The sequence below is a fragment of the Paraburkholderia bannensis NBRC 103871 genome, from assembly GCF_000685015.1.
GTDB classification, from domain to species: domain Bacteria; phylum Pseudomonadota; class Gammaproteobacteria; order Burkholderiales; family Burkholderiaceae; genus Paraburkholderia; species Paraburkholderia bannensis.
This window is the reverse complement of record NZ_BAYA01000006.1, coordinates 399,210-453,899: the sequence shown is the minus strand read 5'-3', so window position 1 is coordinate 453,899 and position 54,690 is coordinate 399,210. Positions and strand designations below refer to the sequence as shown.

Genomic DNA, 54,690 nt, shown 5'->3' with positions numbered 1-54,690 from the left:
ATTTCCCCGAAATCATCAAGAAGGCGGCCCGCGAAGGCGGCGGCGTCGCGCAGTTCGCGGGCGGCGTCCCGGCGATGTGCGATGGCGTCACCCAGGGCAATGCCGGCATGGAGCTGTCGCTGTTCTCGCGCGAAGTGATCGCGATGAGCACGGCCGTCGCGCTCACGCACAATATGTTCGACGCGGCGCTGTGCCTCGGCGTGTGCGACAAGATCGTGCCGGGCCTGCTGATCGGCGCGCTTCAATTCGGCCATCTGCCGACCATCTTCGTGCCCGCCGGCCCGATGACGACCGGTATCTCGAACGACGACAAGGCCAAGGTGCGCCAGCAGTTCGCGACCGGCCAGTGCGGCCGCGACGCGCTGCTCGAATCCGAAGCCGCCGCGTATCACGGCCACGGCACGTGCACGTTCTACGGCACGGCCAACAGCAACCAGATGCTGATGGAGGTCATGGGCCTGCACCTGCCGGGCTCGGCGTTCATCCATCCCCACACGCCGCTGCGCGACGAGCTCACCGCTGCCGCCGCGCGCCGCGTGCTCGAACTGACCGTCGAGCGCGGCAACTACACGCCGATTGGCCATGTGGTCGACGAAAAGGCCGTGATCAACGGCATCGTCGCGCTGATGGCGACGGGCGGCTCGACCAATCACACGCTGCACCTCGTGGCGATGGCCCGTGCGGCCGGCATCCTGATCGACTGGAACGATTTCGACGAACTCTCGGCCTCGGTGCCGCTGCTCGCGCGCGTCTATCCGAACGGCAAGGCCGACGTGAACCACTTCCATGCGGCGGGCGGCATCGCCTTCCTCGTGCGTGAACTGCTCGACGGCGGCCTGCTGCACGAGGACGTCAAGACCGTGGCGGGAGAAGGCCTGCGCCATTACGCGCAGGAACCGAAGCTGCTCGACGGCAAGCTCACGTGGGTGCCGGCAGTGGAGAAGAGCGCCGACCCCGCCGTGCTGCGCCCGCTGCCCGAGCCGTTCCAGCCGGACGGCGGCCTGCGTCTGATGCAAGGGCGTCTGGGTCGTGGCGTCATCAAGATCTCGGCAGTTGCGCCGAATCACCGCACTGTGCGTGCTCCGGCGATCGTGTTCGATTCGCAGGAAGCTGTGCAGGAAGCTTTTGATCGCGGCGAGCTTGAGCGTGATTTCGTGGCCGTCGTGCGCTTCCAGGGCGCGCGCGCCAACGGCATGCCGGAGCTGCACCGCCTCACGCCGCTGCTGGGCGTGCTGCAGGACAAGGGCTTCCACGTGGCGCTCGTGACCGATGGCCGCATGTCGGGCGCGTCGGGCAAGGTGCCCGCGGTGATCCACGTGTCGCCGGAAACGCTGCTGCACGGCCCGATTGGCAAGGTGCGCGACGGCGATACGGTCGTGATTGATGCGGTTGCTGGCGTCCTCGATGTCGAAGTCGACGAAGCCGAATGGAATGCGCGCCCGGTTGCGCTGCCCACGCATCAGGAAAGCAACGAAGTGGGCTTCGGCCGCGAGCTGTTCGGCGTGTTCCGCGCCGCCGCCGCGCCCGCGGAGCTGGGCGCGACGGTGTTCGGCCCGCTGGTCGGCGAGACGCCGGCTCACGCCGCGTCGATTCCGGCCGCCTCGGCCGCCGCGACCGTTACTCCCGCCGCCCACGCGACGAACTGAATTCATCATCAAGGAGCCTGAACATGGCAACAAACACGGTAGCCGACATCGTCCGACTCGGCCCGGTGATCCCGGTGCTGGCATTCGACACGCCCGAGCAGGGCGAGCACGTTTCGCGCGCGCTGCACGCGGGCGGCGTCAAGGTGCTGGAAATCACGCTGCGCACGAAGGCCGGTCTTGAAGCGATCGAGCGCGCGGCACAGATCGCGCCGGATATCGCTGTCGGCGTGGGCACGATCACGAAGCCCGAGCACTGCGCACTGGCGAAGAAGGCTGGCGCGACGTTCGGCGTGTCGCCGGGCCTCACGCGCGAGATCCATCAGGCTTCGCTCGACGCGGGCCTGCCGCTGCTGCCGGGCGTGATGACGCCGACCGACATCATCGTCGCGATGGAACTCGGTTACGAGATCGTCAAGTTCTTCCCGGCGGTGCCGGCTGGCGGCCTGAACATGCTGCAGGCGTTCCACGGCCCGTTCCCGACGCTCAAGTTCTGCCCGACGGGCGGCATCAGCGCCGAAACCGCGCCGAACTTCCTCGCGCTGCCGAACGTGGTCTGCGTGGGCGGTTCGTGGCTCACGCCGAAGGCGGCGCTCGCCAACCAGGACTGGGCCGAAGTGACGCGCCTGGCACGCGCCGCGAGCGAGCTGTCGCGTCCGGTGCCTTGATCCGCGAATCGTTCGCGCCCCGGATTCGACGCTTCACATAGCGCTTTTAGGGCCGATACGCACTACGAGCCGCGCAGGCCGCGCCCACTGGGCGTGAGGCCTGCGCGGCTCGCTCGTCTTTCGAGCAGACAACCGCGAAAGCCGTTATAACCACTACAATCTCGGCCCGGCGACGGCCGACCCTTTCCGCCTGGACCTGCCAGGAGCACATCCAGTGTCGCTGCGCGGCCGCGGAAGGGAATGAACAAAACTACCTGGAGAGGAGCCTCATGGGAGTGGCCCACGGCAGTTCGCTGCTGATTTACGCGCTCGTCGCGATTGCTGCGTTGATCTTCATGATCACGCGTTTGAAGGTTTTTCCGTTTCTCGTCCTGATCATCGTTTCGCTGCTGCTCGGCCTGGCCGTCGGCATGCCGATGGACCAGATCGTCAAGTCGTTCGAGACCGGCAACGGCAACACGCTCGGCCACATCGCGATCGTGGTGGGTCTGGGCACGATGCTCGGCAAGATGATGGCCGAGTCCGGCGGCGCCGAGCGCATCGCCACCACGCTGATACGCTGGTTCGGCGAGAAGAACATTCACTGGGCGATGATGTGTGTCGCCGTGATCGTCGGCTTGCCGGTGTTCTTCGAAGTCGGTTTCGTGCTGCTGATTCCGATTGCGTTCAACGTCGCCAAGCGTACTGGCAAGTCGCTGCTGCTGATCGGCCTGCCGATGGTCGCGGGTCTGTCGGTCGTGCACGGCCTGATTCCGCCGCACCCGGCCGCGCTGCTCGCGGTGCAGGCGTATCACGCCGATATCGGCCGCACCATTGCCTATGGCCTGATCGTCGGCATTCCGACGGCGATCGTCGCCGGCCCGCTGTTCGCGCTCCTGATTCACCGCCACATCAAGCTGCCGGAGAACAATCCGCTGTCCGCGCAGTTCGTGAGCAAGGCCGAGCCGAAGCCCGATAGCGAGCTGCCGAGCTTCGGCATCACGCTCTTCACGATCCTGCTGCCGGTGATCCTGATGCTGGTGGGCTCGTGGGCCGACCTCGTCTTCACGCCGAAGACCCTGCCGAACAGCCTGTTGCACTTCATCGGCACCTCCGATGTCGCGCTGCTGATCGCGGTGCTGGTAAGCTTCTGGACCTTCGGCGCTGCGCGTGGCTTCAACCGCGAGCAGATCCAGAAGTTCTGCGGCGACTGTCTCGCGCCGATCGCTGGGATCACGCTGATTGTCGGTGCGGGCGGTGGTTTTGGCCGCGTGCTGATGGACAGCGGCGTGTCGAAGCAGATTGTCGAGCTGGCGCAGACGGCGCATCTGTCCCCGCTGCTGCTCGGCTGGCTGGTGGCCGCGCTGATCCGTCTCGCGACGGGTTCGGCCACGGTGGCGATGACGACGGCCTGCGGCATCGTCGCGCCGATCGCCCAGGCGGCAGGCGTGACGGTGCAGCCGGAACTGCTCGTGCTGGCCACGGGCTCGGGCTCGCTGATCTTCTCGCACGTCAACGACGGCGGATTCTGGCTGATCAAGGAATATTTCGGCATGACCGTGGGTCAGACGTTCAAGACCTGGTCGTTGCTGGAGACCATCATTTCGCTGCTGGGCCTCGGACTGACGTTCGCGCTCTCGGCAGTGGTGTAACGGGTCATTTTGCGTTATTTGTTTTAGGCGGCCCAGCGCTTACGCTGCGCGCCGCCGGTTGAAGGAGCTGTACATGATTCTGATTGCAATGGGCGTGTCGGGCGCCGGCAAGACGCGCATCGGCGAGATGCTGGCCGAGCGCCTCAAGTGCACCTTCACCGACGGCGACGCGTTCCACAGCGAAGCCAACAAGAAGAAGATGCACGACGGCATTCCGCTGACCGACGACGACCGCTGGCCCTGGCTGCGCACGATTCGCGCGGCGATCGAGGAAAAGCAGCGCGCGCACGAGACGGCGGTGTTTACGTGCTCGTCGCTCAAGCGCTCGTACCGCGACATCCTGCGCGGCGGCGACCATGACGTGTGCTTCGTCTACCTGCAGGGTTCGTTCGAGGTGCTGCACGAGCGTCTCGCGACGCGCACGGGCCACTTCTTCGATCCGTCGCTGCTGCAAAGCCAGCTCGACACGCTCGAAGTGCCCGGTGCCGACGAAGCCATCATCGTCAGCATCGAACTCACGCCCGAGCAGATCGTCGATGACGTGCTCAAGCAACTGGAAGCGCGCCGCGTGGGCTGATCGCCGCGTTGCCCGCAGACGAAAAAAAGCCCCGGTTTCGTACCGGGGCTTTTTGTTTTACAGCGTGTGTTGCAGCGCGTCTCGCAACGCGCCGAAACCGCTTACGCGATGCGCTTGGCCAGTTCCGCAGCCTTGCCGATATACGACGCGGGCGTCATGTCCATCAGGCGCTGCTTCGCGTCTTCAGGAATCGCGAGGCCCGCGACGAACGTCTGCAGCGCTTCGCGCGTGATGCCCTTGCCGCGCGTGAGTTCCTTGAGCTGCTCGTACGGGTTCTCGATGCCGTAACGGCGCATGACGGTCTGCACCGGCTCGGCCAGCACTTCCCACGTGGCGTCGAGGTCTTCGTTCAGGCGCTGCGGGTTCACTTCGAGCTTGTCCAGGCCGCGGATCAGCGCGTCGTACGACAGCAGCGAGTAGCCGAACGCGACGCCGATGTTACGCAGCACCGTCGAGTCGGTCAGGTCGCGCTGCCAGCGCGACACCGGCAGCTTGTCGGCGAGGTGGCGCAGCGTCGCGTTGGCGAGGCCGAGGTTGCCTTCCGAGTTTTCGAAGTCGATCGGGTTGACCTTGTGCGGCATCGTCGACGAACCGATTTCGCCGGCCTTCAGCTTCTGCTTGAAGTAGCCGAGCGAGATGTAGCCCCACACGTCGCGGTCGAGGTCGAGCAGGATCGTGTTCGCACGCGCGACGGCGTCGAACAGTTCGGCCATGTAGTCGTGCGGCTCGATCTGGATGGTGTACGGGTTGAACACCAGCTTCAGACGCTGTTCGACGACCTCCTTCGAGAACGCTTCCCAGTCGAATTCCGGATACGCCGACAGATGCGCGTTGAAGTTGCCGACCGCACCGTTCATCTTGCCGAGCAGTTCGACCTTCTCGATACGCGTGATCGCGCGCGCGAGACGTGCCGCGACGTTGGCGATTTCCTTGCCGAGCGTGGTCGGGCTGGCGGGCTGGCCGTGCGTGCGCGAGAGCATCGGCTGGTCGGCCTGCGCGTGCGCAAGCTTCACGAGGCGCTCGTACACCGAACGCAGCGCCGGCAGGATCACGTGTTCGCGCGCACCGGCGAGCATCAGGCCGTGCGACGTGTTGTTGATGTCTTCCGACGTGCAGGCGAAGTGGATGAACTCGCTTGCGCGCTCCAGTTCCGGCTGGCCCTTCACCGATTCCTTGAGCCAGTATTCGACGGCCTTCACGTCATGGTTCGTCACGCGCTCGATGTCCTTGATGCGCGCGGCGTCGTGCGCCGTGAAGTTTTCGGCGAGCTTGAGCAGGAACTGCTCCGACGCTTCCGAGAAGCGCGGCACTTCCGCGAAGCCGGCTTGCGACAGCGCGATCAGCCAGTGGATTTCGACGGTCACGCGGTTGCGCATGAAGGCGGCTTCCGAGAGCCAGTCGCGCAGGGCTTCGGTTTTCGACGCGTAGCGGCCGTCGAGCGGGGAGAGCGCGTTGAGCGCGAAGAGGGTATCGGGACGAGTGTCGGACATGATGGGGACGTAACGTGTGGCGTTACGATCAGAAAGGAACCGGGGGGAGCCCACTATTTTATCACCACGCCGACAGCGGCCGGGCGGCAATGCGGGCGGGCCGCTGAGGTTCGCGTCGGAGGTGGCTGGCGCGGTTTTCGGACTCCTCTGACAGACCTTGCGGAAGTGCGGCGATACCGTTGAAGGGTCGGCAGCATCGGCTGCTTCCCGCCTGGCGATCCGCATGAATCACGATTCCGCTTCCTCCACCGCTTCCGCTTCCACCCTGCTCGTCGAGGCCGGCTTGGCCGAGCATCGCGCAGGACGGCCCGACGCCGCGCGGGTGCTCTACGAGCGCGCACTGGTGAGCGATCCCGATTGCGCGGCGGCGCTGCACTACCTGGGCGTGCTGGCCATGAGCCGCGACGACGTCGCCGAAGCCGCCGCGCTGATGGATCGCTCGCTCGCGCTCGCGCCCGACGATGCTCACTGCCTGAGCAACCGTGGCGTCGCGGCGGCGCGCCTGAACGATCAGTCCGGCGCCGTGGTGTTCCAGCGCAAGGCGATCGAGCAATGGCCCGATTTCGCCAACGCGCACAACAACCTCGGCAACGCGCTGATGGAGCTAGGCGAGACGGCGCACGCCGAGCCGCACTATCGCCGCGCCCGGACGCTTGAGCCGCAATCGGCGCATTTCGCCTTCAATCTGGGGCGTGCGCTGGAACAGGCCGGCCGCGCTGACGAGGCCATCGCGCAGTTTCGCGAAGCGCGCGCGCTCGGCGCGAACGACACACCGACACTCATGCACCTTGGCCGACTGCTGCGATCCGCGAAAGAGAACAGCGAAGCGGCGTCCTGCTTCGAAATCGTTGTCGCGCGCGAGCCGGACAACGCAGCGGCGCACTTTGAACTGGGCTACGTCTACGACGCGATGCACCGCTACGAAGAGGCGATACCGCTCTATCAACGCGCGGCCATGCTCAAGCCGGACGCGGCGGGCGCCGTGAACAATCTTGCCTTTGCGTACACGGCGCTCGCGCGCTATGAGGACGCGGAAGTCCACTACCGGCGTGCGCTCGAACTCAGTCCCGGCCTGCCGGAATCGCAATTCCAGCTCGGCATGCTGCTGTTGCGGCGTGACGAATATGCCGAAGGCTGGCCGCTGTTCGAAAACCGCAAGCTGACCTCGACCGCCAGGGCCAACTACCGCAAGCTGCCGTGCGCCGAATGGCAGGGCGAGCCGCTCGCGGGCAAGCGCGTCCTGATCGCGCGCGAGCAGGGCGTGGGCGACCAGATCCAGTTCGTGCGTTACGCGGGCTTGATGGCGGCGATGGGAGCGCATGTCGATGCGTGGGTCGCACCGGAACTGGCCTCGCTAGTCGCGACGGTGCCGGGCGTGGCACGTGTGCTCGACGCCGCGCCCAGCGACGAAGCGATCGCCGCCAATTATGAGTACTGGTGCGACGTCATGAGCTTGCCGCTGAAGTTTCCGGGGCAGCCGATCTACGCCGCCACGCCTTACATGCACGCCGATACCGCACAAGCAGCGGCCTGGCGTAAGCGCGTCGCGGCGCTCTCGCCAGGCGGGCGGCGGCGCATCGGGCTCGTCTGGGCGGGCAATCCGCGCCACCACTTCGACGCCTTCCGCTCGGTGCCGGTCACGGCCTTGCTGCCGCTCGCCGCACTCGACGGCAGCGCGTGGTTCGCGATCCAGAAAGGCCCGGGCGCGACCCAGCTTGCCGATGTCGCGGGCCGCTGGCCGCTGCACGCGATCGGCGACGATCTGCACGACTTCGCCGCCACGGCTGCGTTGATCGAGAACCTCGATCTGGTGATTACCGTCGATACCTCGGTGGCGCATCTCGCGGGCGCGCTGGGCAAGCCGGTCTGGGTGCTGCTGGCGGCGCAGCCCGACTGGCGCTGGGGCATGGGCCGCGCGGATTCGGTCTGGTATCCGTCGGCGCGCGTGTTCCGGCAAACCACGCTGGGCGACTGGAGCGGCGTCGTGGTGGCCTTGCAACAGGCGCTGAGCGATACCGTCCGCTAAGCGGGCACGATCTGTCAGAAATCCCCCACGACTTTGCGCGCGCGGGCCTAGAATGCGGACTTCTCATCCGATGGCCGCTCCCGCATGGAACTCAAATGGCTCGAAGACTTCGTTTCGCTCGCGGAAACGCATAGTTTCAGCCGCTCAGCCGAGCTGCGCCACGTGACCCAGCCGGCGTTCTCGCGCCGCATCCAGGCGCTCGAAGCGTGGCTCGGCACCGAACTGATCGACCGTTCGGTTTATCCCACGCGGCTGACGTCGGCGGGCCAGGTGTTCTACGAGCAGGCGCTCGCGATGCTTTCGCAGTTCCATGAAGCGCGTACGGTGCTGCGCGGCCACACGGCTACGCCCGCTGCGACCATCGAGTTCGCGGTGCCGCACACGCTCTCGCTGACGTACTTTCCGCGCTGGCTCCAGCGTATCGAAGCGAAGCTCGGCCGCATCCATACGCGGCTGCGCGCGCTCAACGTGCACGATGCCGTGCTCTCGCTGGTGGAGGGCGGTTGCGACCTGGTGATGGGCTATCACCATCCGAGCCATCCGGTGACGCTCGATCCGGCGCGCTACGACACGCTCACGCTCGGCATCGAATCGATCAGTCCGTACTCGGCGCCGCAGCGCGCGGGCCGCGCACGCTATACGCTGCCGGGCACGCCCGACGCGCCCACGCCGTATCTCTCCTACACGCCCAACGCCTACCTCGGCCGCATGACCGAGGTGATCGTCGCCAACGCACCGACGCGGCTCTATCTGGATCGCGTCTATGAAACCGACATGGCCGAAGGCCTCAAGGCGATGACGCAGGCCGGCCACGGCATCGCGTTCTTGCCGCATAGCGCCGTGGAAGACGCGGTCGCGCAGGGCAAGCTGATCCGTCTCGACCGCGGCACGCGCGGCGCGCCCGAGGGGCAATTCACGCTCGATATGGAAATCCGGCTCTATCGCGACAAACTCGCCGCGCAAGGCGACGACGCCCGCGAAGCGCTCGTGCGCGCGCTCTGGGACGCGGTGAGCGAGGAAATCGCGCGCGGCTGACGGCTGGCGGTGGGCAACAAACGCCTCGCCTGAATCAGGATCGATGCGAAAGCGGGCACGGTAGCGCAAGCCACCGTGCCCGCTTTCGCATTGCTGTTTTGCGCGGCCCGTAACAATCGTTGCGTCAAGTTGACGCGCCATCGGCATGCCCGCAAACGCCCGCCACTGCTGGACATACGCGACATCTTCTTTCGATTTTTCCAACGTTATGCACGAAAAGCATAACGTGATGAGCAAACGGCATTGGCGCTCGTGAAGGGCTTTTCTGACAATGGCACCACTTGTTCGATCGCTTGGAGCGTTCATGTCTTCCCAATCGCAGTCTGCTGTGTCTTCGGTTCCTTCCTACCTTCACGCCGACGCGCTCGGCCCGTGGGGCAACTATCTCCGTCAGGTGGATCGCGTCGCGCCGTACCTCGGCTCGCTGTCGCGCTGGCTCGAAACGCTCAAGCGTCCGAAGCGCATCCTGATCGTCGATTGCCCGATCGAACTCGATAACGGCACCGTGGCTCACTTCGAAGGCTATCGCGTGCAGCACAACGTGTCGCGCGGCCCCGGCAAGGGCGGCGTGCGTTACCACCAGGACGTTACGTTGTCCGAAGTGATGGCGCTGTCCGCATGGATGTCGGTGAAGAACGCGGCGGTGAACGTGCCGTACGGCGGTGCGAAGGGCGGTATTCGCGTCGATCCGCGTACGCTCTCGCGTGGTGAGCTTGAGCGCCTGACGCGCCGCTACACCAGCGAAATCGGCATCATCATCGGGCCGAACACCGACATTCCTGCGCCGGACGTCAACACGAACGAGCAGATCATGGCGTGGATGATGGACACGTACTCCATGAACCAGGGCCAGACGTCGACCGGCGTCGTGACCGGCAAGCCGATCTCGCTGGGCGGCTCGCTCGGCCGTCGCGAAGCAACGGGCCGCGGCGTGTTCGTCGTCGGTTGCGAAGCCGCGCGCCGCAAGGGCCTGTCGATCGAAGGCGCACGCATCGCCGTGCAGGGCTTCGGTAACGTCGGCGGCATCGCTGCGCGTCTGTTCCAGGAAGCGGGCTCGAAGCTCGTCGCGGTGCAGGATCACACGGGTTCGCTCTACAAGTCGACCGGTATCGACGCTGACGCACTGCTTGAGCACGTTGCGAAGACGGGCGGCGTGGCAGGCTTCGCCGGCGCCGACATGCTGAGCAACGACGAATTCTGGACGATCGAAACCGACATCCTGATTCCGGCTGCGCTGGAAAACCAGATCACGGAAAAGAACGCCGGCAAGATCCGCACGAAGATCATCGTCGAAGGCGCAAACGGCCCGACCACGACGGCAGCCGACGACATCCTGCACGACAAGGGCATCCTCGTGATTCCGGACGTCGTGGCGAACGCGGGTGGCGTGACTGTTTCGTACTTCGAGTGGGTGCAGGACTTCTCGAGCTTCTTCTGGACTGAAGGCGAGATCAACGAGCGTCTCGAGCGCGTGATGCGCGAAGCGTTCACGGCAGTCTGGCAAGTGTCGAGCGAGCAGGGCGTGTCGATGCGTACGGCGGCGTTCATCGTGGCGTGCAAGCGCATCCTGATGGCGCGCGAAATGCGCGGTCTGTACCCCTGATCGATAGCGGTCTGCTGCATCGGAAAGCTTTCGATTCGAAGCGGTAAAAATTGCGCTGCCGGCTATCTCCGGCGGCTGACGGGCGGCTCCCACAAGGGGCCGCCCGTTTTTGCATTTGGACTATGAAAAACATGTGAAAAAAAGCGGCGCGGGGAAGGCATTCATGCAGCGCGCAAGCCTGATCTGCAAGGGTTTGTGCGCGCTTGCAACGCCAGGGATCGCCTTTATTCTTTCAATAAAATTACTTTGCTACACTGCCCCCGATCCATGCCAAGAAGGAGATCACAGATGAAATTCAAAAAGGCCGCGCTCGTTCTCGCCACCCTCGGTTTGGTCGCCGTCGGTGCACATGCGCAGGACTCGGGGACGCTCAAAAAAATCAAGGACACAGGCGTCATCTCGCTGGGTCACCGCGAATCGTCGATTCCGTTTTCGTACTATGACGACAAGCAGAACGTGATCGGCTATTCGCAGGACTTCGCGCTCAAGATCGTCGAGGCAGTGAAGCAGAAGCTGAACATGCCGAACCTGAAGGTCAAGATGGTGCCGATCACGTCGCAGAACCGCATTCCGCTCGTGCAGAACGGCACGATCGACATTGAATGCGGCTCGACGACCAACAACGCCGAGCGTCAGCAGCAAGCTGCGTTCACGAACACGATTTTCGTGATCGGCACGCGCCTGATGACGAAGAAGGATTCGGGCATCAAGGATTTCGCCGACCTCAAGGGCAAGACCGTCGTGACGACGGCTGGCACGACGTCGGAGCGCCTGCTGCGCAAGATGAACCAGGACAAGAACCTGGGCATGAACATCATCAGCGCGAAGGATCATGGCGAGTCGTTCATGACGCTCTCCACGGGCCGTGCGGTGGCATTCATGATGGACGACGCACTGCTCGCAGGCGAGCGCGCCAAGTCGAACAACCCGGGTGATTTCGTGATCGTCGGCACGGCGCAGTCGCGTGAAGCGTACGGCTGCATGCTGCGCAAGAACGACCCCGAGTTCAAGAAGGTCGCCGACGACGCGATCGCCAAGGTCGAGACTTCGGGCGAAGCCGACGCGATCTACAAGAAGTGGTTCGAATCGCCGATTCCGCCGAAGGGTCTCAACCTGAACTTCCCGGAAAGCGAAGACATGAAGGCGCTCTACAAGAGCCCGAACGACAAGGCAATCGACTGATTCCGGTCAAGAACCTGGTCAGCGTATAAAACAGAACGGAAGAAGCCACGCTTCTTCCGTTCTTTTTGTTGGAGTCTCTTCATGTCCTATCACTGGAACTGGGGCATTCTGCTCAGCCCGGTCTCGACGGGCGAACCCACTACGTATCTCGGCTGGCTCATTTCGGGCCTCTGGGTGACGGTGTCGGTGTCGCTGTGCGCGTGGGTCATCGCGCTCATCGTCGGCTCGTTCTTCGGCGTGCTGCGCACGGTGCCGAACCGTTTCCTCGCGGGCGTCGGCACGGTCTACGTGGCGATCTTCCGCAACATCCCGCTCATCGCGCAGTTCTTCATCTGGTATTTCGTGCTGCCCGAACTCGTGCCGGCTCCTCTCGGCAACGCCTTCAAGCAGTTGCCGCCGGGCATCCAGTTCTTCTCGGCGTCGGTGATCTGTCTGGGCCTCTTCACGGCCGCGCGCGTGTGCGAGCAGGTGCGCTCGGGCATCAACGCGCTGCCGCGCGGCCAGCGCGCCGCCGGTCTCGCGATGGGCTTCACGCAGTGGCAGACCTATCGCTACGTACTCCTGCCGGTGGCGTACCGCATCATCGTGCCGCCGCTCACGTCCGAATTCCTGAACATCTTCAAGAACTCGGCGGTGGCGTCGACCATCGGCCTGCTCGATCTGTCCGCGCAGGCGCGCCAGCTCGTCGACTACACGGCGCAAACCTATGAGTCGTTCATTGCGGTCACGCTCGCTTACGTGCTGATCAACCTGGTCGTCATGACCCTGATGCGCTGGGTCGAGACGAAGACCCGGTTGCCCGGCTATATCGGAGGCAAGTGATGCATCATTTCGACTGGAGCGGTATTCCGGGCGCACTGCCTACGCTGTGGACGGGCGCGATCGTCACCTTCAAGATCACGGTGTGCGCGATCGTTGTCGGCATTCTGTGGGGCACGCTGCTCGCGCTCATGCGGCTGTCGGGCGTGAAGCCGCTCGAATGGTTCGCCAAGGGCTACGTCACGGTGTTCCGCTCGATCCCGCTGGTGATGGTTCTGCTGTGGTTCTTCCTGATCGTGCCGCAGGTGCTGCAGAACCTGCTGGGCCTGTCGCCCGACATCGACATTCGCCTCGCTTCCGCGATGATCGCGTTCTCGCTGTTCGAGGCCGCGTATTATTCGGAGATCATTCGCGCGGGCATTCAGGCGGTGCCGCGCGGGCAGGTCAACGCGTCGTTCGCGCTCGGCATGCGTTATGGTCAGGCGATGCACCATGTCGTGCTGCCGCAGGCGTTCCGCGCGATGGTGCCGCTGCTGCTCACGCAGGCCATCGTGCTCTTTCAGGACACGTCGCTCGTCTACGTCATCAGTCTCGCGGACTTCTTCCGCACGGCCACCAACATTGGCGACCGTGACGGAACGATGGTCGAGATGGTACTGTTCGCGGGCGCATGCTATTTCGTGATCTGCGTGATCGCGTCGAGCCTTGTGAAAGGTCTTCAGAAAAAGGTCGCAAGATGATTTCAATTAAGAACGTTTCGAAGTGGTACGGCCAGTTCCAGGTGCTGACCGACTGCACGACGGAAGTGAAGAAGGGCGAGGTGGTGGTGGTGTGCGGGCCGTCGGGCTCGGGCAAGTCCACGCTCATCAAGACCGTCAACGGACTCGAGCCGTTCCAGCAGGGCGAGATCCTCGTGAACGGCCAGTCGGTGGGCGACAAGCGCACCAATCTCTCGAAGCTGCGCGCGAAAGTGGGCATGGTGTTCCAGCATTTCGAGCTGTTCCCGCATCTGTCGATCACTGAAAATCTGACGCTCGCGCAGATCAAGGTGCTCGGCCGCAGCAAGGACGAAGCCACGCAAAAGGGCCTCAAGCTGCTCGACCGCGTGGGGCTGCGCGCGCATGCCGATAAATTCCCCGGCCAGCTTTCGGGCGGCCAGCAGCAGCGCGTGGCGATTGCGCGCGCGCTGTCGATGGATCCGGTGGCGATGCTGTTCGACGAACCCACTTCGGCGCTCGATCCCGAGATGATCAACGAAGTGCTCGACGTGATGGTGGAGCTGGCCCAGGAAGGCATGACCATGATGTGCGTGACGCACGAAATGGGCTTTGCGAAGAAGGTCGCGCACCGCGTGATCTTCATGGACAAGGGCGCCATCGTCGAAGACGACCGCAAGGACGACTTCTTCGCCAATCCGAAGTCGGATCGCGCCAAGGACTTCCTCGCGAAGATCCTGCACTGATAGCGTTGCGCGCGCGGGTTGAAAACCGCGGCGCACGCAACGAAAAAGCCGCGCAGCCTTTCGGGCTTGCGCGGCTTTTTTATTGGGCGGCTCTTTCGGCGGCTCTTTCGGCGTCGGCGGACGGGACGCTTACTCGCCCCAGCTCTGCAAGGCGGCCACGGCTTCCGGATCGACTGCGCCCGGTTGCAGGTTCAGCGACGGGCAAGGCGAAATACGCGGTGCGCTGGCGGACGCGTCCAGCGTCGGGTTCTTGAGCTTGTCGAGCACCTTTTGCGGCACCGGCACGCGTGTCTGCGCGATAACTTCGCCGTGCTGGAACATCAGCAGGTCGCCGGGCGCGAAGCGCGTCCAGACTTCGTTGTCGGTGAGCGGGGCGGTGGCGATCACGGCGACGCGGTCTTCCGGCGTGGTGTATTTCGCGAAGTCGATCGAGACATCGGCGTCCACGAGGTGCGCGGTCGAGAACGGCCAGCGGCGCACCAGATAGTGCAGATGGGTCGAGCAATGCGCGAACAGCGCCTGGCCGTTCGACATCAGGAAATTGAACACGCCGAACTGCGTGATCTCGCGCGTGAGCGATTCGAGCGCGGCGAACAGTTCGTCGAGCGGCGGCTGCGAACCCGGAAACGCCTTGCGCAGGCCCTGGAGCAGCAGGCAGAACGCGCGCTCGCTGTCGGTGGTGCCGACCGGCTGGTACACGCCCGTCATGACCGGATTGAAGTCCTGCAGGTCGCCGTTGTGCGCGAAGATCCAGTGGCGGCCCCACAGCTCGCGCTGGAACGGATGGCTGTTCTCCAGCGAGCAGCTACCCTGGGTGGCCTTGCGGATATGCGCGATGGTGTTGCGCGACTTGATCGGATAGCGCTTGACCATCTCGGCGATGGGCGAGCGGGCCGAGGCTTCGTTGTCGATGAAGAGGCGGCAGGCCTTGTCCTCGAAGAACGCGATGCCCCAGCCGTCGGCGTGGTGATCGGTGGCGCCGCCGCGCGCCGCGAATCCTGTGAAGGAGAACGTGACGTCCGTCGGCGCGGCGCAGTTCATTCCGAGAAGTTGGCACATGGCACAAGTCTGATGCTGGGAAACCGCGGGTGACGCTGTGGCCGGTGCAGGGGCCGAAGGTGGCCCGAATCCAGCCTCACGACCCGGTACAATGATGATTTTCCAAGCATATCATCGGGCTGCGGCGCGCCAATACGAAATTTGTCGGATGCTTTCCCGCCTCGCGCGAATGCGTTGCCGGCAAAGCGCGCGCCGGGGTTCGCGGGCAGGTGGCTGTCGTGCGCGCGCGACGCTTCGCTCTGGCCTGCGTCCGCTTATCGACCGCTCGTGCCCGCTTGATCCTGCTTGTTCCTGCTTGTTGTCGTTCCCACCGCGCATCACGTATCAGACTAGCCATGAACGCTTCCACCCCCACGACTCTTACGCTCGCCCGCCCCGACGACTGGCACCTGCACGTGCGCGACGGCGAGATGCTCGCCGCGGTTCTGCCGCACACCGCGCGCCAGTTCGGCCGCGCGATCATCATGCCGAACCTGAAGCCGCCGGTCACCACGACCGAAATGGCCGCCGCGTATCGCGAGCGCATCCTCGCGGCGCTGCCCGCGGGCATGAAGTTCGAGCCGCTGATGACGCTGTATCTCACCGACAACACCCAGGCCGACGAAATCCGCCGCGCCAAGGCCAGCGGCTTCGTGCACGGCGTGAAGCTCTATCCGGCAGGCGCGACCACGAACTCGGACGCGGGCGTGACCGACATCCGCAAGTGCGCGAAGGCGCTCGAAGCGATGCAGGAAGTGGGCATGCCGCTGCTCGTGCACGGCGAAGTCACGAGCCCCGACATCGACCTGTTCGACCGCGAGAAGGTCTTCATCGACCGTGTGATGACGCCGCTGCGCCGCGATTTCCCGGGCCTGAAAGTGGTGTTCGAGCACATCACGACCAAGGATGCCGTCGATTACATCCGCGCCGACACCGCCGCTCCGGGCCTGCTGGGCGCGACCATCACGGCGCATCACCTGCTGTACAACCGCAACGCGATCTTCCTCGGCGGGATTCGTCCGCATTACTACTGCCTGCCGGTTCTCAAGCGCGAAACGCATCGCGTGGCGCTGGTCGAGGCGGCGACGTCGGGCGACGCGCGCTTCTTCCTCGGCACCGATAGCGCGCCGCACGCAAAGGGTCTGAAGGAGCACGCCTGCGGCTGCGCGGGCTGCTACACGGCGCTCCACGCGCTCGAGCTGTACGCCGAAGCGTTCGACAACGCGGGCGCGCTCGACAAGCTCGAAGGCTTCGCGAGCTTCTTCGGTGCGGACTTCTACGGTCTGCCGCGCGCGAGCGAAACGGTCACGCTGCGCCGCGAAGACTGGCAACTGCCGGCGGAAATCGAAGCGGGCGGCGTCCCCGTCGTGCCGCTGCGCGGCGGCGAGACGATCGGCTGGAAGCTGGTTTGAACGTAACCCGCATCGGCGCGGCGGCATCGGCGGCATCGGGGACGATCGATGCGGGCGCATCGATGCAGCCGAAGTTGCCGCGCCGGAGTCTTCCTGAAGGCAGTTTTGCCGACATCGACTGGGCGCATCCGTGGTTTGCCCAGCACGAAGCGCGCGGACGCCGCTGGCAGCAGGCCGCGCTGGCGGGCTACGCGCGCTATCTGGAAGAGCTGAACGCCGATGCGCGCGCAACGGGCAATCGCACTGGCCGCGGCGAGGCGCTGCACTTCATCGCGCAGGACGACCTGCCCGATGGTGCGTCCTACGAAGGGCACATCGCCGCGACCGGCGGCGTGCCCACGCGCCACAACCTGCACGACTTCTTCAATGCGCTGCACTGGTTCGCGTTCCCGCGCATCAAGGCGACGCTCAACGCGCGCCAGGCCGATGCGATCGACGTGCTGGGCGTCGGCCCGACGCGCGGCGGCGTGCGCGACGCGCTCACGCTGTTCGACGAAAACGCCGTGCTGTTCGCGAGCGCCGATCCCGCTATGACGCGGGCTCTGCGCGACTTCGACTGGCGCAGGTTGTTTATCGAAAGCCGCGCAAAGTGGGATGCCGCCTGCGAAGTGCGTGTATTCGGCCACGCGTTGCTCGAAAAGTTGATCGCGCCCTATGCGGCGTGCACGGCGCACGCATGGGTGGTCGAGGTGCCTGAAGCGTATTTCACGTGGCCACGTGCAGAGCGCAACGCGTACCTCGACGAAGCCGTGAGCACCACGCTTTGCGCCGATGCCAGCCTCTCCGGTCGCAGCTTCGCGCCGCTGCCCGTGCTCGGCATTCCGGGCTGGTGGGCGGCCAACCAGGATCCTGCGTTTTACGACGATACGTCGGTGTTTCGTCCCGGCCGACGTCAGCGCCCGTGCTGAAGGCGTGCTAATATCGCGCCTCGCAAAGCAGGCCAGGCAGTCGCGGCCCCGAGATTTCGGTCGAGGGGGCGAGGAAAGTCCGGACTCCACAGGGCAGGGTGATGGCTAACGGCCATCCGTGGCGACACGCGGAACAGGGCAACAGAGAACAGACCGCCGATGGCCCGATTTCGGTCGGGATCAGGTAAGGGTGAAACGGTGCGGTAAGAGCGCACCGCGTCTGCGGTGACGTAGACGGCACGGTAACCTCCACCCGGAGCAATTCCAAGTAGGCAGGCGCGCATCTTCGGGATGCAGGATGGGGCCCCCATTCCGTCTGCGGGTAGGAAGCTTGAGCGCGTCAGCAATGGCGCGCCTAGAGGAATGGCTGCCACGCGCGGCGCGTCTTCGGACGCGGCGTGTGCACAGAATCCGGCTTATCGGCCTGCTTTGCAGCCTTATTCATGGAAAAAGCCGGCGCGGTTCTTAACGAACCGCGCCGGCTTTTTCTTTTTCCGCTGAGTGTTGCCGCTGCGCTTAAGCTGCGACGATCTCGAACGAATGCGTGATTTCGGCGGTCTTGCCAATCATGATCGACGCCGAGCAGTACTTGTCGTGCGACAGGTTGATCGCGCGCTCGACCGTGGCCGGGTTCAGGTTCTTGCCCGTCACGGTGAAGTGGAAGTGGATCTTGGTGAAGACCTTGGGATCTTCGCTCGCACGCTCGGCCTTGAGCGTCACGTTGCAGCCGCTCACCTCCTGGCGGCTCTTCTTCAGGATCAGCACGACGTCATACGCCGTGCAGCCGCCGGTGCCCAGCAGCACCATTTCCATCGGGCGCGGCGCGAGGTTGTGACCGCCGCCTTCCGGGGCGCCGTCCATGTTGACCAGATGGCCGCTGCCCGTTTCGGCGGCGAAAGCCATTCCGTCCTGACCCATCCAGCTTACTTTGACTTCCATGCGTTTGCCCCTGCGCAAATTATCTCGATTCAGCTGGCATTGTAGCCCGCGTCCTACTGGTATGTCCGGGGGGACATGGCGCATGCCGATCATGCACCCAGCTTGAATGTTGCGACGCGATAGCGCGCTCGCAAGGGGATTTCCCTCCTGCAATTAGGGGTTTCGTTCGAGTCCTGGAGATGGTGTTCGCGGCAATGCTTGTTTAACACACTGATTTTTAATGAAAACCCACGCGCATCCACAGAATTTTATAATTTCATATTATGGGATGTACTTTCACAATGCAAATTTCCTTGCGTCGCACAAGGCCGATCTGTATAGTGATCCCCATTGGTTGTCGTGCTTCACGACACCTCAGCATGTCTCCTCCACCCTCCTCCAAAGAGTGGATTAAGCCCGAGCAAACGCGCTTGGGCTTTTTTTCGTCCGCGTGTTTTGTGGCTTTTTGCACGCGCGCGCGACCTGGCCGCAGAAATTTTGACGGCGCTTCAATTTTCCTTTTATAATCTTAGGTTTCCCGCATCATGCCCGCGGGGAAGCTGGGTTCTCACGCAGATTGCTGCGGGAGGCTCAGACCAGGGAGAGCCTGCGCCGGCGCCAACGAGCGTCATCACACAAGCAGGACCGAATCAGGGCACAAGTTATTTTTTGGATCGATCATGAAGACTTTTTCCGCCAAGGCACATGAAGTGCAGCGCGAATGGTACGTGATTGACGCGACGGATAAGGTTCTCGGCCGTGTCGCCAGCGAAGTGGCACGCCGTCTTCGCGGCAAGCACAAGCCTGAGTTCACCCCGCACGTCGACACTGGTGATTTCATCATCATCATCAACGCCGGCAAGCTGAAGGTCACGGGCAACAAGACGACCGACAAGAAGTACTACCGTCACTCGGGCTACCCGGGCGGTATCTACGAAACGACGTTTGGCAAGATGCAAGAACGCTTCCCGGGCCGCGCGCTCGAGAAGGCCGTGAAGGGCATGCTGCCGAAGGGCCCGCTGGGCTACGCGATGATCAAGAAGCTCAAGGTCTACGCAGACGCAACGCATCCGCACTCGGCTCAACAGCCGCAGGCGCTCGAGATCTAAGGGGAGCCCATATGATCGGTAACTGGAACTACGGTACGGGCCGCCGCAAGAGCGCAGTCGCACGTGTCTTCATCAAGGCTGGCAAGGGCGACATCATCGTCAACGGCAAGCCTATCGCTGACTACTTCTCGCGCGAAACGTCGCTGATGATCGTGCGTCAACCGCTGGAACTCACGAACCACGGCGCGACGTTCGACATCAAGGTGAACGTGACGGGCGGCGGCGAAACCGGCCAGGCCGGCGCAGTTCGCCACGGCATCACGCGCGCGCTGATGGACTACGACGCAACGCTGAAGCCGGAACTGTCGAAGGCTGGCTACGTTACGCGTGACGCACGTGAAGTGGAACGTAAGAAGGTTGGTTTCCACAAGGCACGTCGCCGCAAGCAGTTCTCGAAGCGTTAATCCCCGGATTGTCGCTTTGTGGCCGTGCGCTCCTCGCGGAGGCGCATGGCCGCTGCAAGAACCGCCTCGCGCAGGAATGCGCCGGGCGGTTTTTTCGTTTATGAGAAGCATGAACATCGCGCCACTTGTTTGCCTCATAGTTGAGAGGTGAGGCCTGGATGTGAGTCAAACAAGTGGCGAGAAACCCTTGATTTCCTGGGCTTAAGCACGATCTCAGGAACAGCCCTACAATAGCGGCTAGAAGCTTTTTTGGAGAGTTCGAATGAACGCTGTCACCGAGACCCCCGTGACTGAAATGCCCGGTCCCTTCGTTTTTACCGACGCAGCGGCTGACAAGGTCAAGCAACTGATCGACGAGGAAGGCAACCCGGAGCTGAAGCTGCGCGTGTTCGTGCAAGGCGGCGGCTGCTCGGGCTTCCAGTACGGATTCACGTTCGACGAGACCGTCAACGAAGACGACACTGTGATGACCAAGAACGGCGTCGATCTGCTGATCGACTCGATGAGCTATCAGTACCTCGTCGGCGCAGAGATCGACTACAAGGACGATCTCAATGGCGCGCAGTTCGTCATCAAGAACCCGAATGCCTCGACCACCTGCGGTTGCGGCTCGTCGTTCTCGGTCTGAGCGCAACGGCTCGAACCGGCAAGCAGTAACGAAAAACGGGGCTTCGGCCCCGTTTTTTTATTGGCGTTGCTGAAGCGCTTAGCGCGGATAGATCGCGCCGAGCACCCGTTCGCCCGCCGCGCCCGTGACGCCCGGCAGATTGCCCGGCTCGCGCGCAGCGCAGCGCATCGCCAGCCAGGCAAAGGCGAGCGGCTCCACCTGCTGCGGCGGCACGCCCAGCGCCTCGGTCGTCATGACTGGCACGCCTGCCACGCCACCCGTTTCCAGCGCCTTCTGCAACGCTTCCATGAGCATTGGATTGCGCGCGCCCCCGCCACACACATAAACCGCGCGGCAGTCGCCCGCGTGTCGCTCGATTTCGCGCGCGACGCTGACGGCCGTGAGCGCGACGAGCGTTGCCTGCACATCGGCGGGTGTGAGCGATTCGAAACCCTTGAGCTTGTCGTCGAGCCATTGCGCGTTGAACAGATCGCGCCCCGTGCTCTTGGGCGGCTGCTGCTCGAAATACGGCTCGTCGAGCAGCACGTTCAGCAACGGCTGATGCAGGTTGCCGCTCGCGGCGAACTGGCCATTCTCGTCGTAGGGCTTGCCCAGATGGCGCTCGGCCCAGAGATCGAGCAGGGCGTTGGCCGGGCCGCAGTCGAAGCCGCGCACCGCGCCGGTTGCGCTCAACACCGTGATATTGCTGATGCCGCCGAGATTGCAGACGACGCGCGTCTCTTCCTGCGAGCCGAACACCGTCGCGTGAAACGCCGGCACGAGCGGCGCGCCCTGGCCGCCCGAGGCGACATCGCGGCTGCGAAAATCGGCGATCACGTCGATGTGCGCAAGCTCGGCGAGCAGCGCGGGATTCTGGATCTGCACCGTGAAGCCCTTCTCGGGCCGATGACGGATGGTCTGGCCGTGCGCACCGATCGCGCGCACCTCGTCGGCGCGCAGATTGCCCGCGCGCAGCAGTTCATGGCAGCAGACCGCATAGCGTGCGGCGAGGGCGTTGCCCGCGAGCGAGGCGCGCTCGATCTCGTTTTCGCCGGGCTGCTGGAGCGAGAAGAGCGCCTCGCGCAAGCCCTGCGCGAAGCCCACAAAGGCTTCGACCAGCACGACGGGCCGCTGGCCATGCTCGAAACGCACGGCGATGCCGTCCACGCCGTCCATGCTGGTGCCGGACATCAGGCCGAAATACACGCCGTCTGCCGGGTGGGCGTTCTCATCTTTTTGCGCGTCGCGTGCCGCCACGTTGTGCTCCTTTCATGAATGCGAGGAAGGGATTCCGACGGTGATTATCGGGGCAATGGCTATTCGGCGTAAGCCGAAAGGCTAGTTGTGGCGCCTCGGGGGAGATGGGACGCTGATGGGCGGGAATCGCGGGCTGGGGAGCGATACGGAGCTTGAGCAGGGTCAATTGACGGGGTGTCGCAGATTGACCTTGATAGCGTCTATTCGTATAGTGAGGCTATACGCTACACAACCCCGAGCGCACCGCGATTTTTTTCGATTCGCACTGTCCGGGGAACCATGATCAAGTCGTGGAAGCATAAAGGCCTGCGGGATTTCTTCCTCACAGGCAACGAGGCGGGCGTTCGGCCCGATCACGTCCCGCGTCTGCGGCGGCAACTCGCACGGCTCGACGAGGCGCAGACACCCGAGGACATGAACGTCGCAGGCTGGCGTTGCCATGCGCTGGAGGGCGGTCTGGCCGGCCACCACGCGGTGAGCGTGAGCGCCTACTGGCGATTGACGTTCCTGTTCGAGCGCGGGCATGCACTGCGCGTCGATTACCACGACTACCACTGAAAGGAAGCGCGAGCGATGAAGGACTCGAAGGAACCCAGGGACGCGATCCGGATGCACAATCCACCGCATCCCGGCGAAACGCTGCGCGAAGACGTGCTCCCCGAACTCGGCCTGACGGTGACCGAAGCCGCGGCCCAACTGGGCGTCACGCGCGTGGCGCTCTCGCGTGTGCTCAATGGCCGGGCCGGTATTTCGCCGGAAATGGCGCTGCGGCTCGAACAGTGGCTCGGCGTGGAAAACGGCGGCCGCGCCGATCTCTGGCTTGCGCTGCAGGCCGCCTACGATCTCTGGCAGGTACGCTCGAAGGCGCTGCCGCACGTGGAGCCGGTCGTGCGTGCATGAGACCGCCCAGCGCCCCGATTCGCCCAAAGCTCGGCCCTGCGTGTCGAATCACGTAAAATCCCGGTCTAGACCCAGACTTAACGACATCGAACCGATCGAAGCATGAGCACCGACTCCACTCCCAACAGCAGCGGCGCAAAAGACGCCTTTCCGGTCACCGACGAAGTCCGTCACGCGCTCGCCGTCACAAAGCGCGGCGTCGACGAACTGCTGATCGAAGAAGAATTCCAGCAAAAGCTCGCACGCAGCGCCGCCACCGGCAAGCCGCTGCGTATCAAGCTCGGCCTCGATCCGACCGCGCCCGACATCCACATCGGGCACACGGTCGTGCTCAACAAGATGCGCCAGCTGCAGGATCTCGGCCACAACGTGATCTTCCTGATCGGCGACTTCACCTCGCTGATCGGCGATCCGTCGGGCCGTAACGCCACGCGTCCGCCGCTCACGCGCGAGCAGATCGAATCGAACGCCAAGACCTATTTCGAGCAGGCCGCGCTCGTGCTCGACCGCGAAAAGACCGAGATCCGCTACAACAGCGAATGGTCGATGCCGCTCGGCGCCGACGGCATGATCAAGCTCGCGTCGCGCTACACGGTCGCGCGCATTCTGGAGCGTGAGGACTTCACCAAGCGCTTCCAGGGCGGCGTGCCCATCTCGATCCACGAATTCCTCTATCCGCTGATGCAGGGCTACGACTCGGTCGCGCTCAACTCGGATCTGGAACTCGGCGGCACCGACCAGAAGTTCAACCTGCTCGTCGGCCGCGAACTGCAGAAGCAGTACGGCCAGGAACAGCAGTGCATCTTGACGATGCCGCTGCTCGAAGGCCTCGACGGCGTCGAAAAGATGTCGAAGTCGAAGAACAACTACGTCGGTATCAGCGAAAAGCCCAACGACATGTTCGGCAAGCTGATGTCGATTTCGGACACGCTGATGTGGCGTTATTTCACGCTGCTGTCGTTCCGTCCGCTGGACGAGATCGAAGGCTTCAAGCGTGAGATCGAAGCGGGCCGCAATCCGCGCGATTTCAAGGTGCTGCTGGCGCAGGAAATCGTCGCGCGCTTTCACTCGCAGATCGACGCCGAACGCGCGCTCGAAGACTTCAACCACCGCGCCAAGGGCGGCGTGCCGGACGATATCCCGGCGGTCACGCTCGCAGGCGCGCCGCTCGCGATCGGCCAGTTGCTCAAGCAGGCAGGCCTCGTGCCGTCGACCAGCGAAGCGCTGCGCAACATCGAGCAGGGCGGCGTGAAGATCGACGGCGCAACCGTGTCCGACAAGGGCCTCAAGATCGAAGCGGGCGAGTTCATCGTGCAGGTCGGCAAGCGTCGCTTCGCGCGCGTCACGCTCACCGCATGATCGCGCTGATCCAGCGCGTGCTGCGCGCCGATGTGCGCGTGAAGGACGGCAACGCTGAGCGTGTGACAGGTGCGATCGGCCCGGGGCTGCTCGCGCTCGTCTGCGCGGAGCGTGGCGACACCGAAGCGAACGCGGACAAGCTGCTGGCGAAGCTGCTCGGCTATCGCGTGTTCAGCGACGCCGCTGGCAAGATGAACCTGCCGGTGCAGAACATCGACGGCAACGGCACGCCCGGGGGCCTGCTGCTGGTGTCGCAGTTCACGCTGGCCGCGGACACCAACAGCGGCCTGCGCCCGAGCTTCACGCCTGCTGCGCCGCCCGACGAAGGGCGGCGTCTGTTCGACTACTTCGTCGCTGCCGCGCGCGCGAAGCATCCGACGGTCGAAACCGGCGAATTCGGCGCTGACATGCAGGTGTCGCTCGTCAACGACGGGCCGGTGACGTTCTGGCTGCAAGTGCCGCCCCAGGCCCAATCATGACGACGCAGATTCTCTTTATCCGCCACGGCGAAACCGACTGGAACCGCATCAAGCGCATCCAGGGACACATCGACATTCCGCTCGCGACGAGCGGCGTCGATCAGGCTGCGTTGCTCGGTGCGAGCCTTGGGCGGGCGGTACATGAAGGCGCTCGACTCGATGCAATCTGGTCGAGCGATCTGATGCGCGCGCAACAGACGGCGCAACCCATCGCGCAGGCGCTCGGCCTCACGGTTCAATTGACCGAGGGCCTGCGCGAGCGTAACTACGGCGCGTTCCAGGGGCACGACAGCGACCAGATCGCCGAACGTTTTCCCGATGAGTACGCGCACTGGCAAACGCGCGATCCGGGTTTTGCGCCTCCCGATGGCGAATCGCAGCGCGAGCTCTATCATCGCGTGCTGCATGCGCTGGAGCCGATCCTCGCGAAGCATCCTGAAGGCCGCATCGCGTGCGTCGCGCACGGCGGTGTGCTCGACTGCATCTATCGCTTCGCGAACGGCATCGAACTCGAAGCGCCGCGTGCGTGGCCGCTGCTCAACACGAGCGTGAACGTGGTCGATGTCGAGCGTGACGGTGAGCATATGAAGGCGCGCGTCGTCTCGTGGGGCGACGTCTCGCATCTGCCGGGCCCAAGCGACGACGACGGCGTGAAGCGCCGCAGCCCTCTGTAAATCTCCGCGCATCTCTTCCTTTCCCGCGCGCTGCGTTCACAACCGGAACCGGCGCGCGCGTCAAGCTTCTCTTTTGCTGTTCTCCTCGAACGTTGCCTGCGCAACGACAGCCAACCGTAAAGCAGGGGCGCCTGCTACCATTCTTCCGACCTTTGCGCTTTGCCGCGCCGGTGGGGCCTCGCAGCGACTCTCGACGTCTGCGTGTGCCGGCCGTGCGTTGAAGAGGGACGCGCGCGCACCACGCGCTTGCGGTACGGCGAAGCCTGGGTTGCATCCGAAAACGTAGTGCCCAGAATGGGCTCCAGAAAAAACGCAGGAGATTTTCAATGACGTTCAAGCTTCACAAGCTGTTGCCGGTGAGCGCCGCCGTGCTGGCGTTCGGCGCGATGTGCGCCAATGCGTCCGCTGACCAGGTCGTCAAGATCGGCCACGTCGGCCCGCTCACGGGCGGCTCGGCCCACCTCGGCAAGGACAACGAAAACGGCGCGCGCCTTGCCGTCGAAGAGATCAACGCGAAGGGCCTCACGATCGGCGGCCAGAAGATCACGCTCGCGCTCGATGCCCAGGACGATGCCGCCGACCCGCGCCAGGCGACCCAGGTCGCGCAGAAGCTCGTCGACGACAAGGTCGTGGCCGTGATCGGCCATTTGAACTCGGGCGCGTCGATCCCGGCTTCGAAGATCTATAGCGATGCGGGCATCGTGCAGATCTCGCCGTCGTCGACGAATCCGTCGTACACGCAGCAGAACTTCAAGACGACCTTCCGCGTCGTCGCGACGGATGCGCAGCAAGGCCCGGCGCTTGCGAACTACGCGGCGAAAAGCCTGAACGTGAAGACCGTCGCCGTGGTCGACGATTCGACGGCCTACGGTCAAGGCCTTGCAAACGAGTTCGAGAAGACCGCAAAGTCGCTCGGCCTGAAGGTCGTCTCGCACGACGCGACCAACGACAAGGCCGTCGATTTCCGCGCAATTCTCACCAAGATCAAGGGCGAGAATCCGGACGCGATCATGTACGGCGGCATGGACGCCACGGGCGGCCCGTTCGCCAAGCAGGCCAAGCAGCTTGGCCTGCGCGCGAAGGTGCTGTCGGGCGACGGCGTCTGCACGGAAAGCCTCGCGCAGCTCGCGGGCGCGGCTTCGGACAACATCGTCTGCTCGCAGGCCGGCATGGCGCTGGAGCGCATGGACGGCGGCGCGGCGTTCTCGGCGAAATACCAGAAGCGCTTTGGCCATCCGATTGAATTCGATGCGCCGTTCACCTATGACGCCGTGTACATCGTTGTCGATGCGATGAAGCGCGCGAACTCGACCGACCACGCGAAGATCCTCGCGGAAATCCCGGGCACCGACTACAAGGGTGTGATCGGCGAAACCGTGTTCGATTCGAAGGGCGATCTCAAGCACGGCGTGATCTCGCTCTACAACTACAAGGCAGGCAAGAAGACGCTGCTCGACGTGGTGAAGATGTAACGACTGCCGATGCGGCAAATTAAAACGGCCAGTGCGCGCGAGCGGCTGGCCGTTTTTCGTTGTATAGCAGCGTATAGCAGTTCAGGCGCTCAGGAAGCGGGCGGCATTGCGGCGCGGCGGCGCGCGCGTTTCGACACGCCGTTCACGAGCGCCCAGCGCAGCACCGGCGCGACCGCGCGCATGCCCGGCATGACCACCGTGCGGCGCGCGAGCGCGAAGCGGTCGAAGCCGAGCATCGCCTGCGCAAACGGCGGCAGCAGGTCGATGCCCGCCTGCCGCATCAACGCGCCCGCAGGACGCATGGCCGGTCGCGGCGCGGGGGCTTCCATCAACACGCGCACGACTTCTCGCGTGCGCTCGCTCGCGACCAGTTCGGGCTGCATCGCCTTTAGATAGGCGGTGATGTCGGCGCGCGAGCGCGGCACATCGATCGCGCCGAGCAGCTCGGCGATCTGCGCGACTTCGGCGTAGTACTGATCCTGCAACGCACCCGATAGAGCCGGATTCACGTAGCGCAGGTAGGCGGCCAGAAAGCTCGACACCTCGGCGACGTGAACCCACGTCAGCAACGTCGGATCGCTCGCGCGATAGGGGCGGCCATCGGGTGCAGTGCCCGTCACGCTCAGGTGGATCGTTTTCACGCGCTCGATGAGTTGGAGCGCATCGGCGCGGCTGCCGTAGGTGGTGCCCGCGATGAAGGTGGCGGTGCGGCGCAGGCGTCCCAGAATGTCGGTGCGGAAAGTGGAGTGATCCCACACCCCCGCAAGCGCGAGTGGATGCAGCGCCTGGAGCAGGAGCGCGCTGATGCCGCCCGCCATCATGCCCGCGAAGTCGGCGTGCACTTTCCAGCAGATCGCGTCGGGGCCGAACAAGCCGGGGTCGCCGGGCGGATTCGAGTAATCGAGCTTCGGGCCGCTGCCCGTGGTGAGATGCGTGATGCTCTCGGCGAGCGTCATGCGCAGGCGCTGCGCGAGCTGGCCGGCGAAACCTTGCGGTTCGGGAGCATCGTGGCGGCGGCCTGCGTGATCGGACATGGTGGACTAGCCTGGCGCTTTGGGGCGTGGGCGGACTACGCCTCGTTCGGATCCCAGTCGCCGCCTTTGGAGGCGTCGTCGGGGACGGTGAGGCCGAAGTGGCGATAGGTCATCTGCGTGGCCACGCGGCCGCGCGGCGTGCGTTGCAGGAAGCCTTGCTGGATCAGGTACGGCTCCAGCACGTCTTCGATGGTGTCGCGCTCCTCGCCGATTGCAGCGGCGAGGTTGTCCACGCCCACCGGGCCGCCGTCGAACTTGTACAGGATCGCTTCGAGCAGCTTGCGATCCATCAGGTCGAAGCCGACCGGGTCGACGTCGAGCATGCGCAGCGCCGCATCGGCGACCGTGGCGGTGATGTTGCCGTCGGCTTTGACCTCGGCGTAATCGCGCACGCGGCGCAGCAGGCGGTTGGCGATACGCGGCGTGCCGCGCGAACGGCGGGCGATTTCGAGCGCGCCCTGCGGGTCGATCTGTGCGCCCAGCAGCGCAGCGGAGCGCTGCACGATGCGCGAGAGCTCGCCCGCGTTGTAGAACTCCAGCCGCGACACGATGCCGAAGCGGTCGCGCAGCGGGTTCGTCAACATGCCCGCGCGCGTGGTCGCGCCGACCAGCGTGAACGGCTGCAGGTCGAGCTTCACACTGCGCGCAGCCGGCCCTTCGCCGATCATGATGTCGATCTGATAGTCCTCGAGCGCCGGGTACAGGATTTCCTCGACGACCGGCGAGAGCCGGTGGATTTCGTCGATGAACAGCACGTCGTTGGCTTCGAGATTGGTGAGCAGCGCGGCGAGGTCGCCCGCGCGTTCGAGCACGGGGCCCGAGGTCTGACGCAGGCTGACCCCCATTTCGCGCGCGATGATGTGCGCGAGCGTGGTCTTGCCCAGGCCCGGCGGCCCGAACAGCAGCACGTGGTCGAGCGGTTCCGAGCGGCGCTTGGCGGCCTCGATGAAGATTTCGAGCTGTCCGCGCACCTTTTCCTGGCCGACATATTCGTCGAGCTGGCGCGGCCGCAGCGCGCGCTCGAACGCTTCTTCACCGGACGAGGCGGGTGTGGGCGCAATCACGCGTTCGGCGCCCGATGCGCGATTCGCGGCGAGTTTGTCGGTTTCGATCATCCAGCGATTGTACCGCGCGCCTGGCGTGCGGTACGCCGGGTTTCTGGCCTTGCATAAGGCGCTGGAAGCACGGTGCAACTAACAGCCAATCCGGGCAGGAGCGACCGGGCGCGTGTCGTTCGCGCCCTGCCGCCTGCGCCAGAACTGGCGCGAAATCAGGCTTTGGACAGCACCTTCAGCGCGGCCTTGATGCCATCGGAGACGCCCGTGCCGGCCGGCACGTTCTTGATCGCGGCGAGGCCTTCCTTTTCCGAATAACCGAGCGCGAGCAGTGCGTTGAGAATGTCGTTCGCGTGATCCGACGGCGACGCGGCGGCGGCCATCGCGCCCAGATCGGCGCCAAGCTTGCCCTTGAGTTCGAGCAGCAGGCGCTCGGCCGTCTTCTTGCCGATGCCCGGCACGCGCGTGAGGCGCGCCGAATCCTGCAGCGTGATGGCCTGCGAGAGGTCGCTCACGCTCATGCCCGAGAGAATCGCCAGCGCCATGCGCGCGCCGATGCCGGTGATCTTGAGCAACTCGCGAAACGTCGCGCGTTCTTCGATGGTGGCGAAGCCGAACAGCAGATGCGCGTCTTCGCGCACGATCATCTGCGTGAGCAGCACAACGCGCTCGCCGCAGCCGGGCAGGTTGTAGAACGTGCTCATCGGCACATCGACTTCGTAGCCGACGCCGTTGCAGTCGATGAGCAGGTGCGGCGGGTTCTTTTCCAGCAATACGCCGGCAATGCGACCGATCATGGCAGGTTCAACGAAATGAGAAAGCGGAGAGTGTAGCGCAGCGTGCTGCGCCGCAAGGCAGCCGAACGGCCAATGAGCCTATCGGCCGATCAGCCCATCAGCCCATCAGCCCATCAGCCACTAGCCGATCAGACGGCCGCGCCGCACGCGCACGCCTTTCTTCGCGAGCGCAGGCGCGAGACCGCCGAGCGTGGCGAGCGTATCGCCGCTGTGCGCGTGGCAGATCGCCATGCCGAGCGCGTCGGCGGCGTCGGTGCTGGGCATGCCCGTGAGGCACAGAAGCCGCACGACCATCTGCTGCATCTGCTCCTTGGTCGCGCGTCCGTAGCCCACCACGGCCTGCTTCAGTTGCAGCGCGGTGTATTCGGCGACCGGCACGCCGCCCGAAACCAGCCCGCAAATCGCCGCGCCGCGCGCCTGGCCGAGCAGCAGCGTCGACTGCGGATTGACGTTGACGAAGACTTTTTCGATCGCGGCCTGATCGGGCGCGTGCTGGCGGACGAGCGTGGAGATGCCCTCGAAGATGGTGCCCAGACGCGTGGGCAGGTCGGCGTCGGCGGTACGGATGACGCCGCTTGCGACATACGTGAGCTGATGGCCGTGACGCTCGATCACGCCGAAGCCGGTCACGCGCAAGCCGGGGTCGATGCCGAGAATTCTCATGAAATACGGGGAAAAACGAGTGTGCCTGCGATGGTACAACGAACGTGCGCGATCGGAGCACAAAGAAAAAGCCCGCTGAACCTACGTCCAGCGGGCTTTTTATGAAATGACAGCGTGCAGGTCAGTGACGGAAGTGGCGAATGCCGGTCATGACCATGGCGATGTTGTGCTCGTCGGCGGCGGCGATCACTTCGTCGTCGCGCATCGAGCCGCCCGGCTGGATCACGCAGGTCGCACCCGCGTTGACCACGACGTCGAGGCCGTCGCGGAACGGGAAGAACGCATCCGACGCCACTGCCGAACCCGCGAGCTTGAGGCCTGCGTTTTCAGCCTTGATGCTGGCGATGCGCGCCGAGTCCACGCGGCTCATCTGGCCCGCGCCCACGCCCATCGTCATGCCGTTCGCGCAGAACACAATGGCGTTGGACTTTACGAACTTCGCGACGCGCCATGCGAACAGCAGGTCGTCCATTTCCTTCGGCGTCGGGTGACGCTTGGTCACGACGCGCAGTTCGTGCGGCTGCACGTTCTTCGAGTCGAGCGATTGCACCAGCAGGCCGCCGCCCACGCGCTTCAGGTCGAACGCGTTGTGGCCTTCGCCCAGCGCGATTTCGAGCAGACGCACGTTCTGCTTCGCGGCGAACACGGCCTTGGCGGCGTCCGAGAACGACGGAGCGATCAGCACTTCGACGAACTGCTTCGACACGGCTTGTGCCGCGGCTTCGTCGACTTCGCGGTTGAACGCGATGATGCCGCCGAACGCCGAGGTCGGGTCGGTCTGGAACGCCTTCGAATACGCTTCGAGCGCGTCGGCGCCCACGGCCACGCCGCACGGGTTCGCATGCTTGACGATCACGCACGCGGGCACGTCGAAGGTCTTGACGCATTCCCACGCTGCATCGGAGTCAGCGATGTTGTTGTACGAGAGTTCCTTGCCCTGGATCTGCTTGTAGTTCGCGAGCGCGCCAGCCGGCGACGCCAGGTCGCGGTAGAACGCAGCGCTCTGGTGCGGGTTCTCGCCGTAACGCAGGTCTTGCACCTTGTCGAACGCGAGGTTCAGCGTGGCCGGGAAAGCATTGCGCGACTTGTGCTCCAGCGCTTCGGTCAGGCTCGTCAGGTAGTTCGTGATCGCGCCGTCGTACTGCGCCGTGTGCGCGAACACCTTGGTCGCGAGGCGGAAGTTCGTCGCGTAGCCCACGTTGTTGCCGTTCGCGCGCATCTCTTCGAGCACCAGCGCGTAGTCGGTCGGGTCGACCACGACCGTCACGTCACGATGGTTCTTGGCCGCCGAGCGCAGCATCGTCGGGCCGCCGATGTCGATGTTCTCGATCGCGTCTTCCAGCGAGCACTCTTCCTTCGAGATCGTCTGCACGAACGGGTAGAGGTTCACGACCAGCAGGTCGATCGTCGGAATGTCGTGCTTTTCGAGCGCTGCCATGTGTTCCGGCAGGTCGCGGCGGGCGAGGATGCCGCCGTGAACCTTCGGGTGCAGCGTCTTCACGCGCCCATCGAGCATTTCCGGGAAGCCGGTGTAGTCGGCCACTTCGGTGACGGGAAGGCCCGCGTCCGCGAGCAGTTTCGCGGTGCCGCCGGTCGAGAGGATCTTGACGCCGAGGTCCGACAGCGATTTCGCGAAGTCGACGATGCCTGACTTGTCGGAAACGGAGATGAGCGCTTGCTTGATCATGATGGGGGAGAGTTGCCGGGAGATCGAGGAGGGAGCGCTGGAAGTCCAGATGTGCGGCGGGCCGCGACGGCCGTTACAGCAGGCCGTGCTGCTGGAGCTTCTTGCGCAGCGTATTGCGGTTGATGCCGAGGTACTCGGCGGCCAGCGACTGATTGCCGCCGGCCTGCTCGAGCACCACCTCGAGCATCGGTTTTTCGACGCACGCCATCACCATTTCATAGACGTCGTGCGGATTGCTGCCGTCGAGGTCCTGGAAATAGACTCCCAGGCTATCGCGGACGGATTGTTCGATATTGTGCTTGCTCATGCTGCCAGTCGATCGGTAGGTTCGCGCTCGCCTTGTGCGCCGTTTTCATCGTCTTCGTAGACGAGGCGCTCGGAAACGGCCTTCTGCTCGTCGAAGAACTGATTGACGGCGGCGAGTTGTTCGCGTGTGGTGTCCAGCGTGTTCATGCGATGCCGGAACGCGTTGGCGCCGCAAAGGCCGCGAGTGTACCAGCCGATATGCTTGCGCGCAGTACGCACGCCCGTAAACTCGCCATAAAACGCGTAGTGATCCTCCAGATGTTCGTTCATGATCATCTGGATTTCGTCCACGCGCGGCGACGGCAACAGCTCGCCGGTGGCGAGAAAATGCTCGATTTCGCGGAACAGCCACGGGCGCCCCTGCGCCGCGCGGCCAATCATGATGGCGTCCGCGCCCGTCACTTCGAGCACGTGTCTGGCCTTCTGCGGCCGGGTGATGTCGCCGTTGGCGACCACCGGGATGCGCGCGGCGGCCTTCACGGCGGCGATCGTTTCGTATTCGGCGTCGCCGTGATAGAGATCGGCGCGCGTGCGGCCATGCACGGTCAGCATCGAAATGCCGCTTTCTTCGGCGATGCGCGCGATGGTGAGCGCGTTCTTGTGGTCGCGATCCCAGCCGGTGCGGATTTTCAGCGTGACGGGCACGGCATCTGGCCCCACACCAACGGCATTCACCACGGCGCCGACGATGCGCGCGACGAGCGGCTCGTTTTGCAGCAGGGCGGAACCGGCGGCCACGTTGCAGACCTTCTTGGCCGGGCAGCCCATGTTGATGTCGATGATCTGCGCGCCGTTTGCGACGTTATATCGCGCCGCTTCGGCCATCATTTCGGGGTCGGCGCCTGCAATCTGCACCGAAATCGGCTCGACCTCGCCCGCGTGATTGGCGCGGCGCATGGTCTTTTCGCTTTTCCAGAGCTGCGCGTTGGAGGCAACCATTTCCGATACGGCGTAGCCCGCGCCGAGACGCTTGCACAGCTGGCGGAACGGCCTGTCCGTGACGCCCGCCATGGGGGCGACGAACAGGTTATTGCGCAGGGTGTGGCGGCCGATTGTGAACATGATGCGCGACAAAAGCGGCAGCGCGCCCGGCAGGCTCCGACGAAGGTCGAAGGCGTTGGCGCGTCTGCGGCTTGAATTGGGGAAACGCGTATTTTAGCGTTAACGCGATACGAGGGCTTGGATTGCAGACCCTGGTGTTGTTCGGGGCGCTCGCGCTGGGCGAGCAAAATTTGATGCGACCCTGTTCAACTCCGCTGCCCAAACATCATCTGCCTGGCCAGCGCGGTTTTTAGCGGCGGCACGAATTCGAGCGCCGTCAGCGCCAGCCCGCGCAGCGTGGCGAGTGCGGGGAAATCGACCGTAAAGAGGCGCGCGAGCGTGTCCGTCGCGCCGATCGTCATGCGCCGGTCGACCGCGCGGCGGCCCGCGAATTCGGCAAGCGCAAGCGGCGTTGCGCCGTGTTGCGCGAGGGCGTCGGCGAGCGCGTGCGCGTCGCGCAAGCCCAGATTCAGCCCCTGGCCCGCGACCGGATGCAGCGTCTGCGCCGCATTGCCGACCGCCGCGATGCGGCCGTGGCCCGACACCAGCGTATCGAGCGCATTCAAGCCGAGCGGGAATGCCGCGCGGCCGCGGATCTGCGTGAAGCGGCCCATGCGCGCGCCAAAAGCGTTGCCGAGTTCGGCGAGGAAGTCGGCATCGGAGAGCGCGGCGCGGCGTGCGGCCTCGACGGGCGCCGAGCACCACACCAGCGCGAAATCGGCGTCGCGCGCACCGCCCATCGGCAGCAGGGCGATGGGGCCTTCGTCGGTGAATCGCTCCCACGCGACATGCGCTTGCGGCGCGGACACGCTCACCACGCCGACCAGCGCTGTTTGCCCGTAATCGCGCGTGCGCTTTTGCGCGCTTTGAGGGGCGGCTTGAGGCGAGGCTTGAGGCGCGTTGCGATCGGCTTCGTCTTGCGGCTGCACGGCGTCTTGCGGCGCCACATCGGCTTTCGGCGTCTGCACGCGATACAGGCCGCCTTCCGCGTTCACGAGGATGCGCGCGCGCAGCGTGCGGGCGACGCCCGCGCTCTCCACTTGCAGCGTCACGCCGTCGTGCTCGACCACGGGTTCCTGTGCGTGCGTGTGATGCAGCCAGTGCACGTTCGTGCCGCGCACGGCCTGCGCCAGCGACTGCACGATCGCGCCATAACGCGCCACATAACCGAGCGCGGGCAGTTCGTAATCGTGGCGATCGATCAGCGTGCGGCCGAAGTGGCCGCGCTGCGAAACATGGATGCGTTCAATCGACGTCGCGTCCTGTGGCCAGGCGAGCGCTTGCAGCAGCGTGCGGCTGCCCTGCGATACGGCGATGGCGCGCGGGTCGCCGGCGCTGTCCTCGGGTTCGCGCGCATCGATCAGCGCGACCGACAGCGACGACGTCGCGCTGCGCTGCGCGAGCCAGCCCGCGAGCGCAAGCCCGACCGGCCCGGCGCCAACGATGATGACGTCATGGTCGAAAGGGGCGGGAGTGGCGTGCTCGCTGGCGGGATTGACTGCATTCATGTCGCTGATTCGGTTTTGATTCGTTTTATTGCGATGTCGATGAGCGCTCAAGCACCCTGGCGCTGCGCGTCCTGCATCAGCGATTCGATTTCGTCGGCGTTCACGGGCACGCCGCGCGTGATGAGCTCGCACCCGGTTTCGGTGACGATGGCGTCGTCCTCGATACGGATGCCGATATCCCAGTAGCGCTCGGGCACGTCCTCGGCGGCGCGGATATAGAGGCCTGGCTCGATCGTGAGCGTCATGCCCGCGCGCAGCGTGCGCCACGGCGGCGCGGCATTGCCCTGTGTGTCCTGTGCGCCTTGCACGCCTTGTGTGCCGCGCTCCCGATAGTCGCCCACGTCGTGCACATCCATGCCGAGCCAATGTCCCGTACGGTGCATGTAGAAGCGCGCGTAGGCGCGCTCGGCGATCACATCGTCCACGCTTGCATAGCGCTGTCGATCGAGAATGCCCAGGTCGAGCAGCCCCTGCGCCAGCACGCGCACGGCGGCCTCGTGCGGCGCTTCGAAATTCACGCCCGCGCGCGTCGCGTCCACCGCTGCCTGCTGCGCGGCGAGCACGATGTCGTAGACCTCGCGCTGTGCGCTCGTGAAGCGTCCGCTCGCGGGAAACGTGCGCGTGATGTCCGATGCGTAACCGTTCAATTCGCACGCGGCGTCGATCAGGATGAGGTCGCCCTCGCGCGCGACGGCATTGCCCGCGGGATAGTGCAGCACGCAGGCGTTCGCGCCCGCCGCGACGATCGATCCATAGGCGGGCGCCTGGGCGCCATGCTTGCGGAAGGTGTAAAGCAGTTCCGCTTCGATCTCGTACTCGCGCATGCCGGTGCGGCACGTCTGCATCGCGCGCACATGTGCAAGCGCCGAAATCTTCGCGGCGCGGCGCATCGTATCGAGTTCATGTGCGTCCTTCACGAGGCGCATATCGTCGAGCAGCGGCAGCAGATCATAGGCCGCAGCCGGCGCGCTCACGCCACTGCGTCCTTGCGCGCGCACCGCGTCGATCCAGCCGCGCACCTGGGCATCGAATCGCTCCGAGGCCGCGAGTGCATAGTGCAGCGCAGGGCGATTGGCGATCAGACGCGGAACCTGCGCATCGATCTCGTCGATGGCAAACGCGGCGTCGAAACCGAACGCTTCGCGCGCGCCATCGGGGCCGAAACGAAAGCCCTCCCACGTTTCGCGCTCGACATTTTTCGCGCGGCAAAACAGGATCGATGCTGGCTGGTTTTCGCCGGCGTTCGCATCGAGCACAAGCACGGCTTCCGGCTCGGTGAAGCCCGTGAGGTAGTAAAAATAGCTGTCGTGCCGATACGGGTAGTCGGCGTCGCGATTGCGCATGACTTCGGGCGCCGTAGGCACCAGCGCCACGCCGCCGCCTTGCGCTCGCAGCGCGGCTAGCACGCGTTCGCGGCGCGCGCGATAAAGTGCTGCGCCGCCATCGGGGCCGCGCGGCGCATCGGCGGCCGCGCGCACAGCGGCCGAAGCGCTTTCCGTGAGGGTCGTGTCCATCGTGCGATTGTAGCGCCTGGCTCTGTGCGCTGCCCGCCGCGGCGCGCCCCTTCAACATCCCGGCGATGCGCCGGGTATGCGTCCGGAATGCGTCAATTTCATGCCGATGCGCGCGGCGCAACGCCCGCCCCGACGCGCTCCGTTGTTGCATCGAGCCGACAAAGCGCGCGGCCGAATTCACGGCATAAAGTGAGCAACCCGTCAGAATTTGTCGATTACCACGTATACTGCCGCCGAATTCCAGAAAAGGCAGGTGCGATGAAACTTATCGGTTCGCTCGGCAGCCCGTATGTCCGCAAGGCGCGGATCATGCTCGCCGAAAAGAAAATCGACTACAAGCTGGTGCTTGAAAACGTGTGGGCCGCCGAAACCGCGATCCACGATTTCAACCCGCTCGGCAAGGTGCCGTGTCTCGTGATGGAGGACGGCGAGGCCGTGTTCGACTCGCGCGTGATCTGCGAATACGTGGACATGCTGTCGCCAGTCGGCAAGCTGATCCCGCAAGGCGGGCGCGAGCGCGTGGAAGTGCGGTGCTGGGAAGCGCTCGCCGACGGCATGCTCGACGCCGCCGTGCTGATCCGCGCGGAAGGCACGCAGCGCACGCCCGAACAGCAATGCCAGGCATGGATCGAGCGGCAAAACCGCAAGATTCACGAAGGCCTGAAAGCGATGGCCAAAGGCCTCGCGGGCAATGCGTGGTGCGCGGGCAACCGCTACACGCTCGCCGATATCGCAGTGGGTTGCGCGCTGGGTTATCTCGACTTTCGCCAGCCGGAACTCGATTGGCGCGAGCCGCATCCGAATCTCGCGAAGCACTTCGAGAAACTCATGCAGCGCGCGTCGTTCGCGGATACGGTGCCGCAGGCTTAACGCCTGAAACCGTGCAGGCAAGAAAAAAGCGCGCAGTAATGCGCGCTTTTTTTTCGTCGTCGATATTTGAACGATGACGATAAAAATGCGCGCGCAATTCAAGTTCAATCAAGTTGCGCGCGCAACCATCATTCAAACGTCAGACGATTTTCTCCACTTCGGGCGCGAACGAATCGCTGCGCGCCACGGGCCACCACTTTTCGAACAACTGATACCGATAGCGCGCTTCGAGCAGGTCGCCCGGCTTCAGGTACTTGAGCAGCTCCGACATCAGCTTCACTTCGTATGAAGAAACGCGTCGCACGATGTGATGCGCGCGCAGATCGGCGGGGCTGTCCAGGCCAGCGGCCTGAATGATTTCCTGCAGCGCGTGCAGCGTGTTGCGATGGAAGTTGTAGACGCGCTCGCCCTTGTCGGGCACGTCGAGCGCACGCTGGCGCACCGGGTCTTGCGTCGCGACGCCCGTCGGGCAGCGATCCGAATGGCACTTCTGCGCCTGGATGCAGCCCACCGCGAACATGAAGCCGCGCGCCGAGTTGACCCAGTCCGCGCCAATCGCGAGCGTCTTGGCGATATCGAACGCCGTGATGATCTTGCCGCTCGCGCCAATCTTGACCTTGTCGCGCAGACCGATGCCCACGAGCGTGTTGTGCACGAGCAGCAGGCCTTCCTGCAACGGCGTGCCGATGTGATCGGTGAACTCGATGGGCGCCGCGCCCGTGCCGCCTTCCGCGCCGTCCACGACGATGAAGTCGGGCAGGATGCCGGTTTCGAGCATGGCCTTGGCGATGCCGAAGAACTCCCACGGATGGCCGATACAGAGCTTGAAGCCCGTGGGCTTGCCGCCCGACAGCTTGCGCAGGCGCTCGACGAATTCGAGCAGGCCGCGCGGCGTCGAAAACTCCGAATGGCGCGCAGGCGACACGCAGTCCTGGCCCATCGGAATGCCGCGCGTTTCCGCGATTTCCGGCGTCACCTTGGCGGCGAGCAACATGCCGCCGTGGCCCGGCTTCGCGCCCTGCGAGAGCTTCACTTCGATCATCTTCACCTGCGGCTCGTTGGCGAGACGCTGGAACTTGTCGGCGCTGAAGGTGCCGTCGTCATTGCGGCAGCCGAAGTAGCCCGAGGCGATTTCCCAGATGATGTCGCCGCCGTGTTCGCGGTGGTACTTCGACATCGAACCTTCGCCGGTGTCGTGGGCGAAGCCGCCTTTCTTTGCGCCCAGGTTGAGCGCGCGAATCGCGTTGGCCGACAGCGCGCCGAAGCTCATCGCCGAGATGTTGAAAATCGACATCGAATACGGCTGCGCGCGACTCGCGCCCACGAGCACGCGGAAGTCGCTGCCGTTCAGTTTGGTGGGCGCGAGCGAATGGCTGATCCATTCGTGGCCGATCGCCTTCACGTCGAGCTCGGTGCCGTAGGGGCGGCTGTCGACGACGTTCTTCGAGCGCTGGTACACCACGCTGCGCTGCACGAGCGAGAAGGGCTTTTCGTCGGTGTCGTCTTCGACGAAGTACTGGCGGATTTCAGGCCGCACGAACTCGAACAGGAAACGCAGGTGGCCCCAGAGCGGGTAATTGCGCAGGATGGCGTGGCGCAACTGGGTCATGTCGTAGATGCCGAGCGCGACAAACAGCGCGGGCACGATGGCGCAGTACCACGACAGATGATGGAACGCCGCTGCAAGAACGCAGGCCGCGAGTAGCAGCACCGCGCACCACATGGCGAGGTAACGTCGGGAAAACATGGGGGACTCCTCGATCTCTTGATTTGCCGCGCGAAATCCGGTCAGGGCCGCGCGAACCCGCCGCGCCGGGGTACGGCGCTGACGTGCCCGAATGATGCCGCAAGTTTGTGAAACTGGCCGGGAAGCGGGCAGGTTTTCGCGGGGCCGGAGCCGACGCCGCGCAAACACGTGGAAGAAAACGTCGAGGAGATCGAAAGGTTCGATCGGGACAGCGTGAAACCCGGGTGAAACCCGCGCGGCGCAGGGCGCGCCGCGCGGTGTGGCTTGCGAGCTTACGCTTCGCTTGCGGCCGGCTTTGCGGCCGGTTTTGCAGCAGCAAACTGCGGCGACTTCTTGCGCGGCGAGCGCTTCTTCTTCGGCGCGACCGGCGGCAGGACTGCGGGCACGTGCGGTTCGAGCGTCGTGACGGCTTCGATGATGCCGCCGCCCAGGCACACTTCGCCGTCATAGAGCACGGCCGACTGGCCCGGCGTGACGGCCCATTGCGCGTCCGGGAAATGCAGCGAGAACTGGCCTTCGCCGAACTCGGCGGCGCTGGCGAACGAGCAGGGCGCGTCGGCCTGGCGATAACGCGTCTTCGCGCCGCACTGGTGGCCCTCGGCGGGCGGCTCGCCCGCGACCCAGCTGACGTTGCCCGCGCGCAGATCGTGCGCGAGCAGCCACGGATGATCGTGGCCCTGCACGACGTAGAGCGTGTTGGTTTCGATGTTCTTGCCCGCGACGAACCACGGATCGCCGCTGCCGTCCTTGCTGCCGCCCAGGCCAATGCCCTTGCGCTGTCCGAACGTGTAGAACGCGAGGCCAATATGCTCGCCGACGGTCTTGCCGTCGGGCGTCATCATCGGGCCGGGTTTGGTCGGCAGATAGCGGTTCAGGAAGTCGCGGAACGGACGCTCGCCGATAAAGCAGATGCCGGTCGAATCCTTCTTCTTCGCATTCGGCAGGCCGATCTGTTCGGCGATCTCGCGCACCTTTGTCTTGGGGATTTCGCCCAGCGGGAACATCGTCTTCGACAACTGCGCCTGGTTCAGGCGGTGCAGGAAGTACGACTGATCCTTGGTGTGGTCGAGCGCCTTCAGCAGTTCGAAACGACCGTTATCCTGGTTCTGTCGCACGCGCGCGTAATGGCCCGTGGCGATGGTTTCCGCGCCCAGCGACATCGCGTGGTCGAGGAAGGCCTTGAACTTGATCTCGGCGTTGCAGAGCACGTCGGGGTTCGGCGTGCGGCCCGCGGAATACTCGCGCAGGAACTCCGCGAACACGCGGTCTTTGTACTCGGCGGCGAAGTTCACGGCTTCGACGTCAATGCCGATCAAGTCCGCGACCGACACCACGTCGATCCAGTCCTGGCGCGTCGAGCAGTACTCGCCGTCGTCGTCGTCTTCCCAGTTCTTCATGAAGAGGCCGACGACGTCGTAACCCTGCTCCTTGAGCAGCCATGCGGTCACCGACGAATCCACGCCGCCCGACATGCCTACCACCACTCGTTTTTTGCTCATCTCTGCTGCCTTGTAGTGCTGCCTTGTATGGGCGACTAGCCCTTGCTGCCTGTCTGGTTCGCTAACCTGGGGCCGACCGCGTGCGTCTGCACGAAATCGAGCGGCACGCGCTTGCCCGCGAGGTAATCGTCGACGCACTGCATCACGAGCGGCGTGCGATGGCGCTCGCTCGCGGCGCGCAGTTCGTCGACGCTCATCCACAGCGTGCGCATGATATCGGGATCGAGCGCGCGATCTTCGGCTTGCGCCGCCACACTGCCGCAGTACGTGAAGCGCAGATACGTCGTGCCGGATTCGCCCGGCTTGCCGTAATGCGTCATGTACATGCCGACCAGCGCTTCGGGCGTGAGCGAGTAGGCGCTCTCCTCGAGCGTCTCGCGCACGACGGCTTCAAGAAGCGTCTCGCCGGCTTCCAGATGCCCGGCCGGCTGGTTCAGGCGCAAGCCCGCGGGCGTGTGTTCCTCGACGAGCAGAAAACGCCCGTCGCGCTCGATCACGGCGGCCACGGTGACGTGGGGGGCCCAGGTTTCATCGTTCATGGGCCGCTATTTTACCGGCACGCGCTGAAGGCTGCCCGGGGCCGGATCGCGCATCGACCGTCCGGTCGGGCGGCCGGAAGTGTTGTGTGCACCGCAAAAAAAGGGATAAATCCCGCTTCAAAGCCGTCGCACCTTTCGGTTAAAGTGGTGCGTCGTTTGCCGTTGCATTGCCCGTTTCAGCCGTACCACGAACGTTGCAATAAGAGCCGGCGAGCCTCGTCGGCCCCTATTCAGCTCAGTCCGTAGGTCAGTCCATTGGACTCGAGCCAGATCAGAAAGAGAAGCAGGCCGAGGAGGAAACAACGATGCATATTGGAGTGCCCGCGGAGACCCGGGCGAACGAAAGCCGCGTGGCCGCGACGCCGGAGACCGTCAAGAAGTACGTCGCGCAGGGCCACACGGTCACGATCCAGTCCGGTGCCGGAACCGGCGCCAGCTTTCCCGACGAGGCCTATACGGCCGTTGGCGCGCAGATCGCCGACGCCGCCGCTGCCCTGGGCGCCGAACTCGTGCTCAAGGTGCAATCGCCCAGCATCAGCGAACTCGCGTTCATGAAACGCGGCGCGGTGCTGGCCGGCATGCTCGATCCATTCAATGCGGATAACGCCCAGCAGCTTGCGCAAGCGGGCCTGACCGCCTTCGCGCTCGAAGCCGCGCCGCGCACGACGCGCGCGCAAAGCCTCGACGTGCTGTCGTCGCAGGCCAATATCGCCGGGTACAAGGCGGTGCTGGTGGCGGCCAATCTCTATCCGCGTTTCATGCCGATGCTGATGACCGCCGCCGGTACGGTGAAGGCCGCGCGCGTGCTGATCCTGGGCGCGGGCGTGGCGGGCCTGCAGGCGATTGCGACGGCCAAACGGCTGGGCGCGGTGATCGAGGCGTCGGACGTGCGTCCGGCGGTGAAGGAGCAGATCGAATCGCTCGGCGCGAAATTCCTCGATGTGCCATTCGAAACCGATGAGGAGCGCGAAGCAGCGGTGGGTGTGGGCGGCTACGCGCGACCCATGCCGCCATCGTGGCTCGCGCGGCAATCGGCGCTCGTGCATGAGCGCGCGCGTCAGGCCGACATCGTCATTTCGACGGCGCTGATTCCGGGGCGCGACGCGCCCACCTTGCTGCCATCGGAAACGGTGCAGGCGATGAAGCCAGGCTCCGTGGTCATCGACCTCGCGGCAGGGCGCGGGCCGGTTGCCGATCAGGCCACGGGACGACGTGGCGGCAACTGCCCGCTCACCGTCGCTGACCAGGTGGTCACGCAGCACGGGGTGCAAATCTGCGGCTATACGAACCTCGCGTCGATGGTGGCCGCCGATGCGTCCGCGCTCTACGCGCGCAATCTGCTCGACTTCCTGAAGCTCATCGTCACGAAGGAAGGCACGCTCAACATCGATCTCGCGGACGACATCGTCGCGGCCACGCTGCTGGCCCGCGACGGCGCCGTCACGCGCAAGACCTGAGAGGAGACCGGCAATGGAACTGATCAACCATACCGTCATCAACCTGATCATCTTCGTGCTGGCCGTGTACGTGGGCTATCACGTGGTCTGGAATGTCACCCCCGCGCTGCATACGCCGCTGATGGCCGTGACCAACGCGATTTCGGCGATCGTGATTGTCGGCGCGATGCTGGCCACGGGCCTGACCGTGGGCTTCGCGGGCAAGTTCTTCGGCACGCTGGCCGTGTTGCTCGCTGCCGTGAACGTGTTCGGTGGGTTTCTTGTCACGCGGCGCATGCTGGAGATGTTCCGCAAGAAGGAGCCCAGGAAGCTTGCCGCTGCGGAAGGAAAGGAGGGCGCGCGATGAGCATGAACGTCGTTACGCTGCTCTATCTGGTGGCGTCGGTTTGCTTCATTCAGGCGCTCAAGGGCTTGTCGAATCCGCGCAGCGCGCGCGCCGGCAACCTGTTCGGCATGGTCGGCATGGCCATCGCCATCCTCACGACGATTGCGCTGATCGTCAAGGAGTCCGCACAGTTTGGCTCGAACCTGGGTTTGGGGCTGACGCTGCTGTTCGGTGCGCTGATCGTTGGCGGCGGGCTGGGCGCGTTCGTCGCCGCGCGCGTCGAGATGACCAAGATGCCCGAACTGGTCGCGGCCATGCACTCGCTGATCGGTCTCGCGGCGGTGTGCATCGCGTATGCGGTGGTGTCGGAGCCGGCGGCTTTCGGGCTGGTTGCCGAAGACGCGCCCTATCCGGGCTTCCTGCCGTACGGCAACCGCATCGAGCTGTTCATTGGCACCTTCGTGGGCGCGATTACGTTCAGCGGTTCGGTGATCGCCTTCGGCAAGCTCTCGGGCAAGTACAAGTTTCGCCTCTTCCAGGGCGCGCCCGTGGTGTATGCAGGCCAGCACCTGATCAACCTGATGCTGGCGATCGGCATGATCGGCTTCGGCGTGCTGTTCTTCATCACGCAGTCGTGGCTGCCGTTCATCATCATGACGGCGATCGCGTTCGCGCTGGGCGTGCTCATCATCATTCCGATCGGCGGCGCGGACATGCCCGTCGTGGTGTCGATGCTGAACTCGTATTCGGGGTGGGCGGCGGCGGGGATCGGCTTCTCGCTGAACAACGCGATGCTGATTATCGCCGGGTCGCTGGTGGGGTCGTCGGGCGCGATCCTCTCGTACATCATGTGCCACGCGATGAACCGCTCGTTCTTCAACGTGCTGCTGGGCGGCTTCGGCGCGGAGGCGGGCGGGGCGGCAACGGGCGGCGCGCAGGAGCAGCGCCCGGTGAAGTCGGGTTCCGCCGACGATGCCTCGTTCATGCTCGGCAACGCCGAATCAGTCGTGATCGTGCCGGGCTACGGCCTGGCCGTGGCGCGCGCGCAGCATGCACTGAAGGAGCTCACCGACAAGCTCGTCGAAAAAGGCGTGGACGTGCGTTACGCGATCCATCCGGTCGCGGGCCGCATGCCGGGCCACATGAACGTGCTGCTGGCGGAAGCTGAAGTGCCCTACGACATGGTGTTCGAGATGGAGGACATCAACAACGAGTTCGGCCAGACCGACGTGGTGCTGGTGCTCGGTGCGAACGACGTGGTGAATCCGGCGGCCAAGAACGACCCGAAGTCGCCGATCGCGGGCATGCCGATCATCGAGGCCTACAAGGCGCGCACCATCATCGTCAACAAGCGCTCGATGGCGGCGGGTTATGCCGGTCTCGACAACGAACTCTTCTACATGGACAAGACCATGATGGTGTTCGGCGATGCGAAGAAGGTGATCGAGGATATGGTGAAGGCCGTGGAGTAAGCGCCTGCTTGCCGCGCTCGATGCTTGTTAAAAGGCCCGCTAGACAGCGGGCTTTTTTTATCGCGATGCCTAGCGTGACGGTGCGTTCACATGGCGCAGATAGTCGGCCAGCCGCCGCCCGCTGACATCGGGAAACGGTTCGAGCACTTCCACGCCGTTCATGCGCGCGATGTTGAAATTGCGAAAGCCTTCGCGCATCTCGCACCATGCGCCGACTGTCCACTGTGCGCCCCAATAGACCAGCCCGAGCGGCCACACGCGCCGCTGCGTCTGCGCGCCGATGCGGTCGCAATACGCGAAACTCACCACGAGCCGCGAATCGACGGCGCGATGCAGCGCGTCCACTTTCTCCGAATACGCCGGATCGACGTGATACGACGGCGCAAAGACGGCGATGCGTTCCAGCACGGCGCGTTTGTCGGCGGGCATGGCGGCGGCGATTTTCGCGAGCGCGCCGCGTGCGCCGCCCGCGAGTGCCGCGCCGCCCCACGATTCGGCCATGCGCGCGCCCACGGCGAGCGCCGTGAGTTCGTCAGCGGTGAAAGTGAGCGGCGGCAAGCTGGCCGTGCGCGCGAGCCGGTAGCCGATGCCCGCTTCGCCTTCGATCGGCACGCCTGACAGCTGGAGATCGCGCACGTCGCGATACACGGTGCGCGGCGAGACGGCGAGCCATTCGGCAAGCTGCTGCGCCGTCGTGAGGCGGCGGCCGCGCAACAGCTCGGCGATCTGGAACAGGCGGTCGGCGCGACGGGTCATGGCGGGCAGCTGGCGTGACGCGGGAGAACGGAAAAAGGGCGCGCGAGGGGGATCGCGCGCCGTCTATGTACCTTCAAGCGCAGATGATAGCGCCGGGCGCAAGCCCGGCCGCCGTGCGTGCTTCGATCAGCCGAGCTTGGCCGCGTGCAGCCCGACGCGGTTGCCCTCCGTATCGATAAAGAAGCCGATATAGCCGTAGTTGTTCGGCAACTCCAGCGCCGGGCCCTGGCGCTTGCCGCCCGCCCTTTCGACGCGATCGAGCACGGCCGTGACCGAGGGCTGTGCGTTCAGGTACACGAGCACGCCCTTCGGGTCAGGCTTGGCGTCATGCGGATTGAAGACGATGCAGCCGCCGGTTTCGGTATCCGAGTGGCCAAAAATCGCCATCGGCACGCCGCCGACCACTTCGCGTTGCAGCGCGGTGTCGAAAGCGGATTCGTAGAAACGGGCCGCACGATCGAGGTCATGTGCGGGAATTTCGAACCATGAGATGACGCGGGCAGCCTGGGAAGTCGCGGATTGCTGGGGTGCGTCGAGGATTTCGGTGGACATGATGCGCTCCTGGAGTGGCGACGGCAGAGGGGTGCGGGATGCATTTGACTGGCGGCGGCTGGCAGGATGCCAGGCGCCGTCCCCGTGCGCGATGGGGCGTGCTGCGTGGGGTAGAGGCAGTGTGCAGGGGGCCTGCTGACAGCGTGCTGTCAGTAGCTTCGCGAAGTCGATACGCAAGTTCGTGCACGCCCGTGTTTCGAAGTTTTTCGAGAGAGCCTCGCGCGCGCTTCTGCTGTAATCGAAGCATCCGATGACCTCGACGGCCTGTCCACGCGCCGTTTCAACGCTTCCACGCTTTTACGTTTCTCATGTCTCCAAACGTCTCCATCATCACGCCCACCGCGAACCGCGAGGCGTTCCTGCCCGCCATTGCGCGCTGCGTCGCGCGTCAACAAGTCGACTGGGAGTGGCTCGTGCTCGACGACAGCGCGCAGCCTAGCGCCTTCATGCAGCAACTCGCGCGCAGCGACGCGCGCGTGCGCTACTACTGGTCGAAAGTGCCGATGACGATTGGCGCCAAGCGCAACTGGCTCGTGGCCGAATCGAAGGCCGACATCATTGCCCACTTCGACGACGACGATCACTACGCGGCGCACTACCTCTCAGGCATGACGCGCATGCTCCACGACAACGACGCCGCGCTCATGAAGCTGTCGACGTTCTGGATGGTCGCGCCGCATACGCAGTTTCTGGGTTACATGGATCTGAACGCGCGCGTCGGGCTGCATTACGAGCTGCGCGGCAAATCGGTGGGCACCGTGACCTTCCACGAGAAGATGCAGATTGGCGCCGATTTCATTCTCTTCTACGGCTTCGCCTACGTGTATCGCAAGTCGCTGTTCGACACGGCGCGCTATGCCGACGTGAACCTGGGCGAGGACGAGAGCTTTATCCGGCGAGTGGTGGAATCGGGCGCGAAGGTGCTGGCCGCCGAGGACACGCAGGCGAGCTGCCTGCATCTGATTCATCCGGCGTCGACGTCGCGCTGCTTCTCGCGCTACGCACTGCCGATGTTTCTGCTGCCGAAATTGTTTCCGGAGTACGAAGGATATCCGCTGCCCGTGGAAGCGGGCGGAGCGCAAGTCGGGCCTGCGCGCGTCTGATGCGCGCGCGGCGGCCCTATGTAGCGATGTTGCTTTAAACGGGCTTAGCCCGGATTGCTTTCGCCCGCTGCGGCGTCCTTCGCGGGACGTTGACGCACGCTGCCCGCGATCAGGTCGAAGCGGAACAGGCGGCATTCCAGCGCGCCGTTGAAAAGCGGCGTCTTGGCGGCTTCGCGCAGGCGCAACTGGCCGGGCAGCTTGCGATCCGAGGTGAGGAAGAATGCACGCCAGCCGGTGAAGCGCTGCTTGAGCGCGTCGCCGAGCGCCTGGAAGAACTCGGCGTCGGGCGCGTCGGTGTGGGCGCGGCGGAACGAATCGGGCGCATCGTAGCCATCGTCGTCACGCGGGCTGCGCTCGCGCAACTCGCCGCGCGCATTGCGTCCGCGCACTTCGATACGCTCGCCGTACGGCGGGTTCGCCACCAGGATGCCTTCGCCCTCGGCGGGCGGCGTCATGTTGCGCGCGTCGATCTGCTTGAGCGGCACATTGCCGAGACCCGCGCGCGCGAAATTGGCGCGCGCCTTCTCCAGCATGACGTCAGAAATGTCGCTGCCGAAAATCTGCAGATCCTTCGCGCGGCTCATCGCCGTGTTGCGCGCCGTGTTGGCCTCGCTCTTCAGATGGCGCCATGCAGCCGTATCGGCCTGCTTCAGGCGCTCGAAACCGAAGCTGCGCGACAGGCCCGGCGCGATATCCATGCCAACCTGGCAGGCTTCGGCGAGGAACGTGCCGGAGCCGCACATCGGGTCATAGAGCGGCTGCTCGGGCGTCCAGTTGGTCAGACGCAGGATGCCGGCGGCGAGATTCTCGCGCAGCGGCGCCGCGCCCTTGTCCAGACGCCAGCCGCGCTTGAAGAGCGGCTCGCCCGACGTGTCGAGATAGAGCGTGCAGTCGGTCGTGGTCAGGAAGGCGAAGATGCGCACATCGGGATAAGCGGTGTCGACGCTCGGACGCGAACCGGCCTTGTCGCGCATGCGGTCGCAGATCGCATCCTTCACGCGCAGCGTGGCGAATTCGAGGCTGCGCAGCGGCGACTTGATCGCGGTGATGTCGATGCGGATCGTCTCGTTCGGCGAGAACCACTTCTCCCATTGCTGCTCGCGGGCGAGCGCGTAGATGTCCTGCTCGCCGCGGTACGGGCGCTGGGCGATCTTCAGGAGCACGCGGCTCGCGATGCGCGAATGCAGGTTCGCGGCCATGCCGCCGGCCCAGTTGCCGCGGAAATGCACGCCGCCGGGGACTTCGGCGCCGACCTGGAGCGCGCCGGGCGGCAGGCGCCGTTGCGCGGTTTCGGCCAGTTCGGCGGCGAGCGCGGCTTCAAGGCCACGCGGGCAGGGAGCAAAGAAATCGAAAGACATGAGAAGAGAGGTGACGCTGCGGGGAAGGCGCTATTGTACGCGGGTTAGGGCGCGGGGCCGGGCGGCGTGCTGTCGGCGCTCCCGGCAGCCCTCAAACCGCGTCCCGAACCAGTGGCTTGATCTTCGGCCGGGGCTGCTGGCTGGCCTGCCAGAGATCCCACTGGTTCTGCATGCCGAGCCACAGATCAGTCGACGTGCCGAGCCACGCGGAAAGGCGCAGCGCGATATTGGCGGTCACGCTGGCCTTGCCGTTCAACAAATTTGACAGCGTCACGCGGTTGATCTGGAGCGCATTCGCGGCCTCGGTCACCGTCATGTTCTGCGGGATCCATTCGCGCAGTACCTCGCCGGGGTGCGCCGGGTTGTGCATTCTGCTGCTCATGCCTGTCCTTTAGTGGTAGTCCTGATAATCGAGGAGGATTGCGTCCTCTCCGTGGAACGTGAAGGTGAGACGCCAGTTGCCGTTCACCCAGACGGCCCAGTGATCGCGGAGATCGCCGCGCAAAGCATGCAGCCGCCAGGGCGGCACGTTCATGTCCTGCGGGCCACGTGCTTCATCAAGCGCGGTGAGCAGCACACGCAACCTGGGTGCGTGATGCGCCTGAATGCCTGCCTTGTTGCCGTCCAGAAAAAACGATGCAAGACCTTTGTGCCGAAAGGTTTTGATCATGCGACTGTAGCCTATGTGACTACACCTGGCAAGCGCGATAAAGTCGCACGCCCTGGTGCAGAAGGGTTGAGGAACGCTGCGTCCATGCATGGAGCGCGAGCGTTCCCCAGCGTCGCATCAAGGCCAGGCGTGCCGCCTGGGCCGCATCAGAAACTCAGCAATGATGGCCATCCGGCATAGAAAACCACCCATTCAATCGTTGTCTTCACGCAACCCGCCGCGCCGGCTTGGCCAGACCAGCGCGATCGGATGCCGCGTGACGCGCCGCCAGAAGGCACGCATCAGCGGGCGCACGTCGCGTCGGGCAAGGCCGCGCGAACGCAAAGCCATGTGCAGCGCGAGCGCGAAGCTCACCGTCACATTGAGCACCGCCATGCTGGCGACGCCCGCAACGGCCCACCAGAGCTCGCCGCTGCCGAGCGTCCCGCTGCCGAGCACGCCCATCGCCACGCCGATCGAACCCGCCGAAAGCGTCACGTGCCGCACCTCGAAGTGAAACGCCACGGCCGACACGATCGCGGGCACCAGCCCGAGCATCATGCCGAGCACCAGATTGCCCCACACGCCCGCCACGTTGACACGGCAAAAGCGCGCGAGCCGCGCCGCGCCCGAGGCGCCCAGCGTCATGCGCAGGCGCCGGTTCCAGGCGAGGGCGTCCTCGACGCGATGGAGTACGAACCAGTTGTCGGCCCAACCGGCGAAGAGGCTCGACGCCCACAGCAGGACGCCGGTGAGCGCGGCGTAGAACGGCGTCGGCCCGAGCAGCGAGAACGATTGCAACGTCGCGTGCGCTTTCGTGGGCGAGATCAGGTTAACGTGGAACAGCCAGCCGCACACGAGCTGGATCGCGAGACACGCAGGAAACACCAGCAGCACGTTGCCGAGCACGGCCGCCGCCTGGGTGCGGATCAGCGCGACGACCGAAGAGACGAAGCGCGCGCGTCCCGCCGCCTCGTTCGCGCCGTCGAGTTCGCGCGCGAGCGTGGGCGCGGTCATGGCGGGCTGCTTGGTCGCGAGCGAGAAGTGGCAGAAGTGCATCACGAGGAAGCTCACCGCGTAATTGATGCCCGCAAACACGCCTTCGATCATCGACGGCAGATGGGCGCCCGTCACGCCGAATTTCACGTACACCGTCACGGCCGTCACGAGGCCGCCGCCCGCCGCCATGCGCAGCATCGTCAGGTATTCGGCGCGATCGCGCGCGATGTAGTGCTCGCCGGTATCGGCGGACAGCTCGACGACTTTGCGCGAGAGCAGCGCGAAATTGCTGCGCACGAGGTGCGAAACGCTTTGGCTGCGCTGGTTCGCGCGCACGAGATCGGCGACGAGATGCGCCTGGGTCGAGGCATCGTCGGCGGCCATCCATGCGTCGAGCAGGCGCTCGGCGCGCACGATCCGCATGCGCATGCGCTCGACCTGGAACACCGTGTCCACGCGCACGCCGTGCCGATAGAGGTGCGCGAAAACGTCGTCGGTGGCGCGGCGGCAGTCGTCGAGCAGCAGGCGCAGCCAGCTCACCTCCTGCAGCAGCCGCGCGGGCTCGCCGGCGTCGCGTGCGTTCTCCACTGCCAGCAGTGCGCGCGTGAGGCGGAAGAACGGCAGCTTTTCGATGGCGACGCGGGCGTCGTCGCCGGACAGGCGGCTGCGCACCGTCGGCGACAGGCCCGTCGAACTGATCTGGCAGGTCAGGTTGTGCAGCGCCGTGAGCAGGTCGAGCGAGAAGTCGCCGGGGAGTCTGCCAGCCGCGGTGACTGCAGGCTCGATTGCCTCGACGCCTTGCGCGACTGCATGGGACGGCGCAGGTGCAGGCTCGGCGATCAAGGCCTGCAGGCGCTTGAGCAGATCGGCGGGCAGGCTCGCGATCCACTCGGGATCGTAAGCGGCCGGAAACATCAGCGTCACGAGCGCGGCGAGGTCGCGGCGGTTCGGCGCGGGCGGGATCAACTGCGCCTGCAGACGCTCGACCATCGCCCCGAGCAGGCCCGAATGAACCGGCATTCCGGCGTCGCAGAGCAGCGAGATGCTGTCGCTTTCGCGCAGCAGCTTGCGCACCATCGCGCCGACGTTGGCTTTCCACTCGGGATTGCGGTCGAGCACGTGCAGCAGGTAGCGCACGCGGACGTGTTCGGGCGGGGTGCGTTGCGGGGCGTCGTCGGAGGGCGCGGGGGCGCTGGATTGATCGGCGTCGAGCTTGCCGCGCCGGTGAATCCAGTGCGCAAGCTCGATCAGCCAGTCGCTGCGTTCGGCGTAGGGGGCGTCGGCATCGGCGCTGGCGAGCAGCGCATCGAGTTGCTGTCCGGCGCTGCGCGAGGCGCGCCATTTTTTCCAGAGCGTCGGGATCGAACGGAACATACGAAAGTGTCGGGCAGTGAGGCAAACCGACATTATCGCGGGCCGCGCGTTTTGCGCTTTTTCAGTTGCCCCAAAAGCGACGCGGCGCTTTTCGCGCCGCGTCACAGGAGGCAATGTCTGCCGCGTCTCAACCCGCCGAAGCGGCGGCAGGCACCCTCTGCGGGCAGGCGATGCTGACGGGCGGCTTCACGCGCGGCGCGGCTTTCGCGTTGCCTTTCACCGTCGGCATGACGACCTGCGGCGTGGCGGCGAGTGCGCGCACGCCGCTCGAAATCGCCTGCGAGAGATCCGCGACCGCGCGGCGATGGCCGACCACCAGCGCGTCGTAGCCGTCGCCGACGGGCTCGTTGAGCACGCTGCGGCAGGTCATGACCGTCTGCGAATCGAGCGCACGCACGCTCCACACCGCGTCGATCAGCGCATGGGAACCGGGCCACGATTCGAAACGCTGCACGTTCACGCTCACGCGGTAGACCGGCACGTTGTCCGGATGCGGCGAGCCATACACGTCGATGGTGTTCAACTGCTGCGTAAGGTCGCCCGAGAGCGCGCGGCGGATCTCGTCGCCTGGCATCGACGCCCAGCGCTCCTGTTCCAGCACCTTCACCTGGGTGGCGTCGGTCTGCACGACGAGTTGCGCCTTTGCGACCTGCGGCGGCACGTCGACCGGCGCAAGCTCGATGAGCCACGCCGGGTTGCCCGCGCTGACGGGCGCCGTCGCAGCCGATGCAGTGCGTGCGCCGTCGCCGCTCGGGCTCAGCGTGTAGAAGCGGCTTGAGGGCGAGGCGCAGCCCGCAAGCGCCGCCGCGAGGGCGAGCGCCGAGGCGAGCACCGGAAGGGCGGCGGGAAGCCGGAGGTTGGGCCGGCGAAACGTCATGGCTTGTCTCCTGATTTGCCGCGCAGCAGCGATTCGGGATGGCGCTCCAGGTAATCCGTGAGCGAGTTGAGTGACTGCAGGGTTCGCGTGAGTTCCTGCATGGCCTGATGCACGTCCGATTGCAGCGGCGAATCCTGCTGCAGGGTGGACTGCGCGGCGCTGAACGTCTTTTGCGCCTCGTCGAGCGTGCCCTTCATCTGCGGCAGGATCTCGTCGTTGACCTTGCCGAACAGCTGGTTCGCGTTCTTGAGCGACTCGTTCAGATTGTTGCCGATCTTGTCGAACGGAATCTGATTGAGCTTCTTCGTGATATCGGCGACCTGCTGCTGCAGTTCTTCGAGCGAGTTCGGCACCGTCGGCAGTTCCATCGGGTCGCGGTCGAGATCCGCCTTCGCGGGGCCGGCCTTCGGGAACACGTCGAGCGCGATATAGAGCTGGCCCGTGATCAGGTTGCCCGTGCGCAGCTGGCCGCGCAGCCCGCGCGCAACCAGACGCTTGACCAGTTCGCGGCTCTGCGGCGTGTGCGGCGCGGGCGGCTCGCCACGCGTGCGACGCGACAGGCGCAGCGGATACAGATCCATCGTCACCGGCATCGTGAAGTTATGTTCCTTCGGGTCGTACTCAATGCCGATGTCGGTCACCTGGCCGAGCACGATGCCGCGGAAGTCCACGGTCGCGCCCACCGACAGCCCGCGCAGCGACTGGTTGAAGTACATCACCACGCGCACCGGTGCGCCGTCCGGTTCCTTCATCGCTTCGCTTTCGTCGGACGCGAGCGAGAAGGTGGAGTTGTCGGGCGCCTGCGGGCCCATCGCCTGGCCGGACGGCGCCTGGAAGGCGAGGCCGCCCACCACGACCGTCGCGAGCGACTGCGTGTTGACCTTGATGCCGCTGGAATCGAGCTGGACGTTCACGCCGCTTGCATGCCACCAGCGCGTATTGGTGCCGACGTACTGGTCGTAGGGCGCGCTCACGAACACCTGCACGGTGACGCCCGTGCCGTCCTTGTCGAGCGAGTAGCCGGTCACCTGGCCGACCTGGATACGGCGATAGAAAATCGGCGTGCCGATATCGAGCGAGCCCAGGTTTTCGCTGTGCAGCGTGTAGCGATGGCCCTTTTCGTCGATGGTCACGGCGGGCGGGGTTTCCAGCCCGGTAAAGTCGCTCGCGGTTTCCTCCGAGCGGCCCGCATCCGCGCCGATGTACGAACCGGACAGCAGCGTGCCGAGACCGGACACGCCGCTCGCGCCGATGCGCGGGCGCACCACCCAGAAGCGGCTGTCCTTCTTGGCGAAGTTTTCGGCGTCCTTGGTGAGTTCGACGGTTACGAGCACGTGCGAGAGGTTCGGCGAGAGCTTGATCGCGCGCACCGAGCCGATATCGACGTCCTTGTACTTGACCTTGGTCTTGCCGGGTTCGAGCCCTTCGGCGGTCATGAAGCTGATCGTGATGGTCGGGCCGCGCATGGCGACCGACTTCACCACCAGCGCCACGCCGATCAGCGCCGCGATGAGCGGCACGATCCAGACGAGCGAGGGCAGCCAGCGTTTGGGCTTGACGATGTCCGGTTCGGGCAGGTCGGGCGGCAGCGAGCCGCCGCCGCCGGAGTGACCGCCTGAGTGCGGATTCGGTCCTTGCGGACTATTCATGGGGGCGATCCTGAGAGTGTTGCGTGGGGTGCTGCTGTTGATGTTTGTCTTCGTCCACCGGATCCCAGATGAGGCGCGGGTCGAACTGCATCGACGCCATCATCGTCAGGATCACGACCGAGCCGAAGGCGATCGCGCCGGGCCCCGCCGTAATCACTGCAAGCGACTGGAAGCGTACCAGCGCGACGGTCAGCGTCACTACGAAGATGTCCAGCATCGACCAGCGGCCGATGAATTCGACCAGCCGGTAGAGCTTCGAGCGCTCGATCGGCCGCCATGTGGAGCGGCGCTGCGAGGTGATGCACAGCAGCGCGATGACGGTGAGCTTGAGCATCGGCACGAGAATACTGGCGATGAAGACGATCACCGCGAGCGGCGCGTCGCCCGAGGTCCAGAAGTAGACCACGCCGCTCATGATGGTGTCGTCCTCGTCGCCGACGAGCGAGGCCGTGTGCATGACCGGCAGCAGGTTCGCCGGGATGTAGAGCAGCGCCGCCGCGATCAGCAGCGCCCAGGTGCGCATGAGGCTGTCCGGGTGGCGCAGATGCAGCGGCGAGTTGCAGCGTCCGCAGCGCTGATGCGCCTGGCCGGCTTTGGGACGCGCGCGCGCCTGCAGATGGCCGCAGGCGTGGCAGGAAATGAGGCCGGCGTCGGTGGCGGTGACGTATTTCATCGGGTTGCCTCGCTACGCGGGGTTTTCAGCGCGCGCTTCATCGCGGAGTCCAGCCGGGTGCATCCGGCGCACCGGGTTTTGGCCGCGGCTGCGGCAATGAGGGGTCGCGGATCTCGGGTTCGCCGATGGGGTGATCGATGGAGTGATTGGCTGCCGGATCGACTGCAGGGTCGGCTGCCGGATCGACGGACGCAACGGCTTCCGGGCCGCCGAGCGTGGGCGGCACGCCCGGGTCGAGCAGGCCTTCAGGGTCGATGTCCGGCCCGGCGGGACTGCCGCCGGCCGCGCCTGATCCGCCGTGCCCCGGATGGCGCGCCTGGCGAGCGCCCGCGCGCAGCGCGTCGGCGATATCCCAGAGCGTGCGCGAATCGAACGTCACCACGACGGTGAACATCAGCGTGAGCACGGCGAACGCGAACAGCGCCGTCTCCGGAATCACGCGCGCGAGGCTCACCATCTTCACGATGGTGATGAGCACGCCCAGCATGAAGACTTCGAGCATCCCCCAGGGCCGCACGAACTGGATCGCGCGCAGCACCTGGTTAAAGCCCGGCGGAATGAAGCCGCGCCGGA

53 protein-coding genes and 1 other RNA gene (2 of these 54 running past the window's edge) are annotated in these 54,690 nt (G+C 65.0%); 28 read left to right on the top strand and 26 right to left on the bottom strand.

Annotated features, from left to right (window positions below):
- The 4 genes from edd to BBA01S_RS13285 form a co-directional block, all read left to right on the top strand.
- A protein-coding gene (edd, locus tag BBA01S_RS13300; RefSeq protein ID WP_027816883.1) for a phosphogluconate dehydratase crosses the window boundary here: on the top strand, window positions 1–1,646 show its 3' portion. The gene continues 265 nt to the left of window position 1, outside the view; only the last 1,646 of its 1,911 coding nucleotides appear in the window; its start codon lies off the left edge, out of view; it ends in the stop codon at window positions 1,644–1,646.
- 23 nt (window positions 1,647–1,669) lie between these two features.
- Window positions 1,670–2,311, top strand: a complete 642-nt coding sequence (eda, locus tag BBA01S_RS13295; protein WP_027816882.1) for a bifunctional 4-hydroxy-2-oxoglutarate aldolase/2-dehydro-3-deoxy-phosphogluconate aldolase — start codon at window positions 1,670–1,672, stop codon at window positions 2,309–2,311.
- Between the two features lie 269 nt (window positions 2,312–2,580).
- A complete protein-coding gene (locus BBA01S_RS13290; protein ID WP_027816881.1) occupies window positions 2,581–3,942 on the top strand; it encodes a GntP family permease in 1,362 nt (453 codons plus the stop codon).
- A gap of 73 nt (window positions 3,943–4,015) precedes the next feature.
- Window positions 4,016–4,519 (top strand): gluconokinase, encoded by a 504-nt coding sequence (locus tag BBA01S_RS13285; RefSeq protein WP_027816880.1) that lies wholly within the window; start codon window positions 4,016–4,018, stop codon window positions 4,517–4,519.
- Between the two features lie 101 nt (window positions 4,520–4,620).
- Here BBA01S_RS13285 and purB read toward each other — a convergent pair whose 3' ends face one another.
- Window positions 4,621–6,009, bottom strand: a complete 1,389-nt coding sequence (purB, locus tag BBA01S_RS13280) for an adenylosuccinate lyase (RefSeq protein WP_027816879.1) — start codon at window positions 6,007–6,009, stop codon at window positions 4,621–4,623.
- A 223-nt stretch (window positions 6,010–6,232) separates the two neighbouring features.
- Between purB and BBA01S_RS41100 the strand changes: the two genes are divergently transcribed.
- From BBA01S_RS41100 to BBA01S_RS13245, 7 genes are all read left to right on the top strand, one after another.
- A complete protein-coding gene (locus BBA01S_RS41100) occupies window positions 6,233–8,035 on the top strand; it encodes a tetratricopeptide repeat protein (protein WP_042296950.1) in 1,803 nt (600 codons plus the stop codon).
- A gap of 84 nt (window positions 8,036–8,119) precedes the next feature.
- A complete protein-coding gene (locus tag BBA01S_RS13270) occupies window positions 8,120–9,070 on the top strand; it encodes a LysR family transcriptional regulator (protein WP_027816878.1) in 951 nt (316 codons plus the stop codon).
- A 304-nt stretch (window positions 9,071–9,374) separates the two neighbouring features.
- Window positions 9,375–10,673 (top strand): Glu/Leu/Phe/Val family dehydrogenase, encoded by a 1,299-nt coding sequence (locus BBA01S_RS13265; RefSeq protein WP_027816877.1) that lies wholly within the window; start codon window positions 9,375–9,377, stop codon window positions 10,671–10,673.
- A gap of 288 nt (window positions 10,674–10,961) precedes the next feature.
- A complete protein-coding gene (locus BBA01S_RS13260) occupies window positions 10,962–11,855 on the top strand; it encodes a glutamate/aspartate ABC transporter substrate-binding protein (protein WP_027816876.1) in 894 nt (297 codons plus the stop codon).
- Window positions 11,856–11,936: 81 nt separating this feature from the next.
- Window positions 11,937–12,677 (top strand): amino acid ABC transporter permease, encoded by a 741-nt coding sequence (locus tag BBA01S_RS13255; protein WP_027816875.1) that lies wholly within the window; start codon window positions 11,937–11,939, stop codon window positions 12,675–12,677.
- Window positions 12,677–13,354 (top strand): glutamate/aspartate ABC transporter permease GltK, encoded by a 678-nt coding sequence (gene gltK, locus BBA01S_RS13250; protein ID WP_027816874.1) that lies wholly within the window; start codon window positions 12,677–12,679, stop codon window positions 13,352–13,354. Before BBA01S_RS13255 ends, gltK begins: the two co-directional genes overlap by 1 nt.
- Window positions 13,351–14,076: an amino acid ABC transporter ATP-binding protein gene (locus tag BBA01S_RS13245; protein WP_027816873.1), complete on the top strand. Its 726-nt coding sequence runs from the start codon at window positions 13,351–13,353 to the stop codon at window positions 14,074–14,076. Before gltK ends, BBA01S_RS13245 begins: the two co-directional genes overlap by 4 nt.
- 129 nt (window positions 14,077–14,205) lie before the next feature.
- On the opposite strand, the gene BBA01S_RS13240 is transcribed toward BBA01S_RS13245, so the two are convergent.
- Complete coding sequence (locus BBA01S_RS13240; RefSeq protein ID WP_084162108.1) at window positions 14,206–15,135, bottom strand: class II glutamine amidotransferase; 930 nt, start codon at window positions 15,133–15,135, stop codon at window positions 14,206–14,208.
- A gap of 335 nt (window positions 15,136–15,470) precedes the next feature.
- On the opposite strand from BBA01S_RS13240, the gene pyrC reads away from it, so the two are divergent.
- The 3 genes from pyrC (at window position 15,471) to rnpB (ending at window position 17,869) form a co-directional block, all read left to right on the top strand.
- Window positions 15,471–16,526, top strand: coding sequence for a dihydroorotase (pyrC, locus tag BBA01S_RS13235; RefSeq protein ID WP_027816871.1), 1,056 nt, complete (start codon window positions 15,471–15,473; stop codon window positions 16,524–16,526).
- On the top strand, window positions 16,523–17,434 hold the full coding sequence (locus BBA01S_RS41095) for a DUF3025 domain-containing protein (RefSeq protein WP_407668307.1): 912 nt from the start codon (window positions 16,523–16,525) through the stop codon (window positions 17,432–17,434). Before pyrC ends, BBA01S_RS41095 begins: the two co-directional genes overlap by 4 nt.
- Window positions 17,435–17,458: 24 nt before the next feature.
- Window positions 17,459–17,869: RNase P RNA component class A (gene rnpB, locus BBA01S_RS45145), an RNA gene on the top strand.
- 81 nt (window positions 17,870–17,950) lie between these two features.
- On the opposite strand, the gene BBA01S_RS13225 is transcribed toward rnpB, so the two are convergent.
- Window positions 17,951–18,373, bottom strand: a complete 423-nt coding sequence (locus BBA01S_RS13225) for an OsmC family protein (RefSeq protein ID WP_027816870.1) — start codon at window positions 18,371–18,373, stop codon at window positions 17,951–17,953.
- A gap of 659 nt (window positions 18,374–19,032) precedes the next feature.
- On the opposite strand from BBA01S_RS13225, the gene rplM reads away from it, so the two are divergent.
- The 3 genes from rplM (at window position 19,033) to erpA (ending at window position 20,493) form a co-directional block, all read left to right on the top strand.
- The gene (gene rplM, locus BBA01S_RS13220) at window positions 19,033–19,461 is read left to right on the top strand and encodes a 50S ribosomal protein L13 (protein ID WP_027816869.1); all 429 of its coding nucleotides are present in this window, start codon (window positions 19,033–19,035) and stop codon (window positions 19,459–19,461) included.
- Between the two features lie 11 nt (window positions 19,462–19,472).
- Complete coding sequence (gene rpsI, locus BBA01S_RS13215) at window positions 19,473–19,865, top strand: 30S ribosomal protein S9 (RefSeq protein WP_027816868.1); 393 nt, start codon at window positions 19,473–19,475, stop codon at window positions 19,863–19,865.
- 262 nt (window positions 19,866–20,127) lie between these two features.
- On the top strand, window positions 20,128–20,493 hold the full coding sequence (gene erpA, locus BBA01S_RS13210; RefSeq protein WP_027816867.1) for an iron-sulfur cluster insertion protein ErpA: 366 nt from the start codon (window positions 20,128–20,130) through the stop codon (window positions 20,491–20,493).
- Between the two features lie 78 nt (window positions 20,494–20,571).
- Here the strand turns inward: erpA and BBA01S_RS13205 are convergent, their stop codons facing one another.
- On the bottom strand, window positions 20,572–21,729 hold the full coding sequence (locus tag BBA01S_RS13205) for an anhydro-N-acetylmuramic acid kinase (protein WP_084162106.1): 1,158 nt from the start codon (window positions 21,727–21,729) through the stop codon (window positions 20,572–20,574).
- Between the two features lie 279 nt (window positions 21,730–22,008).
- On the opposite strand from BBA01S_RS13205, the gene BBA01S_RS13200 reads away from it, so the two are divergent.
- The 6 genes from BBA01S_RS13200 to BBA01S_RS13175 all read left to right on the top strand — a co-directional run bounded on the left by BBA01S_RS13200 (window position 22,009) and on the right by BBA01S_RS13175 (window position 26,613).
- Window positions 22,009–22,287 carry a type II toxin-antitoxin system RelE/ParE family toxin gene (locus tag BBA01S_RS13200; protein WP_027816865.1) on the top strand — a complete coding sequence of 93 codons (279 nt, stop codon included), beginning with the start codon at window positions 22,009–22,011 and terminating at the stop codon, window positions 22,285–22,287.
- A gap of 15 nt (window positions 22,288–22,302) precedes the next feature.
- The gene (locus BBA01S_RS13195) at window positions 22,303–22,629 is read left to right on the top strand and encodes a HigA family addiction module antitoxin (protein WP_027816864.1); all 327 of its coding nucleotides are present in this window, start codon (window positions 22,303–22,305) and stop codon (window positions 22,627–22,629) included.
- A 102-nt stretch (window positions 22,630–22,731) separates the two neighbouring features.
- A complete protein-coding gene (gene tyrS / locus BBA01S_RS13190) occupies window positions 22,732–23,988 on the top strand; it encodes a tyrosine--tRNA ligase (protein ID WP_027816863.1) in 1,257 nt (418 codons plus the stop codon).
- The gene (gene dtd, locus BBA01S_RS13185) at window positions 23,985–24,467 is read left to right on the top strand and encodes a D-aminoacyl-tRNA deacylase (RefSeq protein ID WP_027816862.1); all 483 of its coding nucleotides are present in this window, start codon (window positions 23,985–23,987) and stop codon (window positions 24,465–24,467) included. Before tyrS ends, dtd begins: the two co-directional genes overlap by 4 nt.
- Window positions 24,464–25,141, top strand: coding sequence for a histidine phosphatase family protein (locus tag BBA01S_RS13180; RefSeq protein ID WP_042296947.1), 678 nt, complete (start codon window positions 24,464–24,466; stop codon window positions 25,139–25,141). Before dtd ends, BBA01S_RS13180 begins: the two co-directional genes overlap by 4 nt.
- A gap of 326 nt (window positions 25,142–25,467) precedes the next feature.
- On the top strand, window positions 25,468–26,613 hold the full coding sequence (locus BBA01S_RS13175) for a branched-chain amino acid ABC transporter substrate-binding protein (protein WP_027816860.1): 1,146 nt from the start codon (window positions 25,468–25,470) through the stop codon (window positions 26,611–26,613).
- Between the two features lie 89 nt (window positions 26,614–26,702).
- On the opposite strand, the gene BBA01S_RS13170 is transcribed toward BBA01S_RS13175, so the two are convergent.
- From BBA01S_RS13170 to BBA01S_RS13130, 9 genes are all read right to left on the bottom strand, one after another.
- A complete protein-coding gene (locus tag BBA01S_RS13170; protein WP_027816859.1) occupies window positions 26,703–27,647 on the bottom strand; it encodes an oxygenase MpaB family protein in 945 nt (314 codons plus the stop codon).
- 35 nt (window positions 27,648–27,682) lie between these two features.
- On the bottom strand, window positions 27,683–28,762 hold the full coding sequence (gene ruvB / locus BBA01S_RS13165) for a Holliday junction branch migration DNA helicase RuvB (RefSeq protein WP_027816858.1): 1,080 nt from the start codon (window positions 28,760–28,762) through the stop codon (window positions 27,683–27,685).
- 155 nt (window positions 28,763–28,917) lie between these two features.
- A complete protein-coding gene (gene ruvA / locus BBA01S_RS13160) occupies window positions 28,918–29,499 on the bottom strand; it encodes a Holliday junction branch migration protein RuvA (RefSeq protein ID WP_027816857.1) in 582 nt (193 codons plus the stop codon).
- 120 nt (window positions 29,500–29,619) lie between these two features.
- On the bottom strand, window positions 29,620–30,162 hold the full coding sequence (gene ruvC / locus BBA01S_RS13155; RefSeq protein WP_027816856.1) for a crossover junction endodeoxyribonuclease RuvC: 543 nt from the start codon (window positions 30,160–30,162) through the stop codon (window positions 29,620–29,622).
- A gap of 121 nt (window positions 30,163–30,283) precedes the next feature.
- Complete coding sequence (purH, locus tag BBA01S_RS13150; protein WP_027816855.1) at window positions 30,284–31,849, bottom strand: bifunctional phosphoribosylaminoimidazolecarboxamide formyltransferase/IMP cyclohydrolase; 1,566 nt, start codon at window positions 31,847–31,849, stop codon at window positions 30,284–30,286.
- Window positions 31,850–31,922: 73 nt separating this feature from the next.
- Window positions 31,923–32,156 (bottom strand): Fis family transcriptional regulator, encoded by a 234-nt coding sequence (locus BBA01S_RS13145; RefSeq protein WP_027816854.1) that lies wholly within the window; start codon window positions 32,154–32,156, stop codon window positions 31,923–31,925.
- Complete coding sequence (dusB, locus tag BBA01S_RS13140; protein WP_027816853.1) at window positions 32,153–33,217, bottom strand: tRNA dihydrouridine synthase DusB; 1,065 nt, start codon at window positions 33,215–33,217, stop codon at window positions 32,153–32,155. Before dusB ends, BBA01S_RS13145 begins: the two co-directional genes overlap by 4 nt.
- Before the next feature lie 185 nt (window positions 33,218–33,402).
- On the bottom strand, window positions 33,403–34,704 hold the full coding sequence (locus BBA01S_RS13135) for a UbiH/UbiF/VisC/COQ6 family ubiquinone biosynthesis hydroxylase (protein ID WP_027816852.1): 1,302 nt from the start codon (window positions 34,702–34,704) through the stop codon (window positions 33,403–33,405).
- A gap of 47 nt (window positions 34,705–34,751) precedes the next feature.
- On the bottom strand, window positions 34,752–36,218 hold the full coding sequence (locus BBA01S_RS13130) for an aminopeptidase P N-terminal domain-containing protein (protein WP_027816851.1): 1,467 nt from the start codon (window positions 36,216–36,218) through the stop codon (window positions 34,752–34,754).
- Window positions 36,219–36,476: 258 nt separating this feature from the next.
- Between BBA01S_RS13130 and BBA01S_RS13125 the strand changes: the two genes are divergently transcribed.
- Complete coding sequence (locus BBA01S_RS13125) at window positions 36,477–37,088, top strand: glutathione S-transferase (protein ID WP_027816850.1); 612 nt, start codon at window positions 36,477–36,479, stop codon at window positions 37,086–37,088.
- Window positions 37,089–37,227: 139 nt separating this feature from the next.
- Here the strand turns inward: BBA01S_RS13125 and BBA01S_RS13120 are convergent, their stop codons facing one another.
- The 3 genes from BBA01S_RS13120 to BBA01S_RS13110 all read right to left on the bottom strand — a co-directional run bounded on the left by BBA01S_RS13120 (window position 37,228) and on the right by BBA01S_RS13110 (window position 40,873).
- Window positions 37,228–38,835 (bottom strand): FMN-binding glutamate synthase family protein, encoded by a 1,608-nt coding sequence (locus BBA01S_RS13120; RefSeq protein ID WP_027816849.1) that lies wholly within the window; start codon window positions 38,833–38,835, stop codon window positions 37,228–37,230.
- 272 nt (window positions 38,836–39,107) lie between these two features.
- On the bottom strand, window positions 39,108–40,334 hold the full coding sequence (mnmA, locus tag BBA01S_RS41090; RefSeq protein ID WP_042296945.1) for a tRNA 2-thiouridine(34) synthase MnmA: 1,227 nt from the start codon (window positions 40,332–40,334) through the stop codon (window positions 39,108–39,110).
- 35 nt (window positions 40,335–40,369) lie between these two features.
- Window positions 40,370–40,873, bottom strand: coding sequence for an NUDIX hydrolase (locus BBA01S_RS13110; protein WP_027816848.1), 504 nt, complete (start codon window positions 40,871–40,873; stop codon window positions 40,370–40,372).
- Window positions 40,874–41,178: 305 nt separating this feature from the next.
- Here BBA01S_RS13110 and BBA01S_RS13105 point away from each other — a divergent pair, with 305 nt between their 5' ends.
- From BBA01S_RS13105 to BBA01S_RS13095, 3 genes are read left to right on the top strand one after another with little or no spacing between them, the layout of a single operon-like run.
- Entirely contained in the window at window positions 41,179–42,330 is a 1,152-nt protein-coding gene (locus BBA01S_RS13105) for a Re/Si-specific NAD(P)(+) transhydrogenase subunit alpha (RefSeq protein WP_027816847.1), read from the top strand.
- A gap of 13 nt (window positions 42,331–42,343) precedes the next feature.
- Window positions 42,344–42,676 (top strand): NAD(P) transhydrogenase subunit alpha, encoded by a 333-nt coding sequence (locus BBA01S_RS13100; protein WP_027816846.1) that lies wholly within the window; start codon window positions 42,344–42,346, stop codon window positions 42,674–42,676.
- A complete protein-coding gene (locus BBA01S_RS13095) occupies window positions 42,673–44,127 on the top strand; it encodes an NAD(P)(+) transhydrogenase (Re/Si-specific) subunit beta (protein ID WP_027816845.1) in 1,455 nt (484 codons plus the stop codon). The genes BBA01S_RS13100 and BBA01S_RS13095 overlap by 4 nt, the downstream gene beginning before the upstream one ends.
- 69 nt (window positions 44,128–44,196) lie before the next feature.
- Here the strand turns inward: BBA01S_RS13095 and BBA01S_RS13090 are convergent, their stop codons facing one another.
- Window positions 44,197–44,883, bottom strand: coding sequence for a helix-turn-helix transcriptional regulator (locus BBA01S_RS13090; protein WP_027816844.1), 687 nt, complete (start codon window positions 44,881–44,883; stop codon window positions 44,197–44,199).
- Window positions 44,884–45,009: 126 nt separating this feature from the next.
- The gene (locus tag BBA01S_RS13085) at window positions 45,010–45,435 is read right to left on the bottom strand and encodes a VOC family protein (RefSeq protein WP_027816843.1); all 426 of its coding nucleotides are present in this window, start codon (window positions 45,433–45,435) and stop codon (window positions 45,010–45,012) included.
- A gap of 308 nt (window positions 45,436–45,743) precedes the next feature.
- Here BBA01S_RS13085 and BBA01S_RS41085 point away from each other — a divergent pair, with 308 nt between their 5' ends.
- Complete coding sequence (locus tag BBA01S_RS41085; protein ID WP_042296941.1) at window positions 45,744–46,538, top strand: glycosyltransferase family 2 protein; 795 nt, start codon at window positions 45,744–45,746, stop codon at window positions 46,536–46,538.
- A gap of 44 nt (window positions 46,539–46,582) precedes the next feature.
- On the opposite strand, the gene BBA01S_RS13075 is transcribed toward BBA01S_RS41085, so the two are convergent.
- The 8 genes from BBA01S_RS13075 to BBA01S_RS41080 form a co-directional block, all read right to left on the bottom strand.
- Window positions 46,583–47,896, bottom strand: coding sequence for a THUMP domain-containing class I SAM-dependent RNA methyltransferase (locus BBA01S_RS13075; RefSeq protein WP_027816842.1), 1,314 nt, complete (start codon window positions 47,894–47,896; stop codon window positions 46,583–46,585).
- 91 nt (window positions 47,897–47,987) lie between these two features.
- Entirely contained in the window at window positions 47,988–48,278 is a 291-nt protein-coding gene (locus BBA01S_RS13070) for a HigA family addiction module antitoxin (protein WP_027816841.1), read from the bottom strand.
- Between the two features lie 9 nt (window positions 48,279–48,287).
- A complete protein-coding gene (locus BBA01S_RS13065; protein WP_027816840.1) occupies window positions 48,288–48,566 on the bottom strand; it encodes a type II toxin-antitoxin system RelE/ParE family toxin in 279 nt (92 codons plus the stop codon).
- A 192-nt stretch (window positions 48,567–48,758) separates the two neighbouring features.
- A complete protein-coding gene (locus BBA01S_RS13060) occupies window positions 48,759–50,918 on the bottom strand; it encodes a site-specific recombinase (protein ID WP_027816839.1) in 2,160 nt (719 codons plus the stop codon).
- 127 nt (window positions 50,919–51,045) lie between these two features.
- Window positions 51,046–51,795, bottom strand: a complete 750-nt coding sequence (locus tag BBA01S_RS13055) for a PqiC family protein (protein ID WP_027816838.1) — start codon at window positions 51,793–51,795, stop codon at window positions 51,046–51,048.
- Window positions 51,792–53,444 carry a PqiB family protein gene (locus BBA01S_RS13050; RefSeq protein WP_027816837.1) on the bottom strand — a complete coding sequence of 551 codons (1,653 nt, stop codon included), beginning with the start codon at window positions 53,442–53,444 and terminating at the stop codon, window positions 51,792–51,794. The genes BBA01S_RS13055 and BBA01S_RS13050 overlap by 4 nt, the downstream gene beginning before the upstream one ends.
- Entirely contained in the window at window positions 53,437–54,117 is a 681-nt protein-coding gene (locus BBA01S_RS13045; protein ID WP_027816836.1) for a paraquat-inducible protein A, read from the bottom strand. The genes BBA01S_RS13050 and BBA01S_RS13045 overlap by 8 nt, the downstream gene beginning before the upstream one ends.
- A gap of 37 nt (window positions 54,118–54,154) precedes the next feature.
- Window positions 54,155–54,690, bottom strand: the 3' portion of a protein-coding gene (locus BBA01S_RS41080) for a paraquat-inducible protein A (RefSeq protein WP_084162104.1). Its footprint extends 361 nt past the window's final position; only the last 536 of its 897 coding nucleotides appear in the window; its start codon lies beyond the right edge, outside the window; its stop codon occupies window positions 54,155–54,157.

What these genes read in the sequence shown, in the direction of transcription:
- eda (WP_027816882.1), top strand. Translation starts at nt 1,670, where the DNA reads ATGGCAACAAACACGGTAGCCGACATCGTCCGACTCGGCCCGGTGATC.
- BBA01S_RS13290 (WP_027816881.1), top strand. Translation starts at nt 2,581, where the DNA reads ATGGGAGTGGCCCACGGCAGTTCGCTGCTGATTTACGCGCTCGTCGCG.
- BBA01S_RS13285 (WP_027816880.1), top strand. Translation starts at nt 4,016, where the DNA reads ATGATTCTGATTGCAATGGGCGTGTCGGGCGCCGGCAAGACGCGCATC.
- purB (WP_027816879.1), bottom strand. Translation starts at nt 6,009, where the DNA reads ATGTCCGACACTCGTCCCGATACCCTCTTCGCGCTCAACGCGCTCTCC.
- BBA01S_RS41100 (WP_042296950.1), top strand. Translation starts at nt 6,233, where the DNA reads ATGAATCACGATTCCGCTTCCTCCACCGCTTCCGCTTCCACCCTGCTC.
- BBA01S_RS13270 (WP_027816878.1), top strand. Translation starts at nt 8,120, where the DNA reads ATGGAACTCAAATGGCTCGAAGACTTCGTTTCGCTCGCGGAAACGCAT.
- BBA01S_RS13265 (WP_027816877.1), top strand. Translation starts at nt 9,375, where the DNA reads ATGTCTTCCCAATCGCAGTCTGCTGTGTCTTCGGTTCCTTCCTACCTT.
- BBA01S_RS13260 (WP_027816876.1), top strand. Translation starts at nt 10,962, where the DNA reads ATGAAATTCAAAAAGGCCGCGCTCGTTCTCGCCACCCTCGGTTTGGTC.
- BBA01S_RS13255 (WP_027816875.1), top strand. Translation starts at nt 11,937, where the DNA reads ATGTCCTATCACTGGAACTGGGGCATTCTGCTCAGCCCGGTCTCGACG.
- gltK (WP_027816874.1), top strand. Translation starts at nt 12,677, where the DNA reads ATGCATCATTTCGACTGGAGCGGTATTCCGGGCGCACTGCCTACGCTG.
- BBA01S_RS13245 (WP_027816873.1), top strand. Translation starts at nt 13,351, where the DNA reads ATGATTTCAATTAAGAACGTTTCGAAGTGGTACGGCCAGTTCCAGGTG.
- BBA01S_RS13240 (WP_084162108.1), bottom strand. Translation starts at nt 15,135, where the DNA reads ATGTGCCAACTTCTCGGAATGAACTGCGCCGCGCCGACGGACGTCACG.
- pyrC (WP_027816871.1), top strand. Translation starts at nt 15,471, where the DNA reads ATGAACGCTTCCACCCCCACGACTCTTACGCTCGCCCGCCCCGACGAC.
- BBA01S_RS13225 (WP_027816870.1), bottom strand. Translation starts at nt 18,373, where the DNA reads ATGGAAGTCAAAGTAAGCTGGATGGGTCAGGACGGAATGGCTTTCGCC.
- rplM (WP_027816869.1), top strand. Translation starts at nt 19,033, where the DNA reads ATGAAGACTTTTTCCGCCAAGGCACATGAAGTGCAGCGCGAATGGTAC.
- rpsI (WP_027816868.1), top strand. Translation starts at nt 19,473, where the DNA reads ATGATCGGTAACTGGAACTACGGTACGGGCCGCCGCAAGAGCGCAGTC.
- erpA (WP_027816867.1), top strand. Translation starts at nt 20,128, where the DNA reads ATGAACGCTGTCACCGAGACCCCCGTGACTGAAATGCCCGGTCCCTTC.
- BBA01S_RS13200 (WP_027816865.1), top strand. Translation starts at nt 22,009, where the DNA reads ATGATCAAGTCGTGGAAGCATAAAGGCCTGCGGGATTTCTTCCTCACA.
- BBA01S_RS13195 (WP_027816864.1), top strand. Translation starts at nt 22,303, where the DNA reads ATGAAGGACTCGAAGGAACCCAGGGACGCGATCCGGATGCACAATCCA.
- tyrS (WP_027816863.1), top strand. Translation starts at nt 22,732, where the DNA reads ATGAGCACCGACTCCACTCCCAACAGCAGCGGCGCAAAAGACGCCTTT.
- dtd (WP_027816862.1), top strand. Translation starts at nt 23,985, where the DNA reads ATGATCGCGCTGATCCAGCGCGTGCTGCGCGCCGATGTGCGCGTGAAG.
- BBA01S_RS13180 (WP_042296947.1), top strand. Translation starts at nt 24,464, where the DNA reads ATGACGACGCAGATTCTCTTTATCCGCCACGGCGAAACCGACTGGAAC.
- BBA01S_RS13175 (WP_027816860.1), top strand. Translation starts at nt 25,468, where the DNA reads ATGACGTTCAAGCTTCACAAGCTGTTGCCGGTGAGCGCCGCCGTGCTG.
- BBA01S_RS13170 (WP_027816859.1), bottom strand. Translation starts at nt 27,647, where the DNA reads ATGTCCGATCACGCAGGCCGCCGCCACGATGCTCCCGAACCGCAAGGT.
- ruvB (WP_027816858.1), bottom strand. Translation starts at nt 28,762, where the DNA reads ATGATCGAAACCGACAAACTCGCCGCGAATCGCGCATCGGGCGCCGAA.
- ruvA (WP_027816857.1), bottom strand. Translation starts at nt 29,499, where the DNA reads ATGATCGGTCGCATTGCCGGCGTATTGCTGGAAAAGAACCCGCCGCAC.
- ruvC (WP_027816856.1), bottom strand. Translation starts at nt 30,162, where the DNA reads ATGAGAATTCTCGGCATCGACCCCGGCTTGCGCGTGACCGGCTTCGGC.
- purH (WP_027816855.1), bottom strand. Translation starts at nt 31,849, where the DNA reads ATGATCAAGCAAGCGCTCATCTCCGTTTCCGACAAGTCAGGCATCGTC.
- BBA01S_RS13145 (WP_027816854.1), bottom strand. Translation starts at nt 32,156, where the DNA reads ATGAGCAAGCACAATATCGAACAATCCGTCCGCGATAGCCTGGGAGTC.
- dusB (WP_027816853.1), bottom strand. Translation starts at nt 33,217, where the DNA reads ATGTTCACAATCGGCCGCCACACCCTGCGCAATAACCTGTTCGTCGCC.
- BBA01S_RS13135 (WP_027816852.1), bottom strand. Translation starts at nt 34,704, where the DNA reads ATGAATGCAGTCAATCCCGCCAGCGAGCACGCCACTCCCGCCCCTTTC.
- BBA01S_RS13130 (WP_027816851.1), bottom strand. Translation starts at nt 36,218, where the DNA reads ATGGACACGACCCTCACGGAAAGCGCTTCGGCCGCTGTGCGCGCGGCC.
- BBA01S_RS13125 (WP_027816850.1), top strand. Translation starts at nt 36,477, where the DNA reads ATGAAACTTATCGGTTCGCTCGGCAGCCCGTATGTCCGCAAGGCGCGG.
- BBA01S_RS13120 (WP_027816849.1), bottom strand. Translation starts at nt 38,835, where the DNA reads ATGTTTTCCCGACGTTACCTCGCCATGTGGTGCGCGGTGCTGCTACTC.
- mnmA (WP_042296945.1), bottom strand. Translation starts at nt 40,334, where the DNA reads ATGAGCAAAAAACGAGTGGTGGTAGGCATGTCGGGCGGCGTGGATTCG.
- BBA01S_RS13110 (WP_027816848.1), bottom strand. Translation starts at nt 40,873, where the DNA reads ATGAACGATGAAACCTGGGCCCCCCACGTCACCGTGGCCGCCGTGATC.
- BBA01S_RS13105 (WP_027816847.1), top strand. Translation starts at nt 41,179, where the DNA reads ATGCATATTGGAGTGCCCGCGGAGACCCGGGCGAACGAAAGCCGCGTG.
- BBA01S_RS13100 (WP_027816846.1), top strand. Translation starts at nt 42,344, where the DNA reads ATGGAACTGATCAACCATACCGTCATCAACCTGATCATCTTCGTGCTG.
- BBA01S_RS13095 (WP_027816845.1), top strand. Translation starts at nt 42,673, where the DNA reads ATGAGCATGAACGTCGTTACGCTGCTCTATCTGGTGGCGTCGGTTTGC.
- BBA01S_RS13090 (WP_027816844.1), bottom strand. Translation starts at nt 44,883, where the DNA reads ATGACCCGTCGCGCCGACCGCCTGTTCCAGATCGCCGAGCTGTTGCGC.
- BBA01S_RS13085 (WP_027816843.1), bottom strand. Translation starts at nt 45,435, where the DNA reads ATGTCCACCGAAATCCTCGACGCACCCCAGCAATCCGCGACTTCCCAG.
- BBA01S_RS41085 (WP_042296941.1), top strand. Translation starts at nt 45,744, where the DNA reads ATGTCTCCAAACGTCTCCATCATCACGCCCACCGCGAACCGCGAGGCG.
- BBA01S_RS13075 (WP_027816842.1), bottom strand. Translation starts at nt 47,896, where the DNA reads ATGTCTTTCGATTTCTTTGCTCCCTGCCCGCGTGGCCTTGAAGCCGCG.
- BBA01S_RS13070 (WP_027816841.1), bottom strand. Translation starts at nt 48,278, where the DNA reads ATGAGCAGCAGAATGCACAACCCGGCGCACCCCGGCGAGGTACTGCGC.
- BBA01S_RS13065 (WP_027816840.1), bottom strand. Translation starts at nt 48,566, where the DNA reads ATGATCAAAACCTTTCGGCACAAAGGTCTTGCATCGTTTTTTCTGGAC.
- BBA01S_RS13060 (WP_027816839.1), bottom strand. Translation starts at nt 50,918, where the DNA reads ATGTTCCGTTCGATCCCGACGCTCTGGAAAAAATGGCGCGCCTCGCGC.
- BBA01S_RS13055 (WP_027816838.1), bottom strand. Translation starts at nt 51,795, where the DNA reads ATGACGTTTCGCCGGCCCAACCTCCGGCTTCCCGCCGCCCTTCCGGTG.
- BBA01S_RS13050 (WP_027816837.1), bottom strand. Translation starts at nt 53,444, where the DNA reads ATGAATAGTCCGCAAGGACCGAATCCGCACTCAGGCGGTCACTCCGGC.
- BBA01S_RS13045 (WP_027816836.1), bottom strand. Translation starts at nt 54,117, where the DNA reads ATGAAATACGTCACCGCCACCGACGCCGGCCTCATTTCCTGCCACGCC.